Annotated in this window: 56 protein-coding genes, 1 tRNA gene and 1 pseudogene (2 of these 58 only partly in view); 34 read left to right on the forward strand and 24 right to left on the reverse strand. The window is 71.1% G+C overall.

Going from position 1 to position 55,052, the window contains the following annotated elements; translation table 11 throughout:
• The 4 genes from CBF90_RS08990 to CBF90_RS09005 all read right to left on the reverse strand — a co-directional run.
• On the reverse strand, positions 1-346 hold the 5' portion of the coding sequence (locus CBF90_RS08990) for a glycosyltransferase family 4 protein (RefSeq protein WP_088380421.1). Its footprint begins 854 nt before the window's first position; the window shows 346 of its 1,200 coding nt (coding positions 1-346); it begins with the start codon at positions 344-346; its stop codon lies beyond the left edge, outside the window.
• Entirely contained in the window at positions 343-645 is a 303-nt protein-coding gene (locus CBF90_RS08995) for a hypothetical protein (protein WP_088380422.1), read from the reverse strand. Before CBF90_RS08995 ends, CBF90_RS08990 begins: the two co-directional genes overlap by 4 nt.
• A gap of 100 nt (positions 646-745) precedes the next feature.
• Positions 746-2,218, reverse strand: coding sequence for a glycosyltransferase (locus tag CBF90_RS09000; protein WP_088380423.1), 1,473 nt, complete (start codon positions 2,216-2,218; stop codon positions 746-748).
• Positions 2,219-2,225: 7 nt separating this feature from the next.
• A complete protein-coding gene (locus tag CBF90_RS09005; RefSeq protein WP_088380424.1) occupies positions 2,226-2,918 on the reverse strand; it encodes an SDR family oxidoreductase in 693 nt (230 codons plus the stop codon).
• Positions 2,919-3,137: 219 nt separating this feature from the next.
• Here CBF90_RS09005 and CBF90_RS09010 point away from each other — a divergent pair, with 219 nt between their 5' ends.
• From CBF90_RS09010 to CBF90_RS09020, 3 genes are read left to right on the forward strand one after another with little or no spacing between them, the layout of a single operon-like run.
• Positions 3,138-5,042 (forward strand): beta-glucoside-specific PTS transporter subunit IIABC, encoded by a 1,905-nt coding sequence (locus CBF90_RS09010; RefSeq protein WP_088380425.1) that lies wholly within the window; start codon positions 3,138-3,140, stop codon positions 5,040-5,042.
• Complete coding sequence (locus tag CBF90_RS09015) at positions 5,029-6,480, forward strand: family 1 glycosylhydrolase (protein ID WP_088380426.1); 1,452 nt, start codon at positions 5,029-5,031, stop codon at positions 6,478-6,480. Before CBF90_RS09010 ends, CBF90_RS09015 begins: the two co-directional genes overlap by 14 nt.
• Positions 6,481-6,524: 44 nt before the next feature.
• Positions 6,525-7,352: a PRD domain-containing protein gene (locus CBF90_RS09020; RefSeq protein WP_088380427.1), complete on the forward strand. Its 828-nt coding sequence runs from the start codon at positions 6,525-6,527 to the stop codon at positions 7,350-7,352.
• A 7-nt stretch (positions 7,353-7,359) separates the two neighbouring features.
• Here CBF90_RS09020 and CBF90_RS09025 read toward each other — a convergent pair whose 3' ends face one another.
• Genes CBF90_RS09025 through CBF90_RS09050 form a run of 6 tightly spaced genes read right to left on the reverse strand, consistent with a single transcriptional unit; the run spans position 7,360 to position 13,870 of the window.
• Complete coding sequence (locus CBF90_RS09025) at positions 7,360-8,163, reverse strand: HpcH/HpaI aldolase/citrate lyase family protein (RefSeq protein ID WP_023952407.1); 804 nt, start codon at positions 8,161-8,163, stop codon at positions 7,360-7,362.
• Positions 8,148-8,933, reverse strand: a complete 786-nt coding sequence (locus tag CBF90_RS09030) for a 2-keto-4-pentenoate hydratase (RefSeq protein WP_088380428.1) — start codon at positions 8,931-8,933, stop codon at positions 8,148-8,150. Before CBF90_RS09030 ends, CBF90_RS09025 begins: the two co-directional genes overlap by 16 nt.
• 27 nt (positions 8,934-8,960) lie before the next feature.
• The gene (gene hpaD / locus CBF90_RS09035) at positions 8,961-10,121 is read right to left on the reverse strand and encodes a 3,4-dihydroxyphenylacetate 2,3-dioxygenase (RefSeq protein WP_088380429.1); all 1,161 of its coding nucleotides are present in this window, start codon (positions 10,119-10,121) and stop codon (positions 8,961-8,963) included.
• A gap of 53 nt (positions 10,122-10,174) precedes the next feature.
• Positions 10,175-11,686, reverse strand: a complete 1,512-nt coding sequence (gene hpaE / locus CBF90_RS09040) for a 5-carboxymethyl-2-hydroxymuconate semialdehyde dehydrogenase (RefSeq protein ID WP_023952401.1) — start codon at positions 11,684-11,686, stop codon at positions 10,175-10,177.
• A gap of 28 nt (positions 11,687-11,714) precedes the next feature.
• Positions 11,715-12,413, reverse strand: coding sequence for a GntR family transcriptional regulator (locus CBF90_RS09045; protein WP_242435641.1), 699 nt, complete (start codon positions 12,411-12,413; stop codon positions 11,715-11,717).
• Entirely contained in the window at positions 12,410-13,870 is a 1,461-nt protein-coding gene (locus CBF90_RS09050; RefSeq protein WP_088380431.1) for a fumarylacetoacetate hydrolase family protein, read from the reverse strand. Before CBF90_RS09050 ends, CBF90_RS09045 begins: the two co-directional genes overlap by 4 nt.
• A gap of 76 nt (positions 13,871-13,946) precedes the next feature.
• Here CBF90_RS09050 and CBF90_RS09055 point away from each other — a divergent pair, with 76 nt between their 5' ends.
• A complete protein-coding gene (locus CBF90_RS09055) occupies positions 13,947-15,347 on the forward strand; it encodes an MFS transporter (protein WP_023952395.1) in 1,401 nt (466 codons plus the stop codon).
• Positions 15,348-15,369: 22 nt separating this feature from the next.
• On the forward strand, positions 15,370-17,259 hold the full coding sequence (locus CBF90_RS09060) for an FAD-dependent monooxygenase (RefSeq protein WP_023952393.1): 1,890 nt from the start codon (positions 15,370-15,372) through the stop codon (positions 17,257-17,259).
• Positions 17,260-17,268: 9 nt separating this feature from the next.
• Here CBF90_RS09060 and CBF90_RS09065 read toward each other — a convergent pair whose 3' ends face one another.
• Complete coding sequence (locus tag CBF90_RS09065) at positions 17,269-18,921, reverse strand: thiamine pyrophosphate-binding protein (protein WP_088380432.1); 1,653 nt, start codon at positions 18,919-18,921, stop codon at positions 17,269-17,271.
• Positions 18,922-19,077: 156 nt separating this feature from the next.
• A complete protein-coding gene (locus CBF90_RS09070) occupies positions 19,078-19,434 on the reverse strand; it encodes a hypothetical protein (protein WP_023952389.1) in 357 nt (118 codons plus the stop codon).
• A gap of 178 nt (positions 19,435-19,612) precedes the next feature.
• On the opposite strand from CBF90_RS09070, the gene CBF90_RS09075 reads away from it, so the two are divergent.
• Entirely contained in the window at positions 19,613-20,122 is a 510-nt protein-coding gene (locus CBF90_RS09075) for a MarR family winged helix-turn-helix transcriptional regulator (RefSeq protein ID WP_023952387.1), read from the forward strand.
• Between the two features lie 79 nt (positions 20,123-20,201).
• Here CBF90_RS09075 and CBF90_RS18890 read toward each other — a convergent pair whose 3' ends face one another.
• Positions 20,202-20,324, reverse strand: a complete 123-nt coding sequence (locus tag CBF90_RS18890; RefSeq protein WP_023952386.1) for a hypothetical protein — start codon at positions 20,322-20,324, stop codon at positions 20,202-20,204.
• A gap of 104 nt (positions 20,325-20,428) precedes the next feature.
• Between CBF90_RS18890 and CBF90_RS09085 the strand changes: the two genes are divergently transcribed.
• The 5 genes from CBF90_RS09085 to CBF90_RS09105 all read left to right on the forward strand — a co-directional run bounded on the left by CBF90_RS09085 (position 20,429) and on the right by CBF90_RS09105 (position 24,283).
• Entirely contained in the window at positions 20,429-20,647 is a 219-nt protein-coding gene (locus CBF90_RS09085) for a 5'-nucleotidase/2',3'-cyclic phosphodiesterase (RefSeq protein WP_023952385.1), read from the forward strand.
• Positions 20,644-21,819 (forward strand): zinc-dependent alcohol dehydrogenase, encoded by a 1,176-nt coding sequence (locus CBF90_RS09090; RefSeq protein ID WP_023952384.1) that lies wholly within the window; start codon positions 20,644-20,646, stop codon positions 21,817-21,819. Before CBF90_RS09085 ends, CBF90_RS09090 begins: the two co-directional genes overlap by 4 nt.
• Before the next feature lie 24 nt (positions 21,820-21,843).
• Positions 21,844-22,284 (forward strand): SRPBCC family protein, encoded by a 441-nt coding sequence (locus CBF90_RS09095; RefSeq protein ID WP_064956152.1) that lies wholly within the window; start codon positions 21,844-21,846, stop codon positions 22,282-22,284.
• The gene (locus CBF90_RS09100) at positions 22,281-23,735 is read left to right on the forward strand and encodes an NAD(P)/FAD-dependent oxidoreductase (protein WP_036304670.1); all 1,455 of its coding nucleotides are present in this window, start codon (positions 22,281-22,283) and stop codon (positions 23,733-23,735) included. The genes CBF90_RS09095 and CBF90_RS09100 overlap by 4 nt, the downstream gene beginning before the upstream one ends.
• A 98-nt stretch (positions 23,736-23,833) precedes the next feature.
• Positions 23,834-24,283 (forward strand): MarR family winged helix-turn-helix transcriptional regulator, encoded by a 450-nt coding sequence (locus CBF90_RS09105; protein WP_023952381.1) that lies wholly within the window; start codon positions 23,834-23,836, stop codon positions 24,281-24,283.
• Between the two features lie 14 nt (positions 24,284-24,297).
• Here CBF90_RS09105 and CBF90_RS09110 read toward each other — a convergent pair whose 3' ends face one another.
• Positions 24,298-24,597 carry a hypothetical protein gene (locus CBF90_RS09110; protein WP_023952380.1) on the reverse strand — a complete coding sequence of 100 codons (300 nt, stop codon included), beginning with the start codon at positions 24,595-24,597 and terminating at the stop codon, positions 24,298-24,300.
• 175 nt (positions 24,598-24,772) lie between these two features.
• On the opposite strand from CBF90_RS09110, the gene CBF90_RS09115 reads away from it, so the two are divergent.
• The 3 genes from CBF90_RS09115 (at position 24,773) to CBF90_RS09125 (ending at position 26,430) form a co-directional block, all read left to right on the forward strand.
• Positions 24,773-25,069, forward strand: coding sequence for a hypothetical protein (locus CBF90_RS09115; RefSeq protein WP_052007611.1), 297 nt, complete (start codon positions 24,773-24,775; stop codon positions 25,067-25,069).
• Between the two features lie 42 nt (positions 25,070-25,111).
• Positions 25,112-26,071, forward strand: coding sequence for a Gfo/Idh/MocA family protein (locus CBF90_RS09120; RefSeq protein WP_088380433.1), 960 nt, complete (start codon positions 25,112-25,114; stop codon positions 26,069-26,071).
• 65 nt (positions 26,072-26,136) lie between these two features.
• Positions 26,137-26,430 carry a dienelactone hydrolase gene (locus CBF90_RS09125; protein ID WP_023952374.1) on the forward strand — a complete coding sequence of 98 codons (294 nt, stop codon included), beginning with the start codon at positions 26,137-26,139 and terminating at the stop codon, positions 26,428-26,430.
• Positions 26,431-26,443: 13 nt separating this feature from the next.
• Here the strand turns inward: CBF90_RS09125 and CBF90_RS09130 are convergent, their stop codons facing one another.
• A complete protein-coding gene (locus CBF90_RS09130) occupies positions 26,444-26,899 on the reverse strand; it encodes a CinA family protein (RefSeq protein ID WP_023952372.1) in 456 nt (151 codons plus the stop codon).
• Between the two features lie 181 nt (positions 26,900-27,080).
• Here CBF90_RS09130 and CBF90_RS09135 point away from each other — a divergent pair, with 181 nt between their 5' ends.
• On the forward strand, positions 27,081-27,671 hold the full coding sequence (locus tag CBF90_RS09135; protein ID WP_023952370.1) for a DoxX protein: 591 nt from the start codon (positions 27,081-27,083) through the stop codon (positions 27,669-27,671).
• 52 nt (positions 27,672-27,723) lie between these two features.
• On the opposite strand, the gene CBF90_RS09140 is transcribed toward CBF90_RS09135, so the two are convergent.
• Positions 27,724-28,329: a response regulator transcription factor gene (locus tag CBF90_RS09140; protein WP_088380434.1), complete on the reverse strand. Its 606-nt coding sequence runs from the start codon at positions 28,327-28,329 to the stop codon at positions 27,724-27,726.
• Positions 28,330-28,367: 38 nt separating this feature from the next.
• On the opposite strand from CBF90_RS09140, the gene CBF90_RS09145 reads away from it, so the two are divergent.
• Positions 28,368-28,922 (forward strand): TetR/AcrR family transcriptional regulator, encoded by a 555-nt coding sequence (locus CBF90_RS09145; protein ID WP_088380435.1) that lies wholly within the window; start codon positions 28,368-28,370, stop codon positions 28,920-28,922.
• A 54-nt stretch (positions 28,923-28,976) separates the two neighbouring features.
• Complete coding sequence (locus CBF90_RS09150; protein WP_023952366.1) at positions 28,977-31,463, forward strand: MMPL family transporter; 2,487 nt, start codon at positions 28,977-28,979, stop codon at positions 31,461-31,463.
• Between the two features lie 15 nt (positions 31,464-31,478).
• Here CBF90_RS09150 and CBF90_RS09155 read toward each other — a convergent pair whose 3' ends face one another.
• Both CBF90_RS09155 and CBF90_RS09160 read right to left on the reverse strand, forming a co-directional pair.
• The gene (locus CBF90_RS09155; RefSeq protein WP_023952364.1) at positions 31,479-32,804 is read right to left on the reverse strand and encodes an NtaA/DmoA family FMN-dependent monooxygenase; all 1,326 of its coding nucleotides are present in this window, start codon (positions 32,802-32,804) and stop codon (positions 31,479-31,481) included.
• Positions 32,801-34,162 (reverse strand): O-acetylhomoserine aminocarboxypropyltransferase/cysteine synthase family protein, encoded by a 1,362-nt coding sequence (locus CBF90_RS09160; RefSeq protein WP_023952362.1) that lies wholly within the window; start codon positions 34,160-34,162, stop codon positions 32,801-32,803. The genes CBF90_RS09155 and CBF90_RS09160 overlap by 4 nt, the downstream gene beginning before the upstream one ends.
• Positions 34,163-34,323: 161 nt before the next feature.
• Here CBF90_RS09160 and CBF90_RS09165 point away from each other — a divergent pair, with 161 nt between their 5' ends.
• Positions 34,324-35,181: a sulfurtransferase gene (locus tag CBF90_RS09165; RefSeq protein ID WP_023952360.1), complete on the forward strand. Its 858-nt coding sequence runs from the start codon at positions 34,324-34,326 to the stop codon at positions 35,179-35,181.
• A gap of 5 nt (positions 35,182-35,186) precedes the next feature.
• Here the strand turns inward: CBF90_RS09165 and CBF90_RS09170 are convergent, their stop codons facing one another.
• The gene (locus tag CBF90_RS09170; protein WP_036305111.1) at positions 35,187-35,756 is read right to left on the reverse strand and encodes a flavin reductase family protein; all 570 of its coding nucleotides are present in this window, start codon (positions 35,754-35,756) and stop codon (positions 35,187-35,189) included.
• A gap of 85 nt (positions 35,757-35,841) precedes the next feature.
• On the opposite strand from CBF90_RS09170, the gene CBF90_RS09175 reads away from it, so the two are divergent.
• The 3 genes and pseudogenes from CBF90_RS09175 to CBF90_RS09185 all read left to right on the forward strand — a co-directional run bounded on the left by CBF90_RS09175 (position 35,842) and on the right by CBF90_RS09185 (position 38,987).
• Positions 35,842-36,654 (forward strand): NADPH-dependent oxidoreductase, encoded by an 813-nt coding sequence (locus CBF90_RS09175; RefSeq protein ID WP_197690573.1) that lies wholly within the window; start codon positions 35,842-35,844, stop codon positions 36,652-36,654.
• 162 nt (positions 36,655-36,816) lie between these two features.
• A pseudogene (locus CBF90_RS09180) lies at positions 36,817-37,764 on the forward strand (pyridoxal-phosphate dependent enzyme); the annotation flags it as partial.
• A gap of 68 nt (positions 37,765-37,832) precedes the next feature.
• Complete coding sequence (locus CBF90_RS09185; RefSeq protein WP_023952352.1) at positions 37,833-38,987, forward strand: cystathionine gamma-synthase; 1,155 nt, start codon at positions 37,833-37,835, stop codon at positions 38,985-38,987.
• Between the two features lie 22 nt (positions 38,988-39,009).
• On the opposite strand, the gene CBF90_RS09190 is transcribed toward CBF90_RS09185, so the two are convergent.
• Positions 39,010-39,510 (reverse strand): DUF1992 domain-containing protein, encoded by a 501-nt coding sequence (locus CBF90_RS09190; RefSeq protein WP_052007607.1) that lies wholly within the window; start codon positions 39,508-39,510, stop codon positions 39,010-39,012.
• A 67-nt stretch (positions 39,511-39,577) separates the two neighbouring features.
• Between CBF90_RS09190 and CBF90_RS09195 the strand changes: the two genes are divergently transcribed.
• Together CBF90_RS09195 and CBF90_RS09200 are read left to right on the forward strand one after the other, a co-directional pair.
• Entirely contained in the window at positions 39,578-40,654 is a 1,077-nt protein-coding gene (locus CBF90_RS09195) for an FUSC family protein (RefSeq protein WP_023952348.1), read from the forward strand.
• A gap of 63 nt (positions 40,655-40,717) precedes the next feature.
• On the forward strand, positions 40,718-41,305 hold the full coding sequence (locus tag CBF90_RS09200; protein ID WP_023952347.1) for a PadR family transcriptional regulator: 588 nt from the start codon (positions 40,718-40,720) through the stop codon (positions 41,303-41,305).
• 2 nt (positions 41,306-41,307) lie between these two features.
• Here CBF90_RS09200 and CBF90_RS09205 read toward each other — a convergent pair whose 3' ends face one another.
• On the reverse strand, positions 41,308-41,943 hold the full coding sequence (locus CBF90_RS09205) for a hypothetical protein (RefSeq protein WP_088380436.1): 636 nt from the start codon (positions 41,941-41,943) through the stop codon (positions 41,308-41,310).
• Between the two features lie 203 nt (positions 41,944-42,146).
• On the opposite strand from CBF90_RS09205, the gene CBF90_RS09210 reads away from it, so the two are divergent.
• The 5 genes from CBF90_RS09210 to CBF90_RS09230 all read left to right on the forward strand — a co-directional run bounded on the left by CBF90_RS09210 (position 42,147) and on the right by CBF90_RS09230 (position 48,093).
• The gene (locus CBF90_RS09210; protein WP_023952345.1) at positions 42,147-42,791 is read left to right on the forward strand and encodes a hypothetical protein; all 645 of its coding nucleotides are present in this window, start codon (positions 42,147-42,149) and stop codon (positions 42,789-42,791) included.
• An 89-nt stretch (positions 42,792-42,880) separates the two neighbouring features.
• Positions 42,881-43,894, forward strand: a complete 1,014-nt coding sequence (locus tag CBF90_RS09215) for a LacI family DNA-binding transcriptional regulator (RefSeq protein ID WP_036304666.1) — start codon at positions 42,881-42,883, stop codon at positions 43,892-43,894.
• Positions 43,895-43,980: 86 nt separating this feature from the next.
• Positions 43,981-45,594 carry a xylulokinase gene (locus tag CBF90_RS09220; RefSeq protein ID WP_023952343.1) on the forward strand — a complete coding sequence of 538 codons (1,614 nt, stop codon included), beginning with the start codon at positions 43,981-43,983 and terminating at the stop codon, positions 45,592-45,594.
• A gap of 28 nt (positions 45,595-45,622) precedes the next feature.
• A complete protein-coding gene (gene araA, locus CBF90_RS09225) occupies positions 45,623-47,125 on the forward strand; it encodes an L-arabinose isomerase (protein WP_064956142.1) in 1,503 nt (500 codons plus the stop codon).
• Positions 47,126-47,157: 32 nt separating this feature from the next.
• Complete coding sequence (locus tag CBF90_RS09230) at positions 47,158-48,093, forward strand: aldose 1-epimerase family protein (protein ID WP_237049205.1); 936 nt, start codon at positions 47,158-47,160, stop codon at positions 48,091-48,093.
• Between the two features lie 22 nt (positions 48,094-48,115).
• Here CBF90_RS09230 and CBF90_RS09235 read toward each other — a convergent pair whose 3' ends face one another.
• Both CBF90_RS09235 and CBF90_RS09240 read right to left on the reverse strand, forming a co-directional pair.
• On the reverse strand, positions 48,116-48,661 hold the full coding sequence (locus CBF90_RS09235) for a hypothetical protein (RefSeq protein ID WP_023952338.1): 546 nt from the start codon (positions 48,659-48,661) through the stop codon (positions 48,116-48,118).
• The gene (locus tag CBF90_RS09240) at positions 48,661-49,077 is read right to left on the reverse strand and encodes a DUF4383 domain-containing protein (protein WP_036304665.1); all 417 of its coding nucleotides are present in this window, start codon (positions 49,075-49,077) and stop codon (positions 48,661-48,663) included. Before CBF90_RS09240 ends, CBF90_RS09235 begins: the two co-directional genes overlap by 1 nt.
• 218 nt (positions 49,078-49,295) lie before the next feature.
• Here CBF90_RS09240 and CBF90_RS09245 point away from each other — a divergent pair, with 218 nt between their 5' ends.
• The 4 genes from CBF90_RS09245 to CBF90_RS09260 all read left to right on the forward strand — a co-directional run bounded on the left by CBF90_RS09245 (position 49,296) and on the right by CBF90_RS09260 (position 51,913).
• The gene (locus tag CBF90_RS09245; RefSeq protein ID WP_064956140.1) at positions 49,296-49,724 is read left to right on the forward strand and encodes a YdeI/OmpD-associated family protein; all 429 of its coding nucleotides are present in this window, start codon (positions 49,296-49,298) and stop codon (positions 49,722-49,724) included.
• A gap of 44 nt (positions 49,725-49,768) precedes the next feature.
• The gene (locus CBF90_RS09250; RefSeq protein WP_023952332.1) at positions 49,769-50,386 is read left to right on the forward strand and encodes a hypothetical protein; all 618 of its coding nucleotides are present in this window, start codon (positions 49,769-49,771) and stop codon (positions 50,384-50,386) included.
• Positions 50,387-50,463: 77 nt separating this feature from the next.
• A tRNA-Arg gene (locus tag CBF90_RS09255) sits at positions 50,464-50,536 on the forward strand.
• A gap of 123 nt (positions 50,537-50,659) precedes the next feature.
• Complete coding sequence (locus CBF90_RS09260) at positions 50,660-51,913, forward strand: FAD-binding protein (RefSeq protein WP_088380437.1); 1,254 nt, start codon at positions 50,660-50,662, stop codon at positions 51,911-51,913.
• Between the two features lie 9 nt (positions 51,914-51,922).
• On the opposite strand, the gene CBF90_RS09265 is transcribed toward CBF90_RS09260, so the two are convergent.
• Positions 51,923-52,993 carry an FUSC family protein gene (locus tag CBF90_RS09265; RefSeq protein WP_023952326.1) on the reverse strand — a complete coding sequence of 357 codons (1,071 nt, stop codon included), beginning with the start codon at positions 52,991-52,993 and terminating at the stop codon, positions 51,923-51,925.
• An 89-nt stretch (positions 52,994-53,082) separates the two neighbouring features.
• Here CBF90_RS09265 and CBF90_RS09270 point away from each other — a divergent pair, with 89 nt between their 5' ends.
• Positions 53,083-54,495 (forward strand): L-serine ammonia-lyase, encoded by a 1,413-nt coding sequence (locus CBF90_RS09270; protein ID WP_023952324.1) that lies wholly within the window; start codon positions 53,083-53,085, stop codon positions 54,493-54,495.
• Positions 54,496-54,645: 150 nt separating this feature from the next.
• A protein-coding gene (locus CBF90_RS09275; protein WP_064956137.1) for an Hsp20/alpha crystallin family protein crosses the window boundary here: on the forward strand, positions 54,646-55,052 show its 5' portion. The gene runs 19 nt beyond the window's last position; only the first 407 of its 426 coding nucleotides appear in the window; its start codon is at positions 54,646-54,648; its stop codon lies off the right edge, out of view.

A 55,052-nucleotide genomic window follows, 5' to 3' on the forward strand; every position in this document is an offset into this window, starting at 1 on the left:
CGGCGAGCCGGATGCCGGTCGCGAGGTTCGTCAGCAGCGGTGCCGTACGGGGAAGCGCCGCGGCCAGCCCGCCCCATTCGGGGGCGAAGACGACGTCATGACGGTGGGCGCGGTATGCGCGTCGGACGCCGCCGTCGACCAGCCGGACGCCGGGGCCCGGGTCGTCGGACACGAGCTCCGCGCCCGTCTCGATCGCGAGGTCGACGGCGACCCCCTGGCGGGCGAGGGCCGGAAGGAGAGCGGCGTAGTGGCGGCCGATCCCGCCGGTGTACCCGGTGACTCCGGCGTACTCGGACGTCCCGACGAGCCAGCGGGTCTCGGCCTGCGACGTGAGCACCCTGGTCATGACGCCTCGACAGGAAGGGTGCCGAGCGAGAGGCCGGTGACAGCGGCGGCCTCGGTGAGCATGGCCCGCACGCGCCGCGGATCCGTGCTGACCGGGTGCGACGACGCGAAGTCGAAACGCAGGGGGATCGAGCGCTCGAGCCACAGCGTGCTCCGCCCCTGTCCGTCGCCGTGCCTCCAGCTCACCGTGAACCCCTCACCTGCGCCGAGCTTCGCCGCGATCACGAGCTGAAGGTGCGCGAGCACGTCGTCGGGCATGGGGATGGCGATCAGGTCCGATCCGTATCGCAGCAGTCCCATCGCGGCCCTCGCCTCCCTCGTGCCACGACAGGGTGCATCACCCGTTCGCCGTTGCGAGTGGCCCTTGACGAGCTGGTGGAGCGCGAGCTAACAGCGGGGGTCAACCGTGCTTCGGTCGCAGGCGGCGTCGCAGGCCCCCGGCCAGGCGGCGCGCGGCGGCCGACAAGCGGCGCTGCCCGATGAGGATGCGCCGCCGGCGCCGCGCCGTCCGCAGGACGCTCGCCCAGCGGTGCCGGATACGGGCGTCGCTGTAGGCGGATGCCGTCGCGCGTGCGTTCCGCCGCATCGCGGCTCGCCGGGCGGGGTCGGCTTCTGCCGCGGCACGCACGGCACGGGCGAGCGCCTCGACGTCGCCGTCGGGGACGAGCCAGCCGTTCTCGCCGTCGCGGATGAGCTCGGCCGGTCCGTAGGCGATGTCGTACGCGATGGGGAGGCAGCCCGCGGCCATCGCTTCGAGCAGGACGAGCCCGAACGCCTCGGATCTGCTCGTGAGCAGAAGGACGCTCGCGGCGGCCATCGCCGTGGTCGGGTCGTCGGTGTGGCCGTGGAACCGGATCGCGTCGTCGTCCACGGCCCGGGCGGCGAGCTCGTCGGCACGAGATCCCGTGCCGTAGACGTCGAGCCGGACCTCGGGGCCGTCGCTGTCGCCGTCGTGGCCGTGGATGAGGCGCATCGCGGCGACGGCATCCTCCACGCGCTTGATGGGCTCCAGGCGCGCGATGACGACGGCTCCGGTGCGGTCGGACTCCGGCGGCAGAGCGGATGCGTCGACGGCGGAGACCGGGTGGGCGATGCTCGCGAGGAACGGGCGGGGGCCCACGATGTCGCGGACGTCGGCGGCCTGGGCCTCGGTCGCGAAGGCGACGGCGTCGAAGTCGGCGAGCCGGGAGAACACCGCCTGGCGCGACGCCCGGACCGAGCCGGGCGTCGGGCCGCGGTGCGAGCCGTGCACGACGTGGACGGTGGTCACACGACGACGGCGGTAGCCCGCGGCGAAGGGGGCGACGGTCTTGCTGTCGACGATCAGGAACGCCTCGTCGTCTCCCACGAGGTGGTCGAGCCAGTCGGCGTAGAAGTCGTAGCGCCGGCGCCAGGCCCGGATCGGCCGGCCGTCGGCGTCGCGCGCGAGGAGGATGCGGCCGCGGGTTCCCACGCGCCGCTCCGAGAGCGCGATCGTGCCGTCGAGCCGGAGGTGGTCGATGTCGACCGGCTTGCCGTTCGCGCCCAGCCGGAGCCGGCGGAGGACCACGCCGCCGGCTCCGTCGGAGATGACGCCGTCGTCCTCGGGGTCGAGCGGAGCCGGAGCGTCGGGCAGCCCCGAGCGGGCGGGGACCTCGTTCGAGCGCGGCCAGTCGTAGAGGTTGCGGATGGTCACCGAGGTGCCGGCGCCGACTCCGGGGATCGGCGGCAGCGGGAGAGCGCGGTCGTCGAGGGTGAGGACGTCGACCGGTGTCCCCGCGTCGGCGAAGAGGCGGCTGCGGTCGAGCAGGGCCGTCGTCATGCCCCCGTAAGGGACGGCGATGCCCCAGGTCAGTGCGAGGTGTCGCCCGGGAGGGAGGTCGGAACCGGCCACGTCGTCGTCACCGCGGGCCGGGGCGCACGGATACGTCGGGGACGAGGGCGTCGCGCGGAAGGTCGAGCGCCGCGAGCGCGGTCGTCGCGACCGACTCCGGGTCGATGAAGGCCGCGGGGTCGTAGTCGCGCCCCTCCTGGCGGTGGACCTCCGCCTGCATCGGTGTGGCCGTCCGGCCCGGGTAGACCGTCGTCACGCGGACGCCGTTGGCGGATTCCTCGCCGCGGAGGGCGTCGGCGAGGGCCTTGAGCCCGTGCTTCGACGCGGCGTACGCGCTCCAGGAGGGGTGCGCGGTGAGGCCGGCGCCGGAGTTGACGAAGAGGATCTGACCGCGCGCGGTCCGCACCGCGGGCAGCGCGAGACGGGTGAGCTCCGCGGCGGCGATCAGGTTGACGGTCAGCTGATCGGTCCACGCGGCGACGGACAGGTCGGATACCGGGCCCAGCTCGACGACGCCCGCCCCGTGGATGACAGTGTCGATCGCCTCCGGCAGGCGATCCGCGAGCGCGCCGGCGAGCTCCGCGGGCTCGCGCAGGTCTGCAGCGACGCCGACGGCATTCGGGAAGAGGTCCGCGAGCTCGGCGGCGCGGGCGTCGCTGCGGCCCAGGAGCACGAGCCGGTCACCGCGGTCGGCGAGCCGGCGCGCGATCGCGAGTCCGATGCCCGAGCCCGCGCCCGTGATGAGATGCGTCTGCGTCATGCTCCCATCGTCGCATCCGCGACCGTGCCCGTTGCGTCCGTTTGCACCCCGCAGCCGAACGTGCGACGATCTTCTCGGACATGTGACTGGTCATGCAGGCAGGATCCGAACGTACGTGCATCGCACGGCGGTCGGGTCCTTTTTTTATTGCCTCCGGCCGGGTCCGGAGCGGAGCCGCTCCGGCGGCACGGTCCGGGATTCCACAGGAGGAAAACGAAGATGACCACCACGAAGGACGCCACCGGCGCGATCCTCGAGCACGTCGGCGGACCCGAGAACATCGCCGCCCTGCAGCACTGCTCGACGCGACTCCGCTTCAATCTCGTCGACGACGCCCGCGCCGACGAGGCGGCTCTCAAGGCGGTGCCCGGCGTCATCGGCGTCGTGCGCGGTCCGCAGACCCAGATCATCGTCGGGTCGAAGGTGGGCGACTACTTCGCCGAGATCGAGAAGCTGCGCGGCGGACGTGCGGCGGCTCGCGCCGCGGGCACGCCCCGGCAGAAGCTCACCTGGAAGCGCGCGGGCTCGGCGATCATGGACTTCGTCGTGGCGGTGTTCACCCCGATCATCCCGGCGATCGCCGGCGCGGGCATCTTCAAGTCGTTCCTGATCCTCGCTTCGGCGCTCGGGTGGATGCAGGCCACCGATCCCAGCTACCAGGTGCTCTCCGCGATCCCCGATGCGGTGTTCTTCTTCCTGCCGCTGCTGGTGACCTACACCGCCGCGAAGAAACTCGGCGTCAACATCCCGCTGGCCCTCGGCATCGTCGGGCTCCTGGTGTTCCCGACGTTCTCGGGCCTGTTGACTCAGGAGGGCGGTGTCGCGCTGTTCGGGCTGCCGATCCCGGCGATCGCCTACAACGCGCAGGTGTTCCCGCCGATCCTCACGGTGCTGCTGCTGTGGCCCGTCGAGAAGCTCGCGACGAAGATCACCCCCGGGCCCATCCGCACGTTCTTCGTGCCGTTGCTGTGCTTCATCGTGGTCTCGCCGATCATGATCTTCGCTCTCGGGCCCCTCGGATACGGGCTCGGGTCGCTGCTGACCGGCGGGATGCTGTGGCTGTACGGCACGCTCGGCTGGGTCGCGATCGCGCTGCTGGCCGCCGTGCTCCCCTTCATCATCTCGGTGGGCATGCACAAGGCGTTCATCCCGCCCACGATCGCCACCGTCGCACAGCAGGGGCGTGACCCCTTCTACCTCGTGGCCTCGCTCGCCCACAACATCGCCGAGTCGGGCTCGAGCCTGGCCGTGGCCATCCGCACCCGCAACAAGACGCTGCGTGGCACGGCGATCTCGTCGGGCATCTCCGCGTTCTTCGGCATCACCGAGCCCGCGCTATACGGTGTGACGCTCCAGAACCGCCGCGCGCTGTTCGCGGTGATCGCCGGCTCACTGACCGGCGGCGTCTACCTCGGCATCGCCGCCGTCGGCGCCTTCGCCCTCGTCAGCCCGGGGGCTGCGAGCATCTCGATGTTCATCGACGTGCTCAACCCGTGGAACCTCATCCATGCCGTCATCGGGGCGCTCGTCGCCTTCGCGACCGCCTTCGTCGTCTCGCTCGTCATCTGGAAGGACTCCGACTCGGGCACGATCCGCGCGCTCGACGCCCAGGCCGGCACGGCGGGCGACATCGCGGCCGAGCCCGTCGCCGACGGCCGGCTCGTCGCTCCCGTCGCCGGCGAGGTCGTCCCCCTCGACCGCGTCGACGATCCGGTGTTCGGCGGCGGCATCCTCGGCGACGGCGTCGCGATCCGCCCCAGCACCGGCGCCGTGTACGCACCGCTGTCGGGAACCGTCTCGAGCCTGCTGCCGTCGAAGCACGCCTTCGGCATCACCGGCGACGACGGCGTCGAGATCCTCGTCCACGTGGGGCTCGACACCGTCAAGCTCGACGGTGCGCCCTTCGTCGCCCACGTCGCGCAGGGCGATCGCGTCGAACGCGGGCAGCTGGTCCTCGAGGCCGACCTCGAAGCGATCCACCTCGCCGGATTCGACACGATCACCCCCGTCGTCGTCCTCAACGGCGACGCGTTCGAGGTCGTCGAAGCCCTCACTGGGCCCGTCGAGGCGGGCACGGGAATCTTCACCGCACGCACCAAGGAGGCCGCTCATGGCACTGTCTGATTCGTTCCTGTGGGGCGGCGCGCTCGCCGCCAATCAAGCCGAGGGCGCGTGGCGCGAGGGCGGCCGAGGTCCGGCCGTCTCGGACATCGCGAAGTACCGTCCGAACGTCGACCCGCGCGAATACGCGATCCATCACGCGCACACGGTCGAGAGCATCACGGCCGCCATGGCCGATGACGACGAGACGTATTACCCCAAGCGCCGCGGCATCGACTTCTACCACCGGTATCCCGAGGATCTCGCGCTGTTCGCCGAGATGGGCTTCACGGTGCTGCGCGTGTCGATCGCGTGGACGCGGCTGTACCCGACGGGCGAGGAGACCGAGCCCAACGAGGAGGGCATCGCGTTCTACGAGGGGCTGTTCACCGAGATGCGGCGTCTCGGCATCGAACCGCTCGTCACGCTCTCGCACTACGACCCCCCTCTCGCCCTCGCCCTGAAGAACAACTGCTGGGTCGACCGCGGCACGATCGCCCTGTTCGAGCGGTTCGCCCGCACGTGCTTCGAGCGCTTCGGGCACCTCGTGAAGCTGTGGCTGTCGTTCAACGAGATCGACGGCATCGTGCGGCATCCGCTCACCTCGGGCGGCATCATCGAGGAGACCGTCGAGGGCAGCATCCTGCAGGCCTGCTATACCGCCCTCCACCACCAGTTCGTGGCCTCGGCCTCGGTGACGCGGATGCTGCACGAGATGTGGCCCGAGTCGCAGATGGGCTGCATGCTGACGATGCTGAAGACCTACCCGCTGACCTGTCACCCCGATGACATCGCCGCGACCCAGGCGAAGGACCGGCTGCTCTACCTGTGTACGGACGTCCAGGCCGGCGGCGCCTACCCCCGCCTGGCCCTCAACGCCCTCGCGCGACAGGGCGTCGAGGTCCCGTTCGCCGAGGGGGATGCCGAGCTGCTGCGCGAGCACCCCGTCGACTTCATCTCGCTGTCGTACTACATGACCCTCGCCGAATCCGTCGACCCGGATGCCGAGCGGACGCCCGGCAACACGGTGCTCGGTGTCAAGAACCCCTACCTCGAGTCCAGTGAGTGGGGCTGGCAGATCGACCCGGTCGGGCTGCGGATCTCGCTCATCGATCTGCACGACCGCTACGGCAAGCCGCTGTTCATCGTCGAGAACGGGCTGGGCATGCGCGATGAGCTCACCGCCGAGGGCCGCATCCACGACCCCTACCGCATCGACTACTTCCGGGCGCACTTCCGCGAGATGATCCGGGCCGTCGATGAGGGTGTCGAGCTCATGGGCTACACCAGCTGGGCGCCCATCGACATCATCAGCGCGTCGTCGTCGCAGATCTCGAAGCGATACGGTTTCATTCACGTCGACCTCGACGATCTCGGTCGGGGCAGCGGTGAGCGTCGGCGCAAGGATTCGTTCTGGTGGTACCAGCGGGTGATCGCCACGAACGGCGCAGATCTCGGGTGACCCTCCTGCTCCATGAGCGTGAGGCCGGGTCGATGAGGACGGGCATGCAGACCATCAAGAAGGTGCTCAACTCGAGCGTCGTGCTCGTCGACGACGAGCGCGGGGTCGAGCGGGTGCTGCTGGGCAAGGGCATCGGATTCGGAGCCAAGCCCGGCGACGTCGTCGACGAAGGGGCGACCGACCGGGTGTTCGTCGCGCTCGACGATGCGGATCAGCGGAACCTCGTCGAGCTGCTCGCGCAGATCCCGGGTGAGTTCGTCGAACTGACCCGGGAGATCGTGCGAGATGCCGTGGCCTCGGGGCTCGATCTGGACCCGCATATCTACCTCACGCTCACCGACCATCTCCACTTCGCCGTCGAGCGGCACCGGCGCGGCCTCGTCGTAGTGAACCGGCTCGCCTGGGAACTGCGCACGGTCTACCCCGACGAGTACGCCGTGGGCGCGCGGGGCGTGGAGCTGCTGCGAGCACGGATGCGCGTGGATGTGCCGGACGAGGAGGCCGCGAACATCGCGTTCCATCTCGCCAACGCCGCCAACGGGCGGGCCGGTGCCGACACGATGCACGTCGTACGGCTCATCTCCGCGGCGACGACGATCGTCTCGAACACCACGGGGATCGCGTTCGGCGACGACCTGCACTCGTCGCGCTTCCTCGTGCACCTTCAGTTCTTCGCCGAGCGGGTGTTCTCCGGGCGCATGCTCGACAGCGACGACGGCTTCCTCTTCGAGAGCATGAGCCGGCGGCATCCGCGCGCCACGGCGACGGCCGAACGGGTGCGTGCCCTCGTGCGGACGCAGCACGACGTCGAGATCTCCGACGAGGAGGTCGCCTACCTCGCCCTGCACATCGCGCGGGCCGTTCCGGGGTGATCCCGCGTCAGTATCCGGAGCGGGTCGTGCGGTCGGCCTCGGGCACCCACGCCGTCGCGAGCGCTTCCGAGCCGCGGGCCAGGAGTGCCACGTCGGCTCCGACGAGCAGGAAGTCCGCTCCGGCGTCGGCGTAGTCGCGGGCGAGCGCGGGGTCGAAGGCGTTCACGCCCACCGGTGCGCCCGCGGAGCGGGCCTCGGTGAAGACGCGACGGACGGCGGCCACGACGTCGGGGTGCGTCTGCTGTCCGAGCAGCCCCATCGACGCGGCGAGATCGCTCGGGCCGACGAACACGCCGTCGACGCCGTCGACCGCGGCGATGGCCGCGGCGGCGTCGACGCCCGCGGCGGTCTCGATCTGCACGACGAGCGACACGTGCTGCTCGGCGTCGGCCAGGTAGTCGTCGACGCGGTTCCAGCGGGCCGAACGGGCGAGGGCGGAACCCACGCCGCGGATGCCGCGCGGCGGATAGTGCACCGCGCGCACGACCGCTTCTGCTTCGGCGGCCGACGACACCATCGGCACGAGCAGGTTCTGCGCTCCGAGGTCGAGCACCTGCTTGATGACGACCGGATCGGCGGTCGGGACCCGCACCATCGTCGTCACCGGCGCCGCTGCGGCAGCCTGCAGCTGCGCGAGGACCGATTCGATACCGTTGGGCGAGTGCTCCATATCGATGAGGAGCCAGTCGAGTCCCGCACCGGCGCAGATCTCGGCGACCAGCGGCGACCCGGAGCAGACCCACATGCCCGCGAGCGGGCGGTCGGCGCGCGCGAGGGCGTCGCGGAAGGTCGGTGTCAGACGAAACGGCATGCGATCACTCCCATCGGGCCATAGTCGCAGCGGACCGCGTCGCCGCGCGACACCCACATCGGCCGGGTGAACGACCCGGCGAGGATCAGCTCGTCCGCCTCCAGACGCGCGCCGTGCTGCGACACCTTGTTGGCGAGCCAGGCGACGCCCGTGGCGGGGTGTCCGAGAACACCGGCCGCCACCCCCGTCTCCTCGATCTCGCCGTTGCGCGAGAGCAGCGCCGGGACCCACCGCAGGTCGATCTCATCGGGGCGTCGCCGCTCGGTGCCGACCACCATCGCACCGTAGGCGGCGTTGTCGGCGATCGTGTCGACGATCGTGCGCCCCTCGAGCTCGATGTGCGAGTTGAGGATCTCGAGCGCCGGGACGGCGTAGTCGATCGCGTCGAGTGCGTCGTCGAGCGTGCAGTCCGGTCCGGTGAGCGGACGGGCGAGCGCGAACGCGAGCTCGACCTCGACGCGCACGTTCGAGAACCGCTCGGTGGGGATCTCGGCGCCGGAGGAGAAGATCGTGTCGTCGAACATGACGCCGTAGTCGGGCTCGGTGATCCCGGTCGCCTGCTGCATCGCCTTGGATGTCAGGCCGATCTTGCGCCCCACGAGCCGGCGGCCCGACGCGATCATCCGATCGCGCCAGACGCCCTGGATGGCATACGAATCCTCGACGGAGGCGCCGGGATAGCGGGCCGTGATCCGCGGGATGACGCCGTGCGTGCGATCGGCCTCGGCCAGTTCGTCCGCGATGGCGGCGATGTCGTCGGGGGAGAGCATGAGCGTCCTCTCAAAGCTGGTTGGAGATCAGAGCTGGTTGCCGAGCTTGTACTCGCCCTGCTTGTACTCGGGTAGCCCGTCATCGCCCGGGCGGGTGTACGAGAATCCGTCCGCGCCGATCGTGACGGCCATCTCGGAGTCATCGGTGCGGGCGCGGAGCGGCTGGGGATTCCCGTCGAGGTCGAGGACGAGCGAGGCCTCGGTGTACCAGGAGGGAACGACGGGGTTGCCCCACCAGTCCCGGCGCTGGTTGTCGTGGACGTCCCACGTGACGACGGGATTGTCGGGGTCGCCGGTGTAGTAGTCCTGCGTGTAGATCTCGACCCGGTGTCCGTCGGGGTCGCGCAGGTAGAGGTAGAACGCGTTCGAGACGCCGTGGCGCCCCGGCCCCCGCTCGATCGCGTCGGAGCGGCGCAGGGCGCCGAGCTTGTCGCAGATCGCGAGGATGTTGTGCTTCTCGTGCGTCGCGAAGGCGACGTGGTGCATGCGGGGGCCGTCGCCGCCGGTCATCGCGGTGTCGTGGACGGTCGGCTTCCGCCGCATCCACGCCGCGTACACCGTGCCGGCGTCATCCTGGATGTCCTCGGTCACCCGGAACCCGAGCGACTGCATGAACTGCACGGCGCGCGGGACGTCCGGGGTCACCTGGTTGAAGTGATCCAGGCGCACGAGCTCGCCGGGCGTGTGCAGGTCGTAGCGCCACGAGAGGCGCTCGACGTGCTCGGTCTGGAAGAAGAACTCGTAGGGGAAGCCGAGGGGATCCTCGACGCGAACCGAGTCGCCGATGCCTCGCACGAAGCCCTCCGGGCGCCGCTCGACCCGGCACCCGAGCTCGGTGTAGAACTCCACGGCGCGGTCGAGGTCGTCGGCCGACCGGACGCGGTACGAGAACGCCGCGACGGCGGCGACCGGCCCCTGGCGCAGGATCAGGTTGTGGTGGATGAACTCCTCGGTCGAACGGAGGTAGATCGCCTCGTCGTCCTCCTCGGTGACGTAGAGCCCGAGCACGTCGACGTAGAACTCGCGCGAGGCGGCGAGGTCGGTGACGACCAGCTCCATGTACGCGCAGCGGAGGATGTCGGGAGCCGGCGCGGTCGGCGTCGGGATCGGGTCGTCGCAGGTGATCGGCGCCTCTTGGCTGACGAAGTAGCCCGAGGAGGTCCGGGTCATCTGGTCGCGGTGGGTCATGACAGCGTCCTTGCTCTCGTTGTCGGGGTGCAGTCGGGGTGCCGGGCGGCGATTCAGCTCTTGCCGAAGGTCGGGTTGTGGACCGCGCCGAGGGTGATGTGCACCGCCTGCTGGTGCGTGTAGAAGTCGATCGACCGGTAGCCGCCCTCGTGGCCGAGGCCGGACGCCTTGACACCGCCGAACGGGGTGCGGAGGTCGCGCACGTTGTTGGAGTTGAGCCACACCATTCCCGCCTCCACGGCCTGCGAGAAGTTGTGCGCCCGCTTCAGGTCGTTGGTCCAGACGTAGGCGGCGAGCCCGTACTTCGTGTCGTTGGCGAGGTCCAGGGCCTCGGCATCCGTGTCGAAGGGGGTGATCGCGACGACCGGGCCGAAGATCTCCTCCTGGAAGATCCGCGCGGTCGGGGGGACGTCGGCGAAGACGGTCGGGGCGACGAAGGTGCCGGTCTCGAACCCCTCGGGGCGACCGCCGCCGGCGACGAGCCGGCCCTCGCTCTTACCGAGCTCGACGTACGACATGACCTTCTCGAAGTGCTCGGGGTGCACGAGCGCGCCGACCTCGGTGGCCGGGTCGTGGGGGTAGCCGACGCGCACCCGCTCGGCCTGCGCGGCGTATCGCTCGACGAACTCGTCGTACACCGAGCGCTCGACCAGGATGCGGCTGCCTGCCGTGCAGCGCTCGCCGTTGAGCGAGAACACCCCGAAGATCGTGGCGTCGATCGCGGCGTCGAGGTCGGCGTCGGCGAAGACGATCGCCGGGCTCTTGCCGCCCAGCTCCATCGAGAGCCCCTTGAGGTGCGGTGCGGCGTTGGCGAAGATCAGCTGCCCCGTCGAGCTCTCACCCGTGAACGAGATGAGGGGCACGTCGGGGTGCTTCACGAGCGCGTCGCCCGCGTCCTCGCCGAGGCCGTTGACGAGGTTGAACACCCCCGGCGGCAGTCCCGCCTCTTCGAAGATGCCCGCCCACAGCGACGCGGACAGGGGAGTGAACTCGGCGGGCTTCAGCACGACGGTGTTGCCGGTGGCGAGTGCCGGGGCGAGCTTCCACGACTCGAGCATGAACGGGGTGTTCCACGGCGTGATGAGCCCCGCGACTCCGATGGGCTTGCGGTTGACGTAGTTGATCTGACGGCCGGGCACTTTGTACGTGTCGTCGGCCTGCGCGACGATCAGGTCGGCGAAGAACCGGAAGTTCTCCGCCGCGCGCCGGGCCTGCCCGAGCGCCTGGGTGATGGGGAGACCGGAGTCGAACGACTCGAGCTCGGCGAGGCGGGCGTCGCGCGACTCGACGAGGTCGGCGATGCGGTGAAGCACGCGTGAGCGCTCGCGCGGCAGCATCCGCGGCCACGGCCCGTCGGCGAAGGCTCGGCGGGCAGCGGCGACGGCCGCGTCGACGTCGGCCTTCTTGCCGGCCGCGGCCTGCAGATACACGCGTCCGGTGACGGGGTCGAGCACGTCGAACGTCGCGCCGTCGAGCGAGTCGACGAGCGACCCGTCGATGTAGTGCCGGATGGCGCCGGGGAGGTCCGCGGGCGTGTGAGGGGCGGTGAGCGTCGTGTCGGTCATCTCGTGCGTCCTTGCAACAGGGGGGCGGTCAGAAGTTGGGCAGGCCGAGCGCCTGGTCGGGGTGCTCGTGCGTCATGTAGGCGTCGAGCGTGGTCGAGCGGTGGCGCCGCGCGGCGTGCTCGATCTCGGTGAGGGGCGCCCCTCGCTCGATCAGCGCGAGGATGTGCTCGTGCTCCCGCACCGACTCCTGGGCGCGGCCCGGGACGAAGCTGAAGGTCGAGTCGCGCAGGTGGCCGAGTCGCGCCCATTCGGCCTGCACGAGCTCGAGCATCCGCGGGTTCGCGCACTGCTCGAACAGCGTCGCGTGGAACTCCTGGTTCAACCGGGTGAACGAGCGGGGGTCGAAGTGATCGAGCGACTCGGTCATCAGCGCGTTGATCTCGCGCGCGCGTCGGATGTCGTCGACGCGCAGCGCACGCGCGGCGAGCGCGGTCGCGGCGCCCTCGAGGATCGACAGCGCCTGCATGCTGAAGCGGTACTGCGAGTCGTCGACCATCGCCACGCGGGCGCCGATGTTGCGCTCGAAGGTCACGAGGCCCTCGGCCTCGAGCTGGCGGATCGCCTCGCGCACCGGCACGACGCTCATGTCGAGCTCGCCGGCGATCGTCCCGAGCACGAGCCGGTATCCGGGGGTGAACTCCTGCTCGGCGATGCGCTCGCGGATCCAGTGATACGCGCGCTGCGACTTGCTCTGCGTCTCGGGCAGGGGAGGCGTCGGCGACATCATGCGCCGCGCTCGCCGTCGTACCGGGCGCGCCAGGCCGCGTTCATCGGGAACAGGCCGTCGACCGAGGCGCCCTCCGCGACGCGCGCGGCGATCCAGGCGTCCTCGTCCTCCTGCGCGAGGGCCGCATCGACGACCTCCGCCACGAGTGCCGGCGGGATGACGATGACGCCGTCGGCGTCGCCGACGATGATGTCTCCGGGCTGGACGGTCGCGCCGCCGCAGGCGATGGTCCCGCCCGCCTCCCACGGGACGTGCTTGCGTCCGAGGACGGCCGGATGGGCGCCTGCGGTGTAGACGGGGAGCCCGATCTCGGCGACGGCGGCGTAGTCGCGCACGCCGCCGTCGGTCACGACGCCGGCCGCTCCCCGGGTCCGGGCGCGGAGGGCCAGGATGTCGCCGAGGGTGCCCGATCCGGTCTCGCCGCGCGCTTCGATGACGATGACCTCGCCGGGCGAGACCGTGTCGAACGCCTGCTTCTGCGCGTTGAACCCGCCGCCGTGCTGAGCGAAGAGGTCGGGGCGGAACGGCACGAACCGCAGCGTGGCGGCGGTTCCGACGAGCTTGCTGCCGGGGTGCATCGGACGGACGCCGTCGATCGTGACGTCGTCGAGGCCGCGCTTGCGCAGCTGCTGCGACAGCGCCGCGACGGGCACGCGCTCGAGCTTGACGCGGAGGTCGGCGGTGAGGCCGGATGCCGGCTCGTCCGGCAGCCCGGCCGCGGCGGCGGATCCCCATGCCTCCTCGCGCTGGACGTCGTCGATCGCGGGAAGGGAGCCGAGCGCGGGGTCGAGGGCAGGGCTCGTGTCGGCGCCGACCGTCGTCACGAGACGTCCGGACGTGGCGCCGGTGTCGAGCGCGTCGACCTCGACCTCGACGACGTCTCCCGGAACGATGACCGACGATCCGGCCGGCGTGCCGGTCAGGATGACATCGCCGGTCTCGAGGGTCACGTGCTGCGAGAGGTCGGCGACGATCTGCGCCAGGGGGAACAGCAGGCCGGCGGTCGTGTCGTCCTGGACGAGGTCGCCGTTGACCCAGGTGCGCACGCGGAGCCGGTGGGGGTCGACGGTGCGGGCGTCGATGAGGTCGGGGCCGAGGGGAGTGAAGCCGTCGCGGCTCTTCGATCGCAGGTTCGACCCCTTGTCGGCGGAGCGCAGGTCGTAGACGCCGAGGTCGTTGGCCGCGGTGACCGCGGCGACATGGTCCCAGGCCTCGGCGAGGGTGACGTGGCGCGCGTCTCGTCCGATGACGAGCGCGATCTCGCCCTCGAACGCGAGCAGCTCGGTGCCCGGCGGGCGTTCGACCGTGCCGCCGGTCCCGGCGATCGAGCTCGACGCCTTCAGGAAGTACGAGGGGGCGGCGGGCGTGCGCCCGCGCTGGGCCGCCCGGGATGCATAGCTCAGGTGGACCGCGATGATCTTGCCCGGTCGACCGGAGCTTCCTCGCTCTTGTCTCATATTCGAAATCGTATATGATCATCGCCAGCAGAACAACGTCTGCAGACAACGTCGTCGACACCTCGGGAGCACGAAGATGAGCACCCCCACATCCACCCCCGGTCCGGCCGCTCGCAGCGGCTTCACCCCGACCGGGACCATCGCCACCGCCGCCGACCGCCGCCGCGTGGTCTTCGCCACCGTCGTCGGGACGACGGTGGAGTGGTACGACTTCTTCATCTACGCCACGGCGGTCGGGCTGGTCTTCGGTCAGCTCTTCTTCGCTCCGCTGGGTGCCAACAGCGCGTTGATCGGTTTCGCCACCGTCGGGGTGAGCTTCCTCTTCCGGCCGCTCGGCGCCTTCCTCGCCGGCCACCTCGGCGACCGGCTGGGACGCAAGCTCGTGCTGATGTGGACGCTCATCCTCATGGGCGTCGCGACGGCACTGATCGGCCTCCTGCCGACCTACGAGACCATCGGTCTCGCAGCGCCGGTCATCCTCGTGCTGCTGCGCATCGTCCAGGGCATCTCGGCCGGCGGCGAATGGGGTGGCGCCGTGCTCATGGCCGTCGAGCACGCGCCGAAGACGCGCCGTGGCGCGTTCGGCGCATCGCCGCAGATCGGCGTGCCGCTCGGGCTTCTCCTCGCGTCGGGCGTCATGGCGCTCATGGCGATGATCGCCCCCGGCGAGGCGTTCCTGGCCTGGGGCTGGCGAGTCCCGTTCCTCCTGAGCGTCGTGCTCATCCTCGTCGGCTGGTACGTGCGTCGCCGCGTCGAGGAGAGCCCCGTGTTCACCGAGCTCGCCGAGCGGCGCGAGAAGGCGCACATGCCGATCGTGCAGCTCTTCCGCAAGCACGCCGCCCTGGTCATCATCGCCGCCTTCGTCTTCGCGGGGAACAACGCCGTGGGCTACATGACCACGGGCGGCTACATCCAGAACTACGCCACCAACCCCGATGGGCCGCTCGGCTTCGACCGCGAACCGGTCCTGTGGGCCGTCGCCGGCTCGGCCGTCACCTGGCTCGTCACCACGCTCATCGCCGGATTCCTCTCCGACCGCATCGGGCGTCGCACGACCTACATCGCCGGCTGGATCCTCCAGCTCGCGGGCGTGTTCGCCCTCTTCCCTCTCGTGAACACCGGAAGCATCGGCCTCCTCTTCGCCGGGCTGGCGATCCTGACGATCGGCCTGGGCCTCACTTACGGCCCGCAGGCCGCCCTGTACGCCGAGCTCTTCCCCGCATCCATCCGGTTCTCGGGCGTCTCAATCTCGTACGCCATCGGCGCCATCCTCGGCGGGGCGTTCGCTCCGACGATCGCCACCGCGCTCGTGCAGGCGACGGGATCGACCATGTCGGTGACCTGGTACCTGGCCGGGATGACGGTGCTCGGGCTCGTCGCGACGCTGCTGCTGCGCGACCGCAGCGGAATCCCGCTCGACCCCGACCACGAGGCCGAGCAGTCGGTGAGCCCGATCGTCGGCACCGGCCGGCGCTGAACGCGGCGGCCAGGAGGACACGATGCAGTTCCATCATCACGGCTACGTCTCGGGAGATCCGCGTGTGCAGCCCGCGGCCGGTCGCGGGCTGCATCGCCCCGCCGAGCTGCCCGACCAGACCGACGTCCTCATCGTCGGCTCAGGGCCTGCGGGGATGCTGCTGGCCGCGCAGCTGTCGCAGTTCCCCGATGTCGACGTGCGGCTGATCGAACGCCGCGAGGGGCGACTCGAACTGGGTCAGGCCGACGGCATCCAGCCGCGCAGCGTCGAGACCTTCCAGGCGTTCGGGTTCGCCGAGCGGATCATCGCCGAGGCCTACAACATCGGCTGGATGAACTTCTGGGCGCCCGACCCCGACGATCCGGCGCGCATCGTGCGCACCATGCGCACGGAGGACTACGCGCTGCGGATGAGCGAGTTCCCGCACCTGATCGTCAACCAGGCGCGCGTGCTCGACTACTTCGCCGAGGCCGCGGCGCACGGGCCGGGGCGCGTCGTCCCCGACTACGGCATCGAGTTCCTCGGGCTGACCGTCGGTGACGAGGGGGACTTCCCCGTCGAGGTGCGCGTGCGTCACATCGCGGGCGCTCGGGCGGGGGAGGAGCGCACGATTCGCGCCAAGTACGTCGCGGGGTGCGACGGCGCGCGCAGCCGCGTGCGCGACGCGATCGGCCGGGTCCACGTCGGGGCGGCCTCGGCGCACGCCTGGGGTGTCATGGACGTGCTGGTCAACACCGACTTCCCCGACTGGCGCATCAAGTGCGCGATCAACTCGGCGGCGGGCAACATCCTGCACATCCCGCGTGAGGGCGGCTACCTCAGCCGCATGTACATCGATCTCGGCGAGGTCGCCCCCGACGACGATCACCGCGTGCGGCAGACGCCGATCGACGAGATCATCCGGCGTGCCAACGCGATCCTGCATCCCTACTCGATCGATGTGAAGGAAGTCGCCTGGCACAGCGTCTACGAGGTCGGGCACCGCGTCACCGACGGCTTCGACGATGTCCCGGCGGGCGCCCCGCGTGCGCCGCGCGTGTTCCTCACCGGCGACGCCTGCCATACCCACAGCGCGAAAGCCGGGCAGGGGATGAACGTCTCGATGCAGGACGGGTTCAATCTCGGGTGGAAGCTCGGTCACGTCCTGACGGGTCTGGCGGCGCCCTCGCTGCTGTCGACCTACGGAGCCGAGCGCCGGCCCGTCGCGCAGCAGCTGATCGACTTCGACCGGGAGTGGTCGGCCCTCATGGCGCGCAAGCCCGAGGAGATCACCGATCCGCAGGATCTCGCGACCCATTACCTGGCGACGGCGGAGTTCCCCTCCGGCTTCCGCACCCGGTACGCCCCGTCGGCGATCGTCGCCGACGCCACGCACCAGGACCTCGCTTCCGGCTTTCCGATCGGCATGCGATTCGCGTCCGTCGAAGTCGCTCGCGTCGCCGACGGCAACGCCGTGCACCTCGGTCACCATGCCCGGGCGGACGGGCGGTGGCGTGTCTACGCGTTCGCCGATGCCCCGCTGCCGGGCGCCCCGTCCGCCCTCGGCGACTTCGCGCGGTGGCTCGCGTCGCCCGCGTCGCCGGTGTCCGTGCACACCCCGGCGGGCGCGGACGTGGACGCGGTGTTCGACGTCAAGGTCGTGTACCAGCAGCGGTACGACGACATCGAGCTGCCGCTCGTGCCTGACATCTTCCGCCCCCGTACCGGTCCGCTCGGTCTGACGGACTGGGAGAAGGTGTACGCCGCGGCACCGAGCGCGTGGCATGATTCCGACATCTTCGAGGAGCGGGGCCTCTCCCGCGACGGCGTCGTCGTGGTCGTCCGCCCCGATCAGTACGTCGCTGCCGTGCTGCCCCTGACGGCGACGGACGAGCTCGCGGCCTTCTTCGCGGGAGCCCTCCTGCCGCGCTAGGAGGCCGCGCTAGGAGTTCACACGCAGGATCTCCTCCTGGTACGGGGCGCGGATCTGCGCCGACACCCGCAGGTCGAGCAGGAGGAACGGACGCTCGTCTGCGGGCCGGTCGCGCCACCGGGCGAGGGCCTCGAGGTCGTCGAGTGTTCGCACGACGACGCCCTCGCCGCCCACAGCGTGGCACAGCGCGGCGAAGTCGACCTCGGGAATGAGCATGGGTGCGGGCGCGAGGCCCTGTGCGCCGTAGAGGTGGACCTCGGCGCCGTACGCGCGATCGTTCCAGACGACCGCGAGGCCGTGGCCTCCCGCCACCCGCACGGCGGATTCCAGGTCGCTGACGGCCATGAGGCCGCCGCCGTCGCCCGTCGTCAGCACGATCGTCGTGTCGGGGCGGGCGCGTGCCGCACCGGGCACGGAGGGGAAGCCGAGACCGATCGACTGGTAAGCGGTGCCGACCATCATCATCCGGTCGGGCGACGACACGGGCCAGTACATGTTGGCCCAGCCGATGAAGTGGCCGCCGTCCGATACGACGACGCGGTCCGCGGGCAGCAGCTCCCCGATCCGCCGCGCGGCCGATCGCGGATCGAGGCGCCCGTCGGGGGCGAGTGCATCGCCGGGGTGGTGGTCGCGCAGGGCGACGATGTCGACCGACTCGCGCCATCCGCTGGCCGCAGCACCGATCGCGGTGAGCTCGTCGGTGATCGCCCGGGTGGCGAGCGCCGCGTCGGCGCGCAGATAGAGCCCGACGTGCGGATGCGTCGCCGTGGGGGCCGTGTCGATCTGCGCGACCGTCGTCCCGGGGGCGAACAGGGCTCCGAATCGCATCGTGAACTGGTTCAGCGACGCGCCGACGACGACCACGACATCCGCTTCGCGGATGAGCGACATCGCATTCTCGGCGCCGAAACCGCCGGTGACCCCGAGGTCGAACTCCTCCCGCGGGAAGAGCCCGCGCCCGAGCGCGGTGGTCGCGGTCACCGCTGAGGTGGCGTCGGCGAGAGCGCCGAGCGCGGGCCCCGCTCCGGCGAGCCAGGCGCCTCGGCCGGCGAGGAGGAGGGGGCGCTGCGCGCTGGCGAGCGCGCGCGCGATCTGACTGACGGTTCCGGTCGCGAACGGCGTGGCGGGAGCGAGCTCGGGGGCGCGTCGCGGCTCGGGCGTCTCGGTGAGGGGGCCGGCGTCGGCCTTCGCGACGTCGTAGGGGATCGCGAGGACGACGGGGGAGGAGTAGGCCAGGGCGTGCTCGATCGCGATGACGGTGGTGGCGGCGGCATCCGTCCGTCCCACCGTGTAGGTGCGGACTCCGACGGCCGACGCGAGGGCGATCTGGTCGACGTCCCACGGGCGCGGTCCCGACGTGGGTGCATCGCCGACGACCAGGACCAGCGGGGTGCGGGCCTGGGCCGCTTCGGCCAGTGGTGTCAGCGTGTTCGTGAACCCCGCGCCGTACGTCGCGGTGGCGGCCGCGAGACCTCCGCCGGCGCGGTAGTGGGCGTCGGCGGCGACCACGCCGCCCGCCTCATGCCGGAGGGCGGTGAAGGCGACCCCGGGCGAGCGCTCCAGTGCGTCGAGCAGGTGGGCGTTGCCGTTTCCCATCACCCCGAAGACGTGCGAGACGTGTCGGGAGAGGGCAGCGGAGACGTGCGCGGAGACGGAGGGCATGGCGATGCCTTTCGAGACGGAACGGTGATCGAGGCCGTATGTGTCTCACGCGCGGGTGCCGCTTCGTGCCCATTTTTCGAGCACCGACGGCAACGCCGCCGCCGGACGTTCCGATTATAGGAACGACCGACGACGGCGTGAAGTGTTCGGTCCGGGTTACGCCGGGACCTTCAGTCGCGGCACCCCGGCGGTGACCGGGCGCAGCTCGCGCTGCGGGGCCTCGGGGATCTCCTGGTCGAGGGCGACCATCAGGCCGGCCGACGAGGTCGCGGCATTGGCGAGGTCGCGGACGGCAGCGGGGTTCAGGATCTCCATGTCCGCGCTCTCGAAGACGAAGCGCAGGGGGATGGACGGCTGCAGCCAGATCGATGAACGGCCCTCGTCGGACGTCCACGACATCATGAAGCTCTCGTTGCGCCGGAGCTTCGTCGCGATGACGACCTTCAGGTGCGCGAGCAGGCGGTCCGGGATCTCGATTCGGGTGTCGGAGTTTCCGTAGTGGAGCTGTCCCATGCTGTCCTCCTGAGATCGTCGATGAGCGAGGGAAGTGTTGGTTCCCTCATTAAGTATCTAGCCAGACAAGACACTTCCTGTCAATTCTTAGATCCTATGTATCTCACCATCTGTGAAAGACAGAATCTGTCAAGCCGGGCTAGTGTTCTAGGATGCTGTCGGAGGAGGTGGCAACCCGATGCCTCGAAACGTCGTCCTGCACGAAGGACTCCATCTCTACGCGGACCAACCTCGCGAAGAGGTCGGCCGTCGCCTGAGCGACGCCGTGCTGCGCCTGCGACGCGCCGAGCAGGTGCAGGCCGGGCTCGCCGTCCGGGCATCCGAGCTGTCGGCGATCGACCTGACCGCCTTGCGATACCTCGTCCAGGGCCACCGCGACGGCCGCGATCTGGGCCCGAAGGACCTCATCGTCATGCTCGCTACCTCGAGCGCCACCGTGACCAACGTCGTCGAGCGTCTGGCCTCGAAGGGGCTGGTCGAGCGCGTTCAGCACCCCACCGACCGACGCGCGCACTACCTCGTTCCGACCCCGGAGGCGGTCGAGCGAGTGGATGCCGCCTTCGCCGCCCATCACCAGGCGATCGTGACCGTCATCGACGAGCTCGACGCGGAGCGTGCCGCCATCGCGGCCGAGGTCGTGGACCTCCTCGCGTCCGCTCTCGACGATGTCGCGGAACGCAGCGCCTGATCTCGAACGACGCTTCGAGCGCACGACGACGGAGGGGCCGGCTCGCATCAGGTGCGACGCCGGCCCCTCCGTCGTGGTGTCAGCTGTCTTCGCCCTCGGCCTGCGAGGGGTGTCCCGTCGCCTCTTCCGGGGCTTCGCCCGTGTCGGGGTGTTCGGGGTCGGCACCTTCGGCCTGACTGGGCTTCGCGTCGTCTCGTGACATCGGCGGTCTCCTTCCGGGATGGGCTTGTCGTCTCTGGCTACCACGCTTGTCCGGCCCTCGCCATCCCCTCGCTCCGGCCGGGCGGACGTGCTTACGGTCGCCCCATGTCCGACGCATCCGAATCCCTGACCGACGAAGACGCCCGCCGCGAGGAACTGCTGCGAGCCGGCGGATCGACCGAGGCCGACGCCGCGCCGCGGATCGAGACGAGCGAGCACGACGGCGTCACGCGCATCGACATCGCCGACACCGCCGCCGTGCGGCCCGGGCCCGGCCCCGGCACGCCCGAAGCCGACGGCGACGACCCGGAGGAGACACGATGAAGGCTCTCACCTGGCAGGGACGCCGGAAGGTCTCCGTCGAGACCGTGCCCGACCCCGAGATCCTCGAGCCCACCGACGCGATCGTGCGGATCACCTCGACGGCCATCTGCGGGTCCGACCTGCACCTCTACGAGATCTTCGGGCCGTTCATCGACAGCGGTGACGTACTCGGCCACGAACCGATGGGTGTCGTCGTCGAGGTCGGGTCTGCCGTGACGAACCTCGCCGTCGGCGACCGCATCGTCGTGCCGTTCAACATCTCGTGCGGGCACTGCTTCATGTGCCGTCGTGGCCTCCAGTCGCAGTGCGAGACGACCCAGGTCACCGAATACGGCAGCGGCGCCTCGCTGTTCGGCTACACGAAGCTGTACGGACAGGTCCCGGGAGGGCAGGCCGAGTACCTGCGGGTTCCGCTCGCGGACTACAACCACATCCGCGTCGGCTCCGACCTTCCCGACGACCGCTACCTCTTCCTCAGCGACATCCTGCCGACGGCGTGGCAGGGCGTGGCGTACGCCGACGTTCCCGAGGGCGGCACTCTCGCGGTCATGGGCCTCGGCCCCGTCGGGCAGTTCGTCGCGCGCGTCGGCGTGCATCGCGGCTATCGCGTGCTCGCGGTCGATCCGGTCGCCGAGCGCCGAGCGATGGCCGAGCGGCACGGTGCCGACGTCTTCGACCTCGCCGATTCGGTCGTCGAGGAGCTCCGCGACCTCACCGACGGGCGCGGCGTGGATGCGGTCGTGGATGCCGTCGGCATGGAGGCCCACGGCAACCCCGCCGTCTCGACGGTGCACAAGGCGGTGGGACTGCTGCCCGACGCCCTGGCCCAGAAGGTCATGGAGACCGGCGGGCTCGACCGGCTGGCCGCACTGCACTCGTCGATCGACGTCGTCCGCCGCGGCGGCACCGTGTCGATCAGCGGCGTGTACGCCGGCGAGGCCGACATGATGCCGATGAAGACGATGTTCGACAAGCAGCTGAGCCTGCGGATGGGGCAATGCAACGTCAAGCGGTGGATCGATGATCTGCTGCCTCTCGTCGAAGACCCCGCCGACCCGCTCGGCGTCATGGATCTGACCACCCACCGCGCGCCGCTGACCGACGCGCCGGGCCTCTACGAGACTTTTCAGAAGAAGGAGGACGGCTGCATCAAGGTGGTGCTGCAGCCGTGACTCCGCCCCGGAGAGGAGACGGCCATGTCGCGTAACGTCCGACTCATGCACTGCGCCCCCGAGGACGTCTTCGCGGTCCTGAACGACGGCTGGCTCTTCCCGGCTTGGGTCGTCGGTGCTTCGCGCATGCGCGACGTCAGTCCGGCTTGGCCTCAGACGGGGTCGCGCCTGCACCATTCGTTCGGGGTCTGGCCCTTCGTCATCGACGACAGCACATCGGTGCTCGAATTCGATCCGCCGCACCGCATGGTGATGCAAGCGCGCGGCTGGCCGATCGGCGAGGCCCACATCACCATCGACGTCAAGCCCCGCGGCGACGATTGCGTCGTGCGCATTCAGGAGGTGGCCGCGGAAGGGCCGGGATCGTTCATCCCGCAACCACTGCTCGACCTGCCGCTGCACGTCCGCAACGCCGAGACCCTGCGGAGGCTCGCGCACCTCGCGGAGGGCGGCGCGGGACGGTGACGGCGGAGTACGACGCCGTCGTCGTCGGCTCCGGGCCGAACGGGCTGGCGGCGGCCGTCACCCTGGCGCGCTCCGGGCTCTCGGTCGCGGTGTTCGAAGCGGAGGACCACTTCGGCGGTGGGGCGGCGACGGGCGAGATCACGCTTCCGGGCTACCGGCACGACCTCTGTTCGGCGGTGCACCCGCTCGCTTTCGAATCCGCCTTCTTCCGCGAGTTCGGACTGCGCCGCCGCGTCGAGTTCGTCGTGCCCGAGGTGTCGTATGCGCACCCTCTCGACGGTGGCGCAGCGCTGGCTTACCGCGATCTCGATCGCACGGCCGAGGGGCTCGGAGCCGACGGCCGCGCGTACACCCGGCTGATGGCGCCGCTCGTCGAGCGCGTGCGCGGCATCGCGGACCTCACCGGTGGCTCGCTGCTGCGCGTCCCCGGCGATCCGATCGCCGCGGCCTGGTTCGGACTGCGCACACTCGAGCAGGGGAGCGCCGCGTGGAACCTGCGGTTCCGCGAGCAGGCCGCCCCGGCTCTGGTGTCCGGTGTCGCGGCTCACACCATCCTGGGCCTTCCGAGTCTCGCAGCCGCCGGTGGCGGGCTGACCCTCGCCACCTACGGTCATGCGCGCGGGTGGCCGATCCCCATCGGCGGCAGCGGCGCCATCGTCCAGGCGATGGTTGACGACATCCGCGCCCACGGGGGCGAGCTGTTCGCGGGGCGCCGCATCCGCTCCCTCGACGAGCTCCCCACCGCCCGCGCCGTCCTGCTCGACGTCACTCCGCGTGCCCTCATCGGGATGGCGGGGGAGCGGATGCCGGCCCGGTACCGCCGCCGACTCGAGCGCTTCCGCTACGGCGACGCCGTCGCGAAGGTCGACTTCGCTCTGTCGACGCCCGTGCCCTGGCGCGATCCGGCGATCGCGCGCAGCGGCACCGTGCACATCGGCGGCACGCGGGCGGAGATCGCCGCGTCCGAGAACGCGGTTCGGGAGGGGCGTCTGCCCGACGCGCCCTACGTCCTGGTCGCCCAGCCGTCGCTGTTCGACGAGACCCGTGCCCCGGCGGGACACCACACGCTGTGGGCGTACACGCATGTCCCCGCCGGCAGCGAGGTCGACCGCACCGAGGCGATCGTCCGGCAGATCGAGCGCTTCGCGCCGGGCTTTCGGGAGACGATCCTCGCCACTCACTCCGAGACGGCGCGGCAGGTCGCCGCTCGCAATCTGAACTATCCCGACGGCGACATCTCCGCCGGGGTGCCCTCGCTCGATCAGCTGATCGCGCGTCCCGTGCTCGCGCGAGACCCGTGGCGAACCCCTATGGACGGCGTCTACCTGTGCTCCTCGTCGACCAGCCCCGGACCGGGCGTTCACGGGCTGGGCGGCTGGTGGGCGGCCCTGAGCGCGCTGCGCCACGAGTTCGGGGTGCGGACGCGTCCCGACCTCTCGCCGCGTCTCTGAGGGGGCATTACGGGCCCCGGGCGGCGGAGTCAAGCCGCAGATCGCCGATTCTCGGCGCTTCTACAGTGGAGGCATCATCGACGTCTGCGGGAGGTTCCATGGTGTCCGGTGCGTCCGAGCCCGAATCCGTCGCACGCGCGGTCGAACGGCTGCGACTGGCCGAGGCCAGCCTGGCGCGGCGACGCCAGAGCGACTGCGGTCCGAGCGAGACCGCGCGTGCGGCGATGCGCGTCGTGTACGACAGCGCGGATGCTGGCAAGCGCGTCACACCGACCGACATCGCCGCGACGCTCGGCATCTCGACGCCGACGGCCACCACGATGCTCAAGCGCCTGCACGACGGGGGACTGGTCGCCTTCCAGCGCAATCCCGACGACGGCCGGAGCAAGTACGTCGTTCCGACGGACCGCAACGCCGACGTCGAAGGCGTCGACCCGCTCACGCTCCGCGTGCGCGACATCGCGCGCGGGCTCGACGAGGACACCGCGGCGAAGCTGGCGACGCTTCTCGACGCGATCGCGGACGCGGTCGATGAGGAGTGCCGCTGAGGCAGGCGACGTCGTCAGGCGTCGGCGGTCGCCGGCTCCGGGATCACCCGCAGGCCGTTCGTTCCGCCGGCCTCGAGCATGAGGGCCTCGACCCAGTGCCGATTGATCGTCGGCGGCCGGCTGCCGCTGAAGAGGAACACCATCGGAACGGCCGGGTGCACCCAGACGCTGAACAGCCCGCTGTCGGTCGAGCGGTGGAACATGAACGGCTCGTTGCGACGCAGCTTGTTCATGAAGACCACCCGCAGGTGAGCGAGCAGACGGTCCTCGACGTCGAACGTCCGCCCCTGGCTTCCGTAAACGAGTGTTCCCACGCACGCGAGGGTAGTGGCGCGGTTCGGCCTAACTAATTCCGGTTAGTTAGGCGAACTAGGTAGGTCGTGTTGACGCCGTGTAAACCCCGTGTGAACTTCTGTCAAGCCGGTAGGTGCAGTGGGTCCGGGGCGGGACACTCGATGCAGAGCGACGGGAGTGGTCATGGTCTTGGATATGTCACCGATCGCCCGCAAGCCCAGCGCGGTGAGGCTGGCCACGTCGGGCGCTCTGCGTCAGTTGCCCACCCGGCGGCCCGAGGCCCCCAGCGCCGAGGCGGACGTGCGGTGGGAGCTCGTCGACGTCGATCGCTACGAGGTGCGCGAGGGCGAGGTCATCCTCGGGTACATCGACGTCGTGGGCGCCGTGTTCGTGGCGCTCGGCGGCCCCTGGTACTCCGCCGCCGTCGAACTCCGTCAGACGCTGCGATTCGACGAGGCGGTGCAGACGCTGCGCTCGACCCGGCGCCACTGACGCAGCCCGAAGCCCCGGTCACCTCCTCCTAGGCTGGAGGGCATGATCCGGATCGCGACCGTCGGCACGAGCGTCATCACCGACGCCTTCATCGGTGCGGCATCCCGCACGCCCGGTATCGAGGTGGTGGCTGTGTCATCGCGCGATGACGCGAGGGCGCGCGCGTATGCCGATCGTCTCGGCGTCGAGGGAGCGTTCGGCAGCGTAGAGGCCGCTCTCGCCGATCCCGGCGTCGATGCGGTCTACATCGGCTCGCCGAACTCCGCGCACGGCCCACAGGTCGCGGCGGCGATCGCGGCGGGCAAGCACGTGCTCGTCGAGAAGCCGGCGGTCGGCTCCGCCGCCGAATGGGACGATCTCGTCGGCCGCTCCCGGCGGGCGGGGGTGGTGCTGATCGAGGCGATGCGCACGGCCTACGACCCGGGCATCGTCGCCGTCCGCGACCGCGTCCCGTCGCTCGGCAGCCTCCGCCGAGCCTCGTTCCACTACGCCAAGCGCTCCTCGCGTTACGACGCCGTGCTCGCCGGTGAGACCCCCAACATCTTCGATCCCGCGATGGGCGGCGGCGCGCTCGCAGACCTCGGCGTCTACGGTGTGCACGCCGCCGTCCTCCTGTTCGGCGAGCCCGTGAGGGTGTCCGCGTCGGCGGTGACCATCGCCACCGGTGCCGACGGGGCGGGCCTCGCGGTGCTGGAGTACCCCGGGCTGATCGTCGATGTCGGCTACTCGAAGATCACGACGGCGGCCAGGCCGAGCGAGATCCAGGGCGAGAGCGCGACGGTCCTGATCGATCATCTGGCCAGCCCGCGTCGGATCACGCGCATCGACGCGTCCGGTGCGTCGTCGGAATGGACCTCGGACGCCGCGGTCGACACCCTCGACGGGGAGGTCGCGCGCTTCGTGGAGCTCGTCGGTGGTGCGGCGGCACCCGACGAGGATCAGGCCCGCACGTCGGCGACGCTGCGCACGCTCGAACGGATCCGTCGCGCCGCGGCCGGCTGACGCATCCGCGGATCGCGCTGTCAAGGCCCTGGGGTTCCGCCGGGGCCGTGACGCAGGCTCGGATCATGCAACACACGGGACTGCGCTGGGACGAGATCGCTGAGGATGCCTGGCGGGTATGCGATCCCGCTCGCCCGTCCTCCGATGCCGCCGCCGTCGTCGCCTACGTCGAGCGACGCCGCGACGGCGTGTACGAGGTGGTGTGGCTGTGCGGCACCGCGGGAACCGAGACGTTCGCCGCGATCGGCGAGGCGGCGTTCGCCATCTCCGAGCGGCACGCGGCGTCGCGCCGCACCGGGTCGCCGCTTGCGACCAAGCCGATCCCCATCGCGCACCGGCCGCCGCTGTCGACGGCCTGATCGGCGAGCGCGCTCAGCGTCGCATCCGATCGATGAGCAGTCCGAGGGCCGCGTTGACGCTGCCGTCGATGACCTGCTCGGGCTCGCCGTCGAGTTCGAGCAGCACGTGCCCGGTGTCGTCGCCGTCGCTCCACCCGAGGTAGACGGTGCCCGGCTCGTGCCCGTCGTGGGGCTCGGGGCCCCCGACGCCGGTCGCCGATACCGCGAGGTCGGCTCCCGTGAGGTCGCGCACCGCCCGGGCCAGCTGCTCGGCGCACTCCGGCGAGCAGGGATCGATGCCCTCGGCCAGGTCCAGGACCCGGTGCTTCGTCTCGAGCCGGTAAGCCACGACCCCGCCGGCGAACCAGTCGCCCGCGCCCTCCGCGGCGCCGATCGTCGCGGCGAGGTTGCCCGAGGTGAGTGATTCCGCGACGGCGATCACGGTGCCCGTCTCCTGTGCGCGTCGTGCGAGTTCCTCGATGTCGCTCATATCTCCTCCTGGCGCGACCCTATGCAGCGGCGTGCGCTCCGGGCGCGGGGATTGTCCCCGGTCCGACGCGGTGATACGCGCGGGCGACCCTGCAGGCGGATCGGGACTTTGGTCCCTGTTCATGACGCCGGGAACGCGAGATAGTTATGTGGTCAGACCACATACGACGAAGGAGACAGAAATGACCACGCACGCGGTCCACGCAGCCATCCCGCGCACGGAGGCTCGGACCCGCACTCAGGCGATCGCCCGCCAGGACGAGATCGTGACCTCGCTCACCGGACGCCGCACCCTCGCTGCGCTGCGCTATGCGACCGGCTTCATCTTCCTCTGGGCGTTCCTCGACAAGCTGCTCGGCCTCGGTTTCTCGACGCCGTTCGAGCGGGCGTGGATCAACGGCGGCACCCCGGCGCAGGGCTTCCTCAACAGCCCCGCCGTGACCGGACCGCTCCAGCCCTGGTTCCAGAGCATGGCGAGCCCGCTCGCCGACGTCCTGTTCATGGCGGGCATGCTGGCCATCGGAGTCGCCGTCATGTCGGGCATTGGTCTCCGCGTCGCCGCGGTCGCCGGGAGCCTCGTCATGCTGCTGATGTACCTGGCCGAGTGGCCGTTCGCCTGGGGCGCGGCATCCACCAACCCCCTCGTCGACTACCACATCGTCTACGCGCTCGCGCTGATCGTGATCGCCGTGCTCCACGCCGGCGACACGTGGGGCCTCGGCGCCATGTGGAAGAAGCTGCCGCTCGTGCAGCGCTTCCGGTGGCTCGTCTGACACCGAGTCGCCCCGCCGAAGGCGCGGATCCCACCGGGGTCCGCGCCTTCGCTCATTCGTGCTCGGGTTGCGCCGCGCGCAGCGCGGCCTGCGTACGGCTCGTGACGCCGAGCGTGCGCATGATCCCCGTCAGGTGGTTCTTCACCGTCTTCTCGGCGACACCGAGCTCGATCGCGATGGCGCGGTTCGACAGCCCCCGCGCGACCAGGGCGAGCACCTCCCGCTGCCGGCGGGGGAGGGCCTCCGGCGGCGACGTCGGGGGTGAGGCGGGTCGCAGGGTCGCGCTCAGCGGGTGCCCCGACCCGACCCGGCGCACGGCCTCGACGAGCTCGCCCGCCGCGACGTCTTCGAGAAGGAAGGCCGCGGCGCCCGCGGCGGCGCTCGCGGCGCGGGCTGTGTCGTCGTCCGCGGCGCTGAGGACGATGCACTGCAGGTGAGGGTCCAGCGCGCGCAGGGCGCGGCACACCCGTGGGCCGTCGCCGTCGGCGAGCCGGTATCCGATGATCGCGACGTCCGGCCGTGTCACCTCTGCGCGCGCCGCCGCCTGACGGGCGGTGGCCGCCTCGGCGACGACCTGCAGTCCCGTCGCCGCGTCGATCAGGTCGGCGACGCCGCGGCGGACCAGGTCGTGGTCGGCCAGGACGAGCACGGCGAGCATGGGCTCCACCGTAGCGTCCGGCTCGTTACGGTGGAGGGATGGACGAGCACCGGGCCGGTCCGCGGCGCAGCGAACAGGCTCGGCTGGCGGTACTGACGGCCGCGGCCGAGCTCATCGCGCAGAGCGGCTACGAGAACCTCACGATCGAGGCGATCGCCCGGCACGCCGCCGTCGGCAAGCAGACGATCTATCGGTGGTGGCCGTCTCGCGCCGCGATCCTCACCGAAGCGCTGCTCGAGGGGATGATCTTCCGGCATCAGCTCGCGGTGCGAGACACGGGGGACCTCCGCCGCGACCTGAACGAGTGGATGTCGCGGGTGTGGACCGTCCTCGACGCTCCGCAGGGACGTCTGCTGCTGCGGTCGCTCGTCGCCGCCGCGACCGAGCATGCCGCGATCGGTGAGCTCATGCGCGACCGGCTGAGCGCCGACGGCGGCATCCGGGCGCGCGTGGTCGCACACGGCGATCCTGCTCTCGCAGCGGTCGAGATCGGCGATGCGGTCGCGGGCTGGATGATGATGCAGGCGCTCCTGGGCGCCGCCCCGACGCCCGACAGCATCCGGGCGATCGTGCACGTCCTGGTCCCGGGTTAGGGTTGACGAGACGTCGCGTCTCGTCAAGGCGTCCGCATCCCGAAGGAGTCGCCGATGGCCGAGCTGCTGTACCGCCTGAGCAAGGGGGCCGCGCGTCGCGCTTGGCTCGTCGTCGTCGCCTGGGTCGCCGTGCTGGGAATCGCCGGCGGCGCCTTCGCGCTCGGCTTCGGCGGGCTGTCATCGAGCTTCGACATCCCGGGGACCGCGTCATCGAAGGTCACCGACCAGCTCGCCGACGAGCTGCCCGACTTCGCCGGCGCGGCAGGCACCGTCGTGTTCCACGCCGAGGACGGCGCTCTCACCGACGACCAGCGGGCGGCGATCTCCGATCTCGTCGCCTCCGCCACCGATCTGCCCGACGTCGCGACGGTCAACGACCCGTTCGAGGCCGAGGCGCAGCGAGCCGCGCAGGCCCAGCAGCTGGCCGACGGCCAGACTCAGCTCTCGTCCGCGCGCGACCAGCTCGACGCCGGACAGGCGCAGCTCGACCAGGGCACGGCGCAGCTCGAGGCGGGCCAGGCCCAGCTCGACGCCGCGCGGGCTCAGCTCGAGGCTGCCGGCGCCCCCGCCCAGCAGCTCGCGGCGCTCGATGCCCAGCAGGCCCAGCTCGACGCCGGGCGCGCCGAGCTGGAGCAGCAGCAGGCGACCCTCGACGCCGGCCGGACCGAGCTCGAGGCGCAGGCCGAGACCGCCGAGCTCGGCGGGCGCCTGCTCGACCTCGCCGACGGCATCGCGCTGGTCTCGCCGGACGGCTCGACCGCGACCGTGAACGTCGCCTTCACCCTGCCGCGCCTCGAGCTGCCGCAGGAAGCGAAGGACGCCGTCGTCGAGCACTTCACCGCCGAGCCGATCGATGGCGTCGAGGTGGGCTTCTCGACCGAGATCTCGCAGGGCGTGCCGAAGATCCTCGGCGTCGGCGAGGCCGTCGGCGTCGCGGTCGCCGCCGTGGTGCTCCTCGTCATGCTCGGCAGCCTCATCGCCGCCGCCCTCCCGCTCGTCACCGCGATCGTGGGCGTGGGTGTGGGCGTTCTCGGGGTGCTCGCGCTGTCGGGGGTCGTGCAGATGGCGTCGGTGACGCCCGTGCTCGGTGTGATGCTCGGGCTCGCGGTCGGCATCGACTACGCCCTGTTCGTGCTCAACCGCCACCGCAAGCAGCTGCTGCGCGGGATCGACCTCCACGAGTCCATCGGCCTCGCCGGCGGCACCGCCGGCAACGCCGTCGTGTTCGCCGGGTCGACGGTCGTCGTCGCCCTGCTCGCCCTCAACATCACCGGCATCCCGTTCCTCGGCCTCATGGGAACCGCGGGAGCCGTCTGCGTGGCCATCGCGGTGCTGATCGCCATCACGCTGCTGCCGGCGCTCCTCGGTCTGCTGGGGATGCGCGTGCTCGGTCGCCGTGCCCGCGCCCGCGTCGGAGCCCCCGACGCCGTGACGACCCCGACGCGCGCGATGCCGACCTGGCGCGCGATCACCACCGCCGTCGTTTCGGTCGGGCTCCTGCTCGCCCTCGCGGTTCCGGCGCTGTCGATGCGGGTGGGACTTCCCGACGGCGCATCCGAGCCGGAGGGGTCGTACGGCCAGCGTGCGTTCGAGCTCACCGAGGACGCGTTCGGTCCCGGCGCGAACTCGCCGCTGCTCGTGACCGCGAGCCTGCCGGAGGGCCTCGACGATGCCGGGCGTCTGCGCGCGCAGGTCGCGGTGGCCGAAGCGATCGCCGGGCGCGAGCACGTGAGCGCCGTGGCTCCGATCGCCGTCTCCGACAGCGGTTCGATCGCCGCGTTCCAGGTGATCCCGACCGAGGGGCCGAGCAGCGTCGCGACCGAGGACCTGGTGCGCGACCTGCGCTCGCTGCCTCCCGTCGACGGCGAGTACGCGCTCGGCGTCGCCGGGCAGGCCGCCATCAACATCGACATCTCCGAGGGCCTCGTCGGCATCCTGCCGATCTACCTCGCGGTCGTCGTGGGGCTCTCGCTCGTGATCATGATCGTCGTCTTCCGCTCGCTCGTGGTGCCCCTCATCGCGACGGGAGGATTCATCCTGTCGCTGTTCGCCACCTACGGCGCCGTCGTCGCGGTCTTCCAATGGGGGTGGGGCGCCGAGTTCATCGGCCTGCACACCACCGGCCCGATCCTGAACTTCCTCCCGGTGATCCTCGTGGGCATCCTCTTCGGACTCGCGATGGACTACCAGCTGTTCCTCGCGTCGGGGATGCGCGAAGCCTTCGTGCACGGCTCCGAGGCGCGCCTCGCGGTCATGCAGGGCTTCCGTGCCGGGCGGTCGGTCGTCATCGCGGCTGCGCTCATCATGGTGTCGGTGTTCGGCGGCTTCATCTTCGCCGAGGCGACGATCATCCGCTCGATGGGCTTCGGCCTCGCCTTCGGCATCCTCGTCGACGCGCTCGTGGTGCGGATGCTGCTCATGCCGGCACTCATGCACCTCATCGGGCGCGGCGCGTGGTGGCTGCCCCGGTGGCTCGACCGCATCCTGCCGGATGTCGACGTCGAGGGCGCCAAGCTCGAACGCACCCACCCGCACGTCTGAGCGCGCCGGTCGGGGTCAGAACGCGTCGAGGTCGGCGCGCAGGCCCCGACCGGTGTGCTCGGTGCGCAGGATGCCGCGGCGCCGCAGCACCGGCACGAGCTCGTCGAGTGCGCGGTGGAGGGTCACGGGGTGGAAGTCGCCCGAGAAGATCAGGCCGTCGTTGTCGGCATCGTCGCCCAGCGCCTGGATGACGTCGGCGATCTCCTCCGCGGTTCCCACCGTCCCTCCCGCACCGTCGGTCACGCGTCCGAGCCGCGCCTTGCCGGTGAGGATGTCGCGAAGCGGTGCTTCCGAGAAGTCGGAGTAGCGCCCGAGCAGGCCCCGGATGGTGCCCTTCGAGACGTGATCGCCGAAGATCGCAGGATCGAGCGGGCGGTCGAGGTCCAGCGACGTCAGGTCGGTCTCGAGGTCGCTCGACCACGCTTCTGCGACCTCGCGGAGGGCCGCCTCGTCGGGATGACGCGACGCCTCGACGATGCGGTCTGCCTCGTCGACCGAGCTCGCGACGATGGGCTTGACGACGAAGAGAGTCTTGATCGCGTCGGCATCGCGCCCGGCGGCGATCGCCGCCTCGCGCACCCGGGCGCGGTAGGCCCGGATGCTCGCGGGATCGAGGTTCGACAGGGCGAGCTGGATCTCGGAGTTCGTGCCGGCGAAGCCGATGCCGCGCGGCGAGCCACCGGGGGAGGCGACGATCGGGTCGCCCGCGGGCAGGGGCTCGGCGTTGAGGGGACCGTCGAACGAGAAGTACTCGCCGCGGTGCTGGACGGCGCGGATCTTCGAGCCGTCGGCGTAGATCTGCGTGTCGGGGTCGGCGATCAGCGCGTCGTCGTCCCAGCTGTGCCACAGCAGGCGCAGCGCATCGAGCCACTCCTGGGCGCGGTCGTATGCGGCGTCGTGCCCGAGGCGCTCGGTGCCGAAATGATGCGCCGATCCGACGTCGGTGACGACGTTCAGCCCCAGCCGGCTGCCGCTCAGGTGCTGCAGCGACGCGAACTGACGGGCGGCGAGGTACGGCGGCCACGCGGCGGGGTTGACCGTGGGGATCACGCCGAGGTGCTGCGTCGCGGCGAACAGGTACGGCGCGAGCGTCCACGGGTCGTGCTTGGGACCGCCGTACGCCTTGCGCACCCGCAGGTTCAGCGTCTCGGGCGTGATGCCGACCGAGAGCGCGTCTTCGATGAGGACGAAGTCGAAGCCCGCCTGCTCGAGCTCGCGGGCCGAGTGCTGGTAGAGGTCGGGCTTCTGCCACGGCCAGTTCCACCGCTGGTACGGCCGCGCCCAGCCGTGGGGCCCGAACCCGCGCGAGAGGAACCAGCCGAAGTGCTGTGCGCGCGTCATGCCGACACCGTTTCCGGCAGGTCTTCCGGCAGGTCTTCCGGCACGACGCCGGTCGCCGCGCGGGCGGCGTCGAGTCCGCGCGCGAGGTCGGCGATGAGGTCGCCGGCATCCTCCAGCCCGACCGAGATGCGCAGCAGCCCCGGACCGACGCCGATGCGCTCGAGGTCGGCATCGTCGCGACTCGCGTGGGTGGTGGTCGCCGGATGCAGCACGAGCGAGCGCACATCGCCGAGGTGGGTCATCGGGGTGAACAGCCGCACGCTGCGCGTGAACGCCTCCGCGGCCGGCCGCCCGCCCGCGAGGGTGAAGGAGAACAGCGCGCCCTGTCCCGCCGGAAGGAGGCGCACGGCGAGATCATGGTCGGGATGCGAGGGGAGTCCGCTGTAGTCGACGCCGGCGACCTCGGGACGCGTCTCGAGCCAGGCCGCGAGAGCCGCCGCGGTCTGCGACTGGCGCTCGACCCGCAGCGACAGGGTCTCGATGCCCTGCAGCAGCAGGAAGGCGTTCAGAGGTGAGGGGGAGGGGCCGAAGCGCATCGCGACGCGGCGTGCGGTGTCGAGGAAGGCGCGCTCGCCGGAGCGTTCGACGAACGTGCGCCCGTCGGGCCCGGTCTCGGCCGCGATCTGGCGGAACCGGCCCGGGACGGCGTCCCAGGCGAAGCGTCCGCCGTCGATGATGACGCCGCCCAGGCCCGTTCCGTGGCCCGACAGGAACTTCGACGCGGAGTGGATGACGATGTCGGCGCCGAGTTCGAGCGGGCGCAGCAGGTACGGGGTCGCGAGGGTCGAGTCGACGACGAGCGGGATGCCGTGCCGGTGTGCGACCTCGGCGACGGTGGGGATGTCGAGCACGCCGCCGCGCGGATTCGCGATGGTCTCGGCGAGGAGCGCGCGCGTGCGCGGGCCGATCGCCGCCTCCCAGGCGGCGGGGTCGCGCGGATCGTCGACGAAGTCGGTCGTGATGCCGAGGCGGCCGAATTCGGAGCGCAGCAGTTCGCGCGTGCCCTCGTAGATCGCGGAGGCCGCGACGATGTGGTCTCCGGACTCGAGGATCGTCAGCAGCGCCGTCGTCGTCGCGGCCTGGCCGCTGCCGACGAGCAGGGCGCCGACGCCGCCCTCGAGGTCGGCGATGCGACGCTCAGCCGCCGCGGCGGTCGGATTGCCGACGCGCGTGTAGCTGAAACCCGTCGTGGGGTCGGCGAAGCGGCCCTCGCCGTCGGCGATGTCGTCGAACTCGAAGCCGGCGGTCAGGTAGATCGGGGTCGCGCGCGAGCCGTATGCGTCGAAGCCGCGGGCGCCCGCGTGCAGCTGACGCGTCGCGAAGGCGAGGGATTCGGGGTGGTTCTCGAGACCGGGCATGGGGGGAAGAGTACGGGCGGCGGACGCGGCGGCGCTTCCCCGCCGTCATGCGAGGTCACGCGGAGGCGCCCGTGGGTCGGCGTGTGTCGCTCTGTGTTCTCCCGTTTCCGACTGTTTCGATCGCGAGCGCACGGGGAACGCGGGCTGGGGAGCATGGGGGCATGTCCCCCCTGGTGAGCGTCGACGACCTCGCCGCCGAACTCGCTGCGGACGCTCCCGTGCGTCTGCTGGATGTCCGGTGGCGCCTGGACCGGGCCGAAGGACGCCCCGACTATCTGCTGGGTCATCTGCCCGGCGCCGTCTACGTCGATCTGGAACGTGAGCTCGCGCGCCCCGGGGTTCCGGAGCAGGGACGGCATCCGCTGCCCGACCGCGCCGACCTCGAGGCCGCGGCCCGTCGCTGGGGTGTGAGGGCCGGAGACCGGCTCGTCGCTTACGACGACAACGACGGTGTCGCCGCCGCGCGTGCGTGGTGGCTGCTGCGCCGTCACGGCCTCGACGTCCGGGTGCTCGACGGCGGCTTCCGCGCCTGGGTCGCGTCGGGGCGTCGCCTGGAGCACAGTGACCGCGCCGCCGCGGCGGGCGATGTGTCGCTCGCCGAGGGCAGCGGCGGTCTCGCCACCATCGACGAGGCGGCCGTCGCTCCCGCGCGCGGAGTGCTGCTCGACGTGCGCGCGCCCCAGCACTACCGGGGTCAGGTGGCAGGGGCCGACCCCGTCAGCGGCCACATCCCCGGGGCCCTGAATCTTCCGACGGTGGCCCACATCGCGCCGGACGGTCTCCTGCGCGGTCCGGACGAGGTCCGCACGTCGCTCGCGGCAGTGGGGATCGGCGCCGACACGGATGTCGTCATCACCTGCAGCTCGGGTATCGCCTCGGCGCACACCGCCCTGGCCTTCGCGGTGGCCGGATACGGCCGGGCGCGCGTGTTCGCGGGGTCGTGGAGCCAGTGGTCTCGTGACCCCGGCCGGCCCGTCGCGACGGGGGCGAGCCCGGCGGCGGCGATCGGCGTCGTCTGAGGGGATCAGCCGCGGATGGCGGAATCTTCGCTGAGGCGGTGCCAGGTGCGGTTGTGGTAGACCAGCGCATCGCCGTGACCGCCGGGCTCGACGTCGCGCTCGACGTGCGACTGGAGGGCGTGGCCGGCGATGACGATGGAGCCGCCGGCATCCATCCGCGACACGACCGCGCAGCGGACCCACGCCCGCACGCCGCGGTACACGGGTTCTCCCGTCGTCAGCCGCGACCAGGCCGAGGTGTCGGCGAAGCGATCGATGCCGCTCGTGGCGCCGAGCTTCGCCAGCGGCAGATCGTCGGCGTCGAGCAGGTGCACCACGACGGTCTCGGCAGTGGACAGGACGGCCGACGCGGACGACTGAGCCGACACCGAGAACACCAGGAGCGGCGGGTCGGCGCTCACCGACGAGACGGAGGTCGCCGTGAGCGCGACCGGGCCGTCACCCGCGTCGGCGGTGATGACGGCGACCCCGCCGGGGTGCCCGCGGAAGAGCGTCTTGAACTCATCGGCGGACAGCGAGCCGCCCAGATGACGGGAGGGGTGCTCCGCGGACGGGTCGATGTTCGGCTGCGACATGATCACGACGTTAGTAACCACGACGACCCATCACATGTTCCGTGAACGTCGGAGACGATCGATGACGCCGTGTAACGTTCCCCGCGTGACGACGGAATCACGCGACGGCTGGTCTGGGCGGTACGGCTCTGCCGCGCCCGAGGGCCTCCCGCGCAACGATGTGCTGGACCTCCTCTACCGCCATCGCTCCGTGCGGCGATTCGCACCCGGCGAGATCGACGACGCGACGCTGACCGCGATCATCGCGGCTGCACAGTCGGCCTCGACGAGCTCGAACCTGCAGGCGTGGTCGGTGATCGAGGTGCGCGACCCCGACCGGCGCGACGCGCTCGCCCGACTCGCGGGCGACCAGGACTTCATCCGCCGGGGCGGCGTCTTCCTCGTCTTCGTCGCCGACTGGGCTCGTGCGCGCGAGCTCGCGCATCGCGCGGGGGAGCCGTCGGATGCCGTCGAGTACATGGAGAGCACGATCGTCGGCTTCATCGATGCGGCGCTCGCCGCCCAGAACGCCGTGATCGCCGCCGAGTCGCTGGGCCTGGGCGCGGTCTACGTCGGGGCGGTCCGGAACCATCCCGAGCAGATCGCCGATCTGCTCGAACTCCCCGCGGGAGCCTTTCCGGCGTTCGGCGTCGTGCTCGGCCGCCCCGACCCGGACGACCGGGCGGGGGTGAAGCCACGGCTGCCGCAGCGGGTCGTCCGCCACCGCGAGACCTATCGCCTGCCCGACGACGCCGAGATCGCCGCGTACGAGGAGGCGGTCACGGCGTACTACCGCACGCAGGGCGAGCCGCGGGGCTGGCTGCGCGCCGCGATCGCCCGGGTGCGGGGTGCCGCGAGCCTGCACGGGCGCCACACGATGCGTCGCTCCCTCGAACGCCGCGGTCTGTCGTCGCGCTGACCCGGGGGGGGGGGGCGAATCCGCTCGACAGCGGCCGGGCCCTGGCTTAGGGTGGACGCGTGCAGACCTGTCGTTGTTGTCGCTGAGCGCCGCCGCGCTCACCTCAGACGACCCCGACAGCACCCGCGCCTCTGAGCGCGCGGACACCGTGAGGACACCCTCGTGCGCTACGCAGAGAACATCGCCGAACTCGTCGGCAACACCCCGCTGGTTCGCCTGAACCACGTCGCGTCCTCGACGCGGGCGACCGTGCTCGCCAAGATCGAGTACTTCAACCCGGGCAGCTCGGCCAAGGATCGCATCGCTGCGAGGATCATCGAGGCCGCCGAGCGCGACGGGCTGCTCCGGCCGGGCGGAACGATCGTCGAGCCCACGAGCGGCAACACCGGTGTCGGCCTCGCCCTCGTCGCGCAGCAGCGCGGCTACCGGATGGTCTTCGTCGTTCCCGACAAGTTCGCGGGCGAGAAGGTCGCCGTCCTGAAGGCGTACGGCGCCGAGGTCGTGATGACCCCCACGAGCGTGCCGCCGGAGCATCCGGATTCGTATTACAGCGTCTCGGACCGGCTCGCGCGGGAGATCCCCGGCGCCTTCAAACCCAACCAGTTCGCCAACGCCGCCGGGCCGCGCGCCCACTACGAGACGACCGGACCCGAGATCTGGCGCGACACCGCGGGGAGCGTGACGCACTTCGTCGCCGGTGTCGGCACCGGCGGCACGATCACGGGCACGGGACGGTACCTGCGCGAGGTCTCCGGCGGGGCCGTGACGATCGTCGGCGCCGACCCCGAGGGGTCCATCTACAGCGGCGACATCGGCCGGTACCTCGTCGAGGGCGTCGGCGAGGACTTCTGGCCCGAGACCTTCGATCCGTCCGTCGTCGACCGCTACGAGCGGGTGGGCGACCGCGAGTCGTTCGCGATGACCCGCCGCCTCGCGCGCGAGGAAGGCCTGCTCGTCGGCGGTTCGTCGGGCATGGCCGTGGTGGCCGCGCTTCGGACGGCACGCGAGCTCGGGCCCGACGACGTCGTCGTCGTGCTGCTGCCCGACCACGGCCGCGGGTACCTCTCGAAGATCTACGACGACGACTGGATGCGTGCCCACGGGTTCGCCGACCTCGTCGTCGAACCCGACCACGGCATCCCCGATCACCGCACGACCCACGACACCAGGAGCGACGCATGAGCACGCACGATTCCGCCCGCGGCCTCGCGAGCCTCGCCGTTCACGCCGGCCAGGAGTTCGACCCCACCACCGGAGCGGTCATCCCGCCGGTCCACTTCTCGACGACGTTCGCGCAGGACGGCATCGGCGGCCTCCGCGGCGGCTACGAGTACGGTCGCTCGGGAAACCCGACCCGCACGGCGCTCCAGGTGCAGCTCGCCGCGCTCGAGGGCGGGGCGCACGGCTTCTCGTTCGCCTCGGGGCTGGCCGCCGAGGACGTGCTGCTGCGCGCCGCGCTGACGCCCGGTGACGAGGTGCTTCTCGGCAACGACGTCTACGGGGGAACGCACCGTCTCATCGCCCGTGTCCTGGCTCCGTGGGGTGTGAAGCTGCGGGTCGTCGACATGAGCGACCTCGCCGCCGTGCGGGCTGCGGTCGCCGAGCGCGCGCCGCGCGTGCTGTGGGTGGAGACACCGTCGAACCCGTTGCTGCGCATCACCGACATCGCGGGCCTGGCGGCCATCGGACACGAGGCCGGCTCGCTCGTCGTCGTCGACAACACCTTCGCGACCCCGGCGCTCCAGCGGCCCCTCGAGCTCGGCGCCGATGTCGTCGTGCACTCCACGACGAAGTACCTCGGCGGGCACTCGGATGTCGTCGGCGGCGCACTCGTGCTCGACGACGATGCGCTCGCCGAGAAGATCGGTTTCCTGCAGTACGCCGCGGGAGCGGTGTCGGGACCGATGGATGCCTGGCTCACGACGCGCGGGATCAAGACGCTCGATGTCCGCATGCAGCGCCACAGCGAGAACGCCGGGGCCATCGCCGCGTTCCTGGAGCGACACGATCGCGTCGCCCGCGTGTTCTACCCCGGGCTCGCCTCGCACCCCGGGCACGAGCTGGCCGCGTCGCAGATGACCCGCTTCGGGGGCATGCTCTCGCTCGCGCTCGAGTCCGGCGAGGCGGCGCGTCGCTTCGCCGAGTCGACGCGCCTGTTCCAGCTCGCCGAATCGCTCGGCGGCGTGGAGTCGCTGGTGAACTATCCCGATGCGATGACGCACGCTTCGGTCCGCGGCACGGAGGCCGCCGTGCCGGTCGAGGTGGTGCGGCTCTCCGTGGGCATCGAGTCAGTGGACGATCTGCTGGCCGACGTGGAGCAGGCGCTGCGCTGACCTCGTCTCGCCGGCGGGCCGCTCAGCGTCGGAACAGCCGCCGGCGGCGTCGCGGTTCGGCCGGCGGGGCTGCGGATGCCGCCGCCGCGGCATCCGCGCGACGCTGACGCCAGGCGGCGACCTCGGCCTCGACGTCGTGCGTCGGTGTGACCACGGGCGGCCCGCCCTGCAGCTGCCGGCGGGCCTCGACGACGCGCCGGTTGAAGTCGGCGACGTACTCGCGCACATCGTCCTCGCGGTTGAGAGCGTCGACACGGGCGTCGAACTCGGCGTGCTCGATCCGCAGGGTCAGCGCCGGCGGGCCGAGCCCGGTGAGCTGCTCCTCGCGGATCTTCCGCTTGATCCACCAGTCGGGATCGTGGTTCGGGCCGAGATCGGCGATGGGCTTGCCCGCTCCCGGCAGATCGTCGAAGTCGCCGCGGCGGATGGCCTGCTGAATCGCCGTCTCGATGTAGGCCGCGCGTTCACGAGGGCCGGGCACCGGCGTCTGGGGCGTCGAGGATGCGGGGGAATCGTCGCTCATGTCGTTCTCCGCCTCCAGAGTACGTGCCGGCGCGCAGACGTCGGCGTTCTCGCGGGACAATGGAGTAATGCCGCTTTCGCTCGAACCGCCCCCCGACAGTTCCGGCCGGTGGCGGCGTGAGGCGGGGGAGCTGGGGCGCAGCCTGACGCGATTCGGGCCGTCGCCGGGACCGCGATGGCACCTCGGGCTGCAGGCTGCGCTCGCGATGGCGCTGCCCGTGGTCGTCCTCTCCGCGCTGGGGCTCGAGAACATCGCGCTGCTCGCCGCGACCGGAGCGTTCGCGACGCTGTACGGTGGCCGTCTCTCACCGCGCGAGCGCCTGCGCTTCGTCCCCATCGTCGCGGCGGTGCTGTGGTCGTGTGCGGCGCTCGGGGTCGCGGCGGCGGCCGTCGGCGCTGTCGCGGTGGCCATCGGCCTCATCGTGGTCGCCGTCGCGGCATCCGTTCTGGTCTTCGGCCGCTCGGTCGGTCCGCCGGGCCCGCTGTTCGCCGTGCTCATCTACGGCCTGTCGGCGCACGTCACGGCGCCGCAGTCGTCGCACGCGGTGAACCCGGCGCTGTATCTCGGTGTCCTCGCGGCGTCGCTGCTGTTCGCATGGCTGGTCACGGCGGCACCTCTCGTGCGGCGCTCGCACCGCGGCGCGAAGCCTCGGTCGATGCGCTCGCTCTTCCCCGCGGCCGGGGGCGAGGCGACGACGCGGACCCTCGTCGTGCGAACGGCGACGGTCGCGGTCGTCGGCACGGCGATCGCGCTGCTCGTCGATCCCGAGCGCGCCTACTGGATCGTCGGGGCGGGGATCGCCGTCCTCGGAGTCAGCGCGAGTCGCCGCGTCGCGCTGTCGCGCGGCATCCACCGCGCGCTCGGCACCGCGGCGGGGGCGGCCGTGTTCCTCGCCATCAGCGTCGTGCCGCTCGGCGGCGTCGTGCTCGGTCTCGTGCTCGGGGCGCTGCAGTTCATCATCGAGCTCGTCGTCGTCCGCCACTACGCGCTCGCGCTCGTCTTCATCACCCCGCTGGTGCTCCTCATCCTGAGCGCGGCGGGAGCCGGCGGCCCGGAGCTGGCGGTCGAGCGCGTCGTCGACACCGCGGTGGGTGTCGGACTCGGCATCCTCAGCAGCGTGATCGTGATGGGCCCGCGGCGGTAGTCCCCTCGATACCCGGTATGCATATACTCGCAAACTACATACCCGGTATGCGAAAGGACGACCGTGTCGGTTCGACTCAGCCTTCTGGCGATCCTCGATCAGGGCCCCTGCTATGGCTATCAGCTGCGGGCGGAGTTCGACCGTCGGACCGGGTCGACGTGGCCCCTGAACGTGGGCCAGATCTACAACACCCTCGACCGGCTCGAGCGGGACGGTCTCGTCGAGAAGGGGTCGGTCGACGGGCAGGGCCACGTCTACTGGCAGATCACGGATGCCGGGCGCGCCGAGGTCGCGTCATGGTTGGGCTCGCCCGTCGAACGGCCGGCGGGCACACGGGATGAGCTCGCGATCAAGCTCGCGGTGGCCGCGACCCTGCCGGGGATCGATGTGAACGAGGTCATCCAGGCGCAGCGGCGCGCCTCGCTCGCGCAACTGCAGGAGCTCCGCAGCGGCGAGTACGCCGGAGCGAACCCCGACGGTCCCGAGGAGCTCGCCTGGTCGCTCGTGGTCGACTCGATGATCTTCGCGGCCGAGGCCGAGGTGCGCTGGCTCGATCACACCGAGCAGCGCCTCGCGCAGCATCCCGGCCGCGCGATGGCGATCGAGCTGTCGACGGAGAAGCCCAAGCGCGGGCGGCCGGTCAAAGCCTGAGCTCAGCCGAGCACTTGCCCGGTAGCCCAGAAATCGGGGCGGACCTCCGCGATGGGGGCGAGCTCGTCGCGCAGGCGGCGCCAGATCGCCAGGCCGGTCTCGAACGAGTCGGCGGGGACCGGGCCGTCGGGTCCCGCGTCCTGGATCGCGCCGTCCCAGGCGAGGAGATCCCGGGTCAGGTCATCGCTCATCCCGAGACTGCGCGGGTCGACGACGTACTCGTCCGTGAAGCTCTCCCACAGCGGGCTCGAGGCCCATCCCGAGAACATGCGGATGACGCGCCGTCCGTCGGGGAGCACGAGCGGCTCGCCGCGACGGGAACGCGCCATCAGGTAGCGATCCTGCATCTCGCGACGACGTTGCCATTCGACGCCGTCGGTCGGGGTGTCGTCGTAGTCGTACCCCGACAGCCAGACCAGACCCCGTTGCGCTCCCTCCCCGCGGACCAGAGCGACCGACCAGAGGTGGCGGTCGTCGTCGGAGAAGATGCGCATCTCGCGGAAGACGGTGTCGATCGAGACGTCGACGATGTCGATGATCCGCGTGTCTTTCGCGTCGCCGGGGTAGACGAACACCCGGAATCTCGGTCCGAGATCCTCCCAGGTCGTGTCACGGCGATCGGCGAGCTCTGCACGCATGACGCAGAGCCTACGCGGGCCGGATGCCGCGCTCTCAGGCGACTGCCAGGAAACCGCCGCGATCCGCATGAGGGCGCGGATCGCAGGCGGCCCGAACGGGGGCGGATGCACGGTTTTCGCTCGAGGTCTCCAATCCGCATCCGGGGGTCGTCCCGGATAGCCCCACGTGCCGCAATCCAGCGCACGTGACGGAAGGAAGAGACATGCGTACGAACCTGAAGCGAGCAGCAATCTTCGGCACGGCGGGCCTGGGTGCCGCCGCGATCGCCACCGCCGGATTCGCCCTGCCCGCGTCGGCTGACGACACCACCGCAGTCGACTCGTCCACCACCGACACGACCACCACCACGGACGTCGCATCGTCGTTCGACGCGCTGTCGACGTGGATCGACGGCGTCCTCGAGGCCAACGGCAACGGCGTGGGCGAGAACGCCAACGTCGGCAACCTCGGGCTCGAGGGCGGCCTCATCAACGGACCGCTGATCAGCGATGTGGGCAACGGCGCGCTGCTGTCGGGCAACGACACCCCGATCGCCTCGGGCAACGACACTGCCGTGGACGCCCCGGTCGACGCCCCCATCGTCTCGGGCAACGAGACCGGTAACGGCAACGAGACCGGCAACGGCAACGAGGTCGGCAACGGCAACCAGACCGACACCGACCTCGGCAACGGCACGGACGTCGGCACGGGTGACGTCGGCACGGGCGACGTCGGCACGGGCGAGGTCAGCACGGGCGACGTCACGAGCGGAATCGGCAGCACCGTCGACAACCTCGTCGGCGGCATCACCTCGGACGTGACCTCCGACGTCGACGACCTCGTGGGCGGCATCCTCGGCGACCGCTGATCCCGGATCGCATCCGACCGAGAGTTCTCGAAGGGCGGCACGCGGCCTCGGCCGGTGCCGCCCTTCGGCGTGCCCGCTAGCCTGGCGCAGTGAGCGAAGCGATGCCCGGGCGGGCGCGAGTGGGCGTGCGGGATGTCGCGGCCGCCGCGGGCGTGTCGACGCAGACGGTCTCGCGCGTCATCAACGACCACCCTCACATCCGGCCCGAGACGCGGGAACGCGTGGTCGCGGCGATGGCCGAGCTCGGCTATCGCGTCAACAATGCGGCGCGTGCGCTCGGCACCGCGACGACGCGGACGATCGGGGTGGTCGCCTCCGACACCGATCTGTACGGGCCCGCCGCGGGCATCGGGGCTCTCGAACGCGCGGCGCGGTCGGCCGGCCGGTGGATCGCCACGGCCTACGCCGACGGCGCGGATGCCGCCAGCGTCACGGCCGCCGCCGACCATCTTCTCGCCCAGGGGGTGGACGGGATCGTCGTCGTGGCGCCCCATACGGCGGCGCTCGAAGCGCTGGCGGCGGCATCCCCCGGGGTCCCGGTGGTGCCGCTGCACTCGCGGGTCGGGGGAGCCGGCACGCCGGCTGACGGCGACCGCGGCGCCGAGGGAGCGGCGCTCGCCGTCGATCATCTGCTGGACGCCGGGCACCGCCGCATCGCTCAGCTGTCGGGCCCGGCCGCCTGGCTCGAGGCCGTCGCTCGCGACACCGGTGCCGAGTCTGCGCTCGCGCGACGGGGACTGCAGCTCGCCGGTCGCTGGCGCGGCGACTGGTCCGCGGCATCGGGGGCGGCGCTGGCCCCCGAGATCGCCGCCGCGGTCGGCGAGGCGGGCGGGCCGACCGCGATCGTCGTCGCGAACGATCAGATGGCGCTCGGCCTGGTCTCCGGACTCGCTTCACGGGGTGTGGACGTTCCCGCGGACGTCAGCGTGGTCGGCTTCGACGACCACCCGGATGCGGCCTTCTACCGGCCCGCCCTCACTACGGTCCGTCTCGATATCGCGGGCGAGGCGCAGCGGTGCGTCCGGATCCTGCTGGGCGCGGACTCTGCCACCGGTCCGGAACCGCCCCGGCTCGTGGTGCGCGACTCGACTCGCCCGGTCTGAGGTCGATGAGCCTGCCGTTCAGGCTCGCGTCGTGAGGTTGTTACCGGTAACATGTTCACACCGCGGCACGACCAATGGAGGCATCCGTGACCCACACCGCCACGCGCGACCGATCCGCCGAGCGCGACGACATCCTCGCCGGTCGCACGAGCCTGGGCATCGAATTCGGCTCGACCCGCATCAAGGCATGCCTCGTCGGGTCGGACCCGACCCGGGTCCTCGCGACCGGGTCGCACGCGTGGGAGAACCGTTTCGAGGAGCGCCGCTGGACGTATGCCCTCGACGACGTCTGGTCCGGCGTGCAGGCGGCCTACGCCGACCTCGCCGCCGCGATCGAGTCCCAGTACGGCGTCGTGCCCGAGACCTTCGGCGCGATCGGCGTCTCGGCGATGATGCACGGCTATCTCGCGTTCGACGCCCACGACGAGCTGCTCGTGCCGTTCCGCACGTGGCGGAACACGAGCACGGGCGCGGCCGCGGCCGAGCTCACCGAGCTGCTCGGCATCAACATCCCGCTGCGGTGGTCGATCGCCCATCTGCATCAGGCCGTGCTCGACGGCGAGGCGCACGTCGCCGACATCCGTCACATGACGACCCTCGCCGGGTACGTGCACGCGAGCCTGACCGGTGAGAAGGTCCTCGGGGTCGGCGACGCGTCGGGGATGTTCCCGATCGACCCGGTCACCCGTGACTACGACCAGCGCCGCGTCGACCTCTTCGACGCGCACACCGCCGGGCGACTCCCGGCGGATCTCCGCGCCCTGCTGCCGGAGGTCCGTGTCGCAGGTCAAGCCGCAGGCTCCCTCACCGTCGCCGGTGCCGCGCTGCTGGACCCGTCGGGAGCGCTGCGCCCCGGCATCCCGTTCTGCCCGCCCGAGGGCGATGCGGGCACCGGCATGGTCGCCACCGAGGCCGTCGCGCCCCGCACCGGCAACGTCAGTGCCGGCACGAGCATCTTCGCGATGGTCGTGCTCGAGCGCCCGCTGCAGAGCATGCACCACGAGATCGACGTCGTCACGACCCCCGCGGGCGACCTCGTCGCGATGGTCCACTGCAACAACGGGGCCAGCGAGCTCGCGGCCTGGGTGGGCATGTTCGAGCGGTTCGCTGCGGCGTCGGGATCGGCGCTCGACGCCGACGCGGTGTACGACACCCTGTTCCGCGAAGCGCTCACGGGCGACCCCGACGCCGGCGGCCTGCTGGCCTACAACCACCTCGCGGGCGAGCCCATCGCCGGCACTGAGGAGGGTCGTCCGCTGTTCGTGCGCACCCCCGACAGTCGGTTCACGCTCGCCAACGCGATCCGGGCGCAGCTCTACGGCGTGTTCGGCACGCTCGCGCTCGGCATGCGCGTTCTCGACCGCGAGGGGGTGCAGCTCGACCGGATGTTCGCCCATGGCGGCATGTTCCGCACCGCCGGGGTCGCCCAGCGGTTCCTCGCAGCGGCTCTCGGAGCCCCGGTCGCCGTCGGTGACACCGCCTCGGAGGGCGGGGCCTGGGGCATCGCCGTGCTCGCCGACTATCTGCGCCACGGCGACGGCCTCGATCTCGACGCCTACCTCCGCGAGCGCGTCTTCGCGTCGGCGTCGGTCGACGTCGCCGAGCCCGACGCAGCGGATGCCGCCGGCTTCGCCGCCTACCTCGATCGTTACGACGCGGGGCTCGCCGTCGAGCGCGCCGCCGTCGCCGCCTTGTCCTGACCCGTCCGACCTCACCGGAAGAAGAACAATGACCCTCTCCACCTCTCTCGAGCAGTACACCGTCTGGTTCGTGACGGGCAGCCAGAACCTCTACGGCGAGGAGACCCTGCGCCAGGTCGCCGAGCAGTCGCAACAGGTCGTCGCCGGCCTCGCCGGACTGCCGGTCCGCGTCGAATGGAAGCCGGTGCTCAAGGACTCCGAGTCGATCCGCCGACTCGCCCTCGACGCGAACGCCGACGACTCGGTGATCGGCGTCATCGCGTGGATGCACACCTTCAGTCCGGCGAAGATGTGGATCACGGGCCTCGACGCGCTCCGCAAGCCGCTGCTGCACCTGCACACGCAGGCCAACGTCGAGCTGCCGTGGGCCGACATCGACTTCGACTTCATGAACCTCAATCAGGCCGCCCACGGCGACCGCGAGTTCGGCTACATCCAGACCCGCCTCGGCGTCTCGCGCAAGACCGTCGTCGGGCACGTCTCGAACCCCGAGGTCACGCGTCAGATCGAGGACTGGCAGCGCGCCGCGGCCGGGTGGCAGGCCGCCCGCACGCTCAAGCTCGCGCGCTTCGGCGACAACATGCGCTACGTCGCGGTGACCGAGGGCGACAAGACCGAGGCAGAGCTGCAGTTCGGCGTCCAGGTGAACACGTGGGGCGTGAACGAGCTGGCGGATGCCGTCGCCGCCGCCTCCGACGCCGACATCGACGCGCTCGTCGAGGTGTACCTCGCGCAGTACGACGTCGCCGAGGAGCTTCTCCCCGGGGCTGAGCGCCATCAGTCGCTGCGCGACGGCGCGGCGATCGAGATCGGGCTGCGCTCGTTCCTCGAGGCCGGCGGTTTCGGAGCCTTCACGACCTCGTTCGAAGACCTCGGCGAGCTCACGCAGCTGCCGGGCCTCGCCGTGCAGCGCCTCATGGCCGAGGGCTACGGCTTCGGCGCCGAGGGCGACTGGAAGACCGCGATCCTCGTGCGCGTCGCCAACGTGATGGGTGCGGGTCTGCCCGGCGGGGCGAGCCTCATGGAGGACTACACCTACGACCTCGTTCCCGGCTCGGAGCGCATCCTCGGCGCACACATGCTCGAGGTCTCGCCGTCGCTGACGACCGCGAAGCCGCGCCTGGAGATCCACCCCCTCGGCATCGGCGGTAAGGACGACCCCGTGCGCCTGGTCTTCACCGCCGACCCGGGTCCCGCCCTCGTCGTGGCGATGAGCGACATGCGCGACCGCTTCCGCCTGACGGCGAACGTGGTCGAGAACGTCGAGGCTCCCGACCTGCCGAAGCTGCCGGTGGGCCGGGCGATCTGGAAGCCGGCACCCGACTTCGCCACGTCGGCCGCGTGCTGGCTCGCCGCCGGTGCCGCACACCACACCGTCATGACGACGGCCGTCGGCATCGAGGTGTTCCGGGACTTCGCCGAGATCGCCGGCACGGAGCTCGTGGTCATCGACGAGGACACGACGGTGCGAGGATTCCAGAAGGAGCTCCGCTGGAACCAGGCCTACTACCGCCTGGCCCGCGGACTGTGATCTCCGAGAACCAGAACCGAGAGGGGACGCCCGTGGCGGCATCCGGAACGTCGTACGTGCTGCGATTCGGCGACGCTGAGGCGATCGTGGCGAGCGTGGGGGCGTCGCTGCGCTCCTTCCGCGTCGCCGGGCGCGACCTCGTCGTCCCGTACGGCGAAGACGAAGTGCGCCCGGGCTACCGGGGTGCGACCCTCGCCCCGTGGCCGAACCGCGTCGTCGACGGTGAGTACGAGGTGGCGGGCACCCGCTATCGTCTCGCTCTCACCGAGCCGGAGCGCCACCACGCGCTGCACGGGCTGGTGGCCTGGCTCGACTTCGAGCCCGTCGTCGTCGCCGCCGACCACGTGACGCTCGGCGCCACGATCGTCGCGCAGACCGCCTACCCCTGGACCGTCCGCATCGAGACGACCTACCGCCTCGGCGCCGACGGCCTGACGCAGACGGTGCGGGCGACGAACGAGAGCGCGGATGCCGCGCCTTTCGGCACGGGCCCGCACCCGTATCTCGTCGCCGGATCGGCGCCGCTGGACGAGTGGACGCTCGAACTGCCGGCAGCTCGCGTGCTCGAGGTCACCCCCGACCGGCTCTCGCCCGTCGGGCTGGCCGACGTCGCGGACGTCGCGGAGTTCGACTTCCGCGAGCCGCGGACGCTGGGCCCCGTCGAGATCGATCACGCGTTCACGGCGCTCTCGCGCGCCGAGGACGGCATCGCCGCGGTGCGGGTGACCGACCCGTCGGGAACGGGAGTCGCGATCTCGTGGGATGCCGCGTGCCCGTGGGTCCAGGTGCACACGGCCGATCTGCCCGGGGGACCGGCTCAGCCGGGGCACCGCGCGGGTCTGGCGGTCGAGCCGATGACGTGCGCCCCGGATGCCTTCAACGCCGCGCGGTACGACTACGACGCCGGGCTCATCCTCATCGAGCCGGCCGCCACGGTCGAGGCGTCCTGGCGCATCAGCGCGATCTGATCTCGCGGCCGCGCTCGGCGGCTCAGTGGCTGTGCTCGGTGGAGAACAGCGGGTGGTCGGAGTGGCTCGGAGCGTTGCGACCCGCCTCTGTGGCCCCGAGCGCCGGCGTGACGAGTCCGGCCACGATGACGCAACCGGCGACGAGCCCGATGACGCTTGTCCGCGGGGTGGAGCGGGCTTCGGCGGGGGAGGAGCCCGCGGGCGCTGTGCGCGCCCGGCGGACGACAGCCGCTGCGGCCACGCCGTAGGCGACGTGGAGGAGAACGGTCACGCCGACGGCGTGAACGCTGATCCGCATCGGGTCCGCTGCGAGAGCGAGCCCCGATGCGATCGTGCCGGCGACGGCGATGGCCATCGCGACACGGGGAGCGACGAGGCGGCCGCGGGTCAGGGCGGCGACGCCCCAACCGAGGGCGGCCGCCCCGACCGCTACCGCCACGACACCGACGCCGCGATCGGCGGCGCCGGTGCCCTGGGTGATCATGCCCGCGCCCACGCCGAGCTGGAGCAGACCAGCCCCCCACGCGGCGAGCGTGGGCCAGGAGCGGGTGAGCGCGGCGGTGTTCATCAGGCGACGGCGGTGCGGCGGGTGTCGACCGCGCGGTCGGTGCCGAGGCCGACGCCGAGCAGCACGAGGGCGCTGGCGAGGTGGAGGAAGTGGTCGGCGGTGTTCAGGGCGAGCACATTCGCGGCGCTGTCCTGAATGAAGAAGCCGACGATGCCGAGCAGCAGGTAGGCCGCGCCGACGGTGATGTTGACGCCCTTCGCGGCGCGGACGCCGGAAAGGCCGCCGATGAGCAGCGCGGCACCGATCAGGAGGTGCGCGATGTTGTGCAGCGGGTTGACCTCGAAGATGCCGAGCAGCAGGCCACCCTCGGTGGCGATGAAGTCGACGCCCGCGGTCACGGTGAAGCCGAGGAGGCCGACGAGGATGTAGACGGCGCCGAAGATGATCGCCACGAGGCGGTTCGGTGATGTACGCATGAGGGTTCCCTCCCATTGGGCGACGGATGTCGCGGTGCTGCGGTTGTTCGGTGACAGGGGCAGATCGGTTTGCCACTGGGCGGGCCCGGAGCGTCCGATCTTGTGTGTTCGTCGATATCGATGGGGAGTCAGGCCCAGGCCGTGAAGCGAGGCTATGGTCAGCGAGTTCACGGCTCACCCTGCTTGTGTATTCGGGCGCCGCGGTGGTAATGAGAAGCGTGCGATTCGAGACGACGCTGTCCCAGTTCGGAAACAACACCGGCATCGAGGTGCCGTTCTCGATCCTGGATGCGCTCGGTGGCGGTCGTCGCCCCGCCGTCTCGGTCGCCGTCAACGGCTTCGCCTTCCGCAGCACGGTGGGGTCGATGCGGGGGCTTGCGCTCATCCCTTTCTCGGCGGAGCGGCGGCGCGAGAGCGGCCTCGCGGGAGGCGATGCGATCGTCGTCGACATCGAACTCGACGAGGCGCCGCGGGAGGTCGAGGTACCGACCGATCTCGCCGCCGCGCTGACGGACGCCGGCGCGGGGGAAGCGTTCGACCGACTGCCGCCGAGCGCGCGGAAGGCGCATGTCGGGAACGTCGAGTCCGCGAAGGCGCCGGAGACCCGCGCGAGGAGGATCGCGGCGATCATCGCCAAGCTCGGCTGAGGCGCGCGCCCCGTAGGATTGGGGTGAGGTGAGGAGGGGCAGCGTTGGCCACCCGTCAAGCGCGTACCAAGAGCTCGGAGATCGTCGCCGAAGGGCTGTACATCGCCTCCGCGGCGACCCGCCTCGCGCTCAAGAACGCCATCCTCGTCGACATCCTCGCCGACGGGCGCGATTTCGAGGCCGACCGCTTCCTGGACGACGCGCGCGACGCGCTCATCTCTCTCGCGGAGGAGGCCGAGGCCGACGCCGAGCGCACCCATCGCGAACGCAAGGCCGCGAGCGGCCGCTACAGCGACTCGGGCGGGACGCACGACTACCGCAGCCGGGACGTGTCGAATCTGCGTCGACGTCGCAAGCAGTCGCTGCGCATCGCCAAAGAGCTGCGCGAGCGCGCGGCCGACGAGGCGGAGCTGCGCAAGCTCATCGCTGATGCGCGGGAGGCCGCGTGGGCCGAGGTCGCCGGGAACATCGACCGCACGCTTCGCATCGAGGCGGCGCGGCCCGATCTCGAACCCGACTACGAGCGCATGCGCACGGCGCGCATGCAGGCCCTGCGGATGGTCGACCTCCCGCGTCTCCGCTCGCAGCGTCGCAATGTCCAGCGGCAGGCGGTCGAGCGCGATGAGGCCGTGGACTCCGCGGCCGCGCCGGTGATCGACTAGCCGTTCCGCGCTCGATTCGCTCTTTGCGCGAGAGCGGGCTATGCTTGACGACGGCCCGGGAGAGATTCCTAGGCACTGCGCCCGTAGCTCAATGGATAGAGCATCTGACTACGGATCAGAAGGTTAGGGGTTCGAGTCCCTTCGGGCGCACACTGTGTTGAGACAGTGAACGAGAAGCCTCCGCTCTGCGGGGGCTTCTTTGTTTTCCGTTCCACGCCGACGACTTTGTTGTTGTGCTGCACATTCTCAGCGGTCATCGCGTAGCGTGGGGGCGTGACCGAACGGAACTGGGCCGGAACACACACCTTCACCGCCGAAGCTGTACTCGCACCGACGACGATCGACGAGGCTCGACGCATGGTCGCCGCGCACGACCGCATCCGGTCGCTGGGCACACGGCATTCGTTCAACGACCTCGCCGACACGGCCGGCGTCCTGCTCGATCTCACCGGGCTCGACGCCGACATCATCGTCGATGAGGATGCGCGGACCGTGACGGTGGGAGCCGGAACGCGCTATGCCGTCGTCGCTCGGCACCTCGCCGATCACGGCTGGGCGCTGCACAACATGGGTTCACTGCCGCACATCTCCGTCGGTGGTGCGACGGCGACGTCGACGCACGGGTCGGGCGACGGCAACGGGTCGCTCGCGACGGCGGTGCGGGCGCTGGAGTTCATCACTCCGGACGGCGAGCTGCGCACGGTCTCGGCCGGTGACGCCGACTTCGCCGGCAGTGTCGTCCACCTCGGCGCACTCGGGCCGGTCGTCCGGCTGACGCTCGCGATCGAGCCGACCTACCAGGTGCGCCAGGACACCTATGCCGGGCTCACCTGGGACGATCTCTTGAAGCGCTTCGACGAGGTGACGGCGTCGGGCTACAGCGTCAGCGTCTTCACCCGCTGGAAGACGCCGGATGTCGGCGAAGTGTGGATCAAGGAGCGCCTCGACGCCGCGTCGGCCGCCGACATGCCGGAACGCGTGCTGAGCGCTCGGCGCGTCAGGGTCAAGGCGGACTCGCCCGCGGCCGACGGAGTCGACAACACGACCGAGCAGGGCGGCATCCCCGGGGATTGGTGCGAGCGTCTGCCGCACTTCCGCATCGACGCGACCCCGTCCAACGGCGACGAGATCCAGACCGAGTACTGGGTCGACCGTGCGGTGGCCGTCGAGGCGATCGCGGCCGTCCGCTCGATCGCCGACCGGGTCGAGCCCGCCCTTCTCGTGACCGAGCTGCGCACCGTCGCCGCCGATGACCTCTGGCTCTCTCCCGGGTTCGGGCGCGACAGTGTGTGCATCCACTTCACGTGGAAGAACGAACCGGATGCGGTCCGCGAGGCGATCGCGAATGTGGAGCGCGTGCTCGCTCCGTTCGACCCCCGGCCGCACTGGGGCAAGGTCTTCTCGATGCCCATCGGCGATTCGCTCCCGCGTCTCGCTGATTTCCGCGAGCTCGTGGCGCGCGTCGACCCGACCGGTAAGTTCTCGGGTCCGTACCTCGAGCGGGTGCTGGGCATCGCCGCTCGCTGATTCACCGGTTCACGAGAACGGGCGGGATGCCTCGATGATCCGGCTGAGATCGACGGCGGTGCGCGTCCACGGCGAGATGCGACCATCGCCGTCCGCGGGCACCGTTGCGACGACGCGGGCGAGCGCCTTCTCGGCATCCTCGACCGTGGCTGCCGTCGCCGGGTCGCCCAGAGGTCGTGCGACGGCTCGCGCTGTGGCCCGTACGGCCTCGGCGAGCTCGGCGCGCAGCGGCGCGGCGTCGGGGGTGAGGGGGAGGCCGTCGATGCCGTCGCCGAGCTCGATCGTCTGGCGCACAGTGTTCTCGAGCGCTCTCAAGCGACGGTCGTTCTCGGCCTCGATGCCGCGGCGGCGCCGAGCGAGCGGATGGGCTTTGCGGCTGCGGGCGGCCTCGCGCACGTCGGCCGAGACGGCGTCGAGGATCTCTCCGAGGTAGCGCTGGCCCGCCGAATCGGCGGGTTCGCCGGCGGCGACCGAGGTCGCCAGCATCTCGAGCCGGTCCGAGACCGCGTCGCGCAGCTGCGACAGGCGGGTGGAGGCCCGCCGGAGGTACAGGGGTGGGACGAGCGCGAGGTTGACGGCCACCCCGATGAGCACGCCGAACGCCATCGTCACGAGGTACGACACCGAGAAGCCGCCGGCGTCGTTCGCGCCCAGCAGCAGAACGAACAGCGCCGCGATGGCGATCCAGTCTCGGCCGGTGCCGAGAGCTCGGATGCCGCCGACGGCGACGCCCGCGGCGACGACGATCGCCACGCCGACGATCCGCGGGCTGGGTCCGGAGACGATCCACAGTCCCGCGAGGCCGATCGCGATGCCGATGGCCAGGCCTCCCAGCGCTTGCAGGCCCGCCTTGGCGGAGTCGGCGATCGTCGGGTACATGCTCACGAGCACGCCGAGCGGTGCGTAGTAGGAGTACTCGTCGTGCGCGAACGGCACATACGGCGCGAGGTACCAGGCGATCGCGGCGGCGAGGGCCGCCTTGCCGGCGAGCAGTAGGCGCGAGACCGCGAAGGCCTCGCCACCCGCGGTGCGCGCGGCTGCCTTGAGCGATGCCAGACGGGGGTGGGATGGGGTGGTCATCGGTCGCGACGATAGGCGCGTGGCGTATCCGTCGGCAGGCCCTTGACGTGGCCCGGTGCGTACGGCAGATGCTGGCGTAGCCTGGAGGTGTGAGCGCTTACGTCTCGGCGTTCGAGCTGTTCTCCATCGGTGTAGGACCCTCGAGCTCCCACACGGTCGGCCCGTTGCGCGCCGCCCGAGCTTTCGCCGTCGGGCTCGAGGCCGCCGGCAGGCTGCCCGAGGTCGTGCGCGTCGGTTGCGTGCTGTACGGGTCGCTCGGAGCGACCGGCATCGGGCACGGCACTCCCGACGCGGTGGTCGCGGGGTTGCAGGGCCACGCGCCCGAGACGGTCGATCCCGATGCGGTCCGCGCGGCGTGGACGAGCTGGACGGACGGCTCACCTCTGCTGCTCGCAGGCCGGCATCCGGTGCCGTTCTCGCGAGGCGATGTGACCTTCGAGCCGCGGACGCGACTGCCGGAGCATCCGAACGCGATGACGCTGAGCGCGTGGGATGCCGCCGGCCATCTCGTCGCGTCGGACACGTATCTCTCGGTCGGGGGTGGCTTCATCCGCCGGGCGGGGGCAGACGCCGCTCCGCGGGGAGCGGGAGGCGGACCGAGCAGCGATGTCGCGTGGCCGTACCGGTTCAGCACGGCGGCCGAGCTGCTCGAGCTGTGCGAGCGCGACGGGGTGAGCATCGCCGGGCTCGCGCGCCGCAACGAGGAGGCGCTTCGGCCCGAGGCTGAGGTCGCCGCGGGGCTCGACGCGATCTGGGATGCGATGTCGGGGTGCGTCGATGCGGGCTTGCGTGCCGAGGGCACGTTGCCCGGGATGCTGCGCGTGCGGCGGCGCGCGGGTGCGATGCGCGCGCAGCTCGAGGCGGCCGAAGCCGCGGGTGGACGGGAGCTCCCGGGGGAGTGGCTGGGTGCGTTCGCGCTCGCCGTCAACGAGGAGAACGCGTCGGGCGGACGCGTCGTCACCGCGCCCACCAACGGGGCCGCGGGGATTGTTCCTGCGGTGGCGATGTACTGGTGGCGGTTCGCGGCGGAGTCGCGCCTGGCCTCGGAGGATCTCGACCGTCGGCGCGGGATTCGGCGGTTCCTGTTGACCGCGACGGCGCTCGGCTCGCTCTTCAAGGCCAACGCCTCGATCTCGGGTGCGGAGGGCGGGTGTCAGGCCGAGGTCGGGTCCGCGTGCGCGATGGCGGCCGGGGGCCTGACGGCGGTCATGGGTGGCAGCAACGCGCAGATCGAGAACGCGGCGGAGATCGCGATGGAGCACCACCTCGGGCTCACGTGCGACCCGGTCGGCGGTCTCGTGCAGATCCCGTGCATCGAACGCAACGCGATCGCCGCGTCGACGGCGGTCACCGCTGCGCGCCTCGCGCTGCGGGGCGACGGGCAGCACTACGTCTCGCTGGATGCCGTCGTCGAGACGATGCGGCAGACGGGGATCGACATGTCGCACAAGTACAAGGAGACGAGCGAGGGCGGGCTCGCCGTCAACGTCGTCGAGTGCTGAGAGGCCCTTCCGCGCCCCGTCTCCGGGGCGCTGTTCGCCGTGCGAGAACCCTTGGCACTCGATGGGGGAGAGTGCTAATCTGAATGCAGTTGAGCCGACAGGGCTCAACTTCCAGATCTCAACATGAAGCATCAGAGAAGGGAAAGATCGATGGCTACTTACGACCCGTTCCGCGACCTCGACCGCATTGCCTCGAGCCTCTTCGACACGCGCCGCGGCCCCCGTCGCATGCCGATGGACCTCTACCGTGACGGCGACCACTACGTGATGACCGCCGACCTGCCGGGCATCGACCCGGGCTCGGTCGACATCGACGTCGACGGCCAGCTGTTGACCATCCGCGCCGAGCGCACGCTCGCGAGCGGTGACGGAGTGAAGTGGATCACGCGCGAGCGTGAAGCCGCGAGCTTCCTGCGCCAGCTGAACCTCGGCCAGGGCGTCGACACGGAGGGCATCGCCGCGACGTACAACAACGGCGTCCTCACCGTCACCATCCCGGTCAGCGAGAAGGCCAAGCCGCGCAAGGTCGAGGTCACGACCGACGCAGCCGCGCCGGT

The organism is Microbacterium sp. AISO3 (assembly GCF_002204305.1).
Lineage (GTDB): Bacteria > Actinomycetota > Actinomycetes > Actinomycetales > Microbacteriaceae > Microbacterium > Microbacterium arborescens.

Coding starts and splice junctions, on each gene's coding strand:
- CBF90_RS08995 (WP_088380422.1), bottom strand. CDS start 645: ATGGGACTGCTGCGATACGGATCGGACCTGATCGCCATCCCCATGCCC.
- CBF90_RS09005 (WP_088380424.1), bottom strand. CDS start 2,918: ATGACGCAGACGCATCTCATCACGGGCGCGGGCTCGGGCATCGGACTC.
- CBF90_RS09010 (WP_088380425.1), top strand. CDS start 3,138: ATGACCACCACGAAGGACGCCACCGGCGCGATCCTCGAGCACGTCGGC.
- CBF90_RS09015 (WP_088380426.1), top strand. CDS start 5,029: ATGGCACTGTCTGATTCGTTCCTGTGGGGCGGCGCGCTCGCCGCCAAT.
- CBF90_RS09020 (WP_088380427.1), top strand. CDS start 6,525: ATGCAGACCATCAAGAAGGTGCTCAACTCGAGCGTCGTGCTCGTCGAC.
- CBF90_RS09025 (WP_023952407.1), bottom strand. CDS start 8,163: ATGCCGTTTCGTCTGACACCGACCTTCCGCGACGCCCTCGCGCGCGCC.
- CBF90_RS09030 (WP_088380428.1), bottom strand. CDS start 8,933: ATGCTCTCCCCCGACGACATCGCCGCCATCGCGGACGAACTGGCCGAG.
- hpaD (WP_088380429.1), bottom strand. CDS start 10,121: ATGACCCACCGCGACCAGATGACCCGGACCTCCTCGGGCTACTTCGTC.
- hpaE (WP_023952401.1), bottom strand. CDS start 11,686: ATGACCGACACGACGCTCACCGCCCCTCACACGCCCGCGGACCTCCCC.
- CBF90_RS09045 (WP_242435641.1), bottom strand. CDS start 12,413: ATGATGTCGCCGACGCCTCCCCTGCCCGAGACGCAGAGCAAGTCGCAG.
- CBF90_RS09050 (WP_088380431.1), bottom strand. CDS start 13,870: ATGAGACAAGAGCGAGGAAGCTCCGGTCGACCGGGCAAGATCATCGCG.
- CBF90_RS09055 (WP_023952395.1), top strand. CDS start 13,947: ATGAGCACCCCCACATCCACCCCCGGTCCGGCCGCTCGCAGCGGCTTC.
- CBF90_RS09060 (WP_023952393.1), top strand. CDS start 15,370: ATGCAGTTCCATCATCACGGCTACGTCTCGGGAGATCCGCGTGTGCAG.
- CBF90_RS09065 (WP_088380432.1), bottom strand. CDS start 18,921: ATGCCCTCCGTCTCCGCGCACGTCTCCGCTGCCCTCTCCCGACACGTC.
- CBF90_RS09070 (WP_023952389.1), bottom strand. CDS start 19,434: ATGGGACAGCTCCACTACGGAAACTCCGACACCCGAATCGAGATCCCG.
- CBF90_RS09075 (WP_023952387.1), top strand. CDS start 19,613: ATGCCTCGAAACGTCGTCCTGCACGAAGGACTCCATCTCTACGCGGAC.
- CBF90_RS18890 (WP_023952386.1), bottom strand. CDS start 20,324: ATGTCACGAGACGACGCGAAGCCCAGTCAGGCCGAAGGTGCCGACCCC.
- CBF90_RS09085 (WP_023952385.1), top strand. CDS start 20,429: ATGTCCGACGCATCCGAATCCCTGACCGACGAAGACGCCCGCCGCGAG.
- CBF90_RS09090 (WP_023952384.1), top strand. CDS start 20,644: ATGAAGGCTCTCACCTGGCAGGGACGCCGGAAGGTCTCCGTCGAGACC.
- CBF90_RS09095 (WP_064956152.1), top strand. CDS start 21,844: ATGTCGCGTAACGTCCGACTCATGCACTGCGCCCCCGAGGACGTCTTC.
- CBF90_RS09105 (WP_023952381.1), top strand. CDS start 23,834: ATGGTGTCCGGTGCGTCCGAGCCCGAATCCGTCGCACGCGCGGTCGAA.
- CBF90_RS09115 (WP_052007611.1), top strand. CDS start 24,773: ATGTCACCGATCGCCCGCAAGCCCAGCGCGGTGAGGCTGGCCACGTCG.
- CBF90_RS09120 (WP_088380433.1), top strand. CDS start 25,112: ATGATCCGGATCGCGACCGTCGGCACGAGCGTCATCACCGACGCCTTC.
- CBF90_RS09125 (WP_023952374.1), top strand. CDS start 26,137: ATGCAACACACGGGACTGCGCTGGGACGAGATCGCTGAGGATGCCTGG.
- CBF90_RS09130 (WP_023952372.1), bottom strand. CDS start 26,899: ATGAGCGACATCGAGGAACTCGCACGACGCGCACAGGAGACGGGCACC.
- CBF90_RS09135 (WP_023952370.1), top strand. CDS start 27,081: ATGACCACGCACGCGGTCCACGCAGCCATCCCGCGCACGGAGGCTCGG.
- CBF90_RS09140 (WP_088380434.1), bottom strand. CDS start 28,329: ATGCTCGCCGTGCTCGTCCTGGCCGACCACGACCTGGTCCGCCGCGGC.
- CBF90_RS09145 (WP_088380435.1), top strand. CDS start 28,368: ATGGACGAGCACCGGGCCGGTCCGCGGCGCAGCGAACAGGCTCGGCTG.
- CBF90_RS09150 (WP_023952366.1), top strand. CDS start 28,977: ATGGCCGAGCTGCTGTACCGCCTGAGCAAGGGGGCCGCGCGTCGCGCT.
- CBF90_RS09155 (WP_023952364.1), bottom strand. CDS start 32,804: ATGACGCGCGCACAGCACTTCGGCTGGTTCCTCTCGCGCGGGTTCGGG.
- CBF90_RS09160 (WP_023952362.1), bottom strand. CDS start 34,162: ATGCCCGGTCTCGAGAACCACCCCGAATCCCTCGCCTTCGCGACGCGT.
- CBF90_RS09165 (WP_023952360.1), top strand. CDS start 34,324: ATGTCCCCCCTGGTGAGCGTCGACGACCTCGCCGCCGAACTCGCTGCG.
- CBF90_RS09170 (WP_036305111.1), bottom strand. CDS start 35,756: ATGTCGCAGCCGAACATCGACCCGTCCGCGGAGCACCCCTCCCGTCAT.
- CBF90_RS09185 (WP_023952352.1), top strand. CDS start 37,833: ATGAGCACGCACGATTCCGCCCGCGGCCTCGCGAGCCTCGCCGTTCAC.
- CBF90_RS09190 (WP_052007607.1), bottom strand. CDS start 39,510: ATGAGCGACGATTCCCCCGCATCCTCGACGCCCCAGACGCCGGTGCCC.
- CBF90_RS09195 (WP_023952348.1), top strand. CDS start 39,578: ATGCCGCTTTCGCTCGAACCGCCCCCCGACAGTTCCGGCCGGTGGCGG.
- CBF90_RS09205 (WP_088380436.1), bottom strand. CDS start 41,943: ATGCGTGCAGAGCTCGCCGATCGCCGTGACACGACCTGGGAGGATCTC.
- CBF90_RS09210 (WP_023952345.1), top strand. CDS start 42,147: ATGCGTACGAACCTGAAGCGAGCAGCAATCTTCGGCACGGCGGGCCTG.
- araA (WP_064956142.1), top strand. CDS start 45,623: ATGACCCTCTCCACCTCTCTCGAGCAGTACACCGTCTGGTTCGTGACG.
- CBF90_RS09235 (WP_023952338.1), bottom strand. CDS start 48,661: ATGAACACCGCCGCGCTCACCCGCTCCTGGCCCACGCTCGCCGCGTGG.
- CBF90_RS09240 (WP_036304665.1), bottom strand. CDS start 49,077: ATGCGTACATCACCGAACCGCCTCGTGGCGATCATCTTCGGCGCCGTC.
- CBF90_RS09265 (WP_023952326.1), bottom strand. CDS start 52,993: ATGACCACCCCATCCCACCCCCGTCTGGCATCGCTCAAGGCAGCCGCG.